This window comes from Erythrobacter sp. SCSIO 43205 (assembly GCF_019904235.1).
In the GTDB taxonomy this organism is placed as follows: Bacteria; Pseudomonadota; Alphaproteobacteria; order Sphingomonadales; family Sphingomonadaceae; genus Erythrobacter.
The window spans coordinates 1,429,856-1,487,526 of sequence record NZ_CP063202.1; the positions used below are offsets into that span (position 1 = coordinate 1,429,856).

42 protein-coding genes and 1 tRNA gene (2 of these 43 running past the window's edge) are annotated in these 57,671 nt (G+C 56.3%); 22 read left to right on the forward strand and 21 right to left on the reverse strand.

Going from position 1 to position 57,671, the window contains the following annotated elements; genetic code table 11:
- The 4 genes from INR77_RS06620 to putP all read left to right on the forward strand — a co-directional run.
- Window positions 1–670, forward strand: the 3' portion of a protein-coding gene (locus INR77_RS06620) for an alpha-ketoacid dehydrogenase subunit beta (protein WP_223073104.1). It extends 341 nt beyond the left edge of the window; 670 of the gene's 1,011 nt are visible here — the last part of the coding sequence; its start codon lies beyond the left edge, outside the window; its stop codon occupies window positions 668–670.
- A 13-nt stretch (window positions 671–683) separates the two neighbouring features.
- Window positions 684–2,111, forward strand: a complete 1,428-nt coding sequence (locus INR77_RS06625) for a 2-oxo acid dehydrogenase subunit E2 (RefSeq protein ID WP_223073105.1) — start codon at window positions 684–686, stop codon at window positions 2,109–2,111.
- 20 nt (window positions 2,112–2,131) lie between these two features.
- Complete coding sequence (locus tag INR77_RS06630; RefSeq protein WP_223073106.1) at window positions 2,132–2,665, forward strand: VOC family protein; 534 nt, start codon at window positions 2,132–2,134, stop codon at window positions 2,663–2,665.
- Window positions 2,666–2,930: 265 nt separating this feature from the next.
- The gene (gene putP, locus INR77_RS06635) at window positions 2,931–4,409 is read left to right on the forward strand and encodes a sodium/proline symporter PutP (protein WP_223073107.1); all 1,479 of its coding nucleotides are present in this window, start codon (window positions 2,931–2,933) and stop codon (window positions 4,407–4,409) included.
- A 73-nt stretch (window positions 4,410–4,482) separates the two neighbouring features.
- On the opposite strand, the gene proB is transcribed toward putP, so the two are convergent.
- Window positions 4,483–5,625 carry a glutamate 5-kinase gene (gene proB / locus INR77_RS06640; RefSeq protein WP_223073108.1) on the reverse strand — a complete coding sequence of 381 codons (1,143 nt, stop codon included), beginning with the start codon at window positions 5,623–5,625 and terminating at the stop codon, window positions 4,483–4,485.
- Between the two features lie 214 nt (window positions 5,626–5,839).
- Between proB and proC the strand changes: the two genes are divergently transcribed.
- Together proC and INR77_RS06650 are read left to right on the forward strand one after the other, a co-directional pair.
- On the forward strand, window positions 5,840–6,604 hold the full coding sequence (gene proC, locus INR77_RS06645) for a pyrroline-5-carboxylate reductase (protein ID WP_223073438.1): 765 nt from the start codon (window positions 5,840–5,842) through the stop codon (window positions 6,602–6,604).
- Between the two features lie 55 nt (window positions 6,605–6,659).
- Window positions 6,660–7,922, forward strand: coding sequence for a glutamate-5-semialdehyde dehydrogenase (locus tag INR77_RS06650; RefSeq protein WP_223073109.1), 1,263 nt, complete (start codon window positions 6,660–6,662; stop codon window positions 7,920–7,922).
- A 28-nt stretch (window positions 7,923–7,950) separates the two neighbouring features.
- On the opposite strand, the gene INR77_RS06655 is transcribed toward INR77_RS06650, so the two are convergent.
- The 7 genes from INR77_RS06655 to INR77_RS06685 all read right to left on the reverse strand — a co-directional run bounded on the left by INR77_RS06655 (window position 7,951) and on the right by INR77_RS06685 (window position 21,577).
- A complete protein-coding gene (locus INR77_RS06655) occupies window positions 7,951–10,542 on the reverse strand; it encodes an EAL domain-containing protein (protein ID WP_223073110.1) in 2,592 nt (863 codons plus the stop codon).
- A 71-nt stretch (window positions 10,543–10,613) separates the two neighbouring features.
- Window positions 10,614–13,739 (reverse strand): S8 family peptidase, encoded by a 3,126-nt coding sequence (locus INR77_RS06660; protein ID WP_223073111.1) that lies wholly within the window; start codon window positions 13,737–13,739, stop codon window positions 10,614–10,616.
- 383 nt (window positions 13,740–14,122) lie between these two features.
- On the reverse strand, window positions 14,123–14,845 hold the full coding sequence (locus tag INR77_RS06665) for a response regulator (protein ID WP_223073112.1): 723 nt from the start codon (window positions 14,843–14,845) through the stop codon (window positions 14,123–14,125).
- A gap of 5 nt (window positions 14,846–14,850) precedes the next feature.
- A complete protein-coding gene (locus INR77_RS06670; protein WP_223073113.1) occupies window positions 14,851–17,103 on the reverse strand; it encodes a response regulator in 2,253 nt (750 codons plus the stop codon).
- Window positions 17,103–17,627 carry a YfiR family protein gene (locus tag INR77_RS06675; protein WP_223073114.1) on the reverse strand — a complete coding sequence of 175 codons (525 nt, stop codon included), beginning with the start codon at window positions 17,625–17,627 and terminating at the stop codon, window positions 17,103–17,105. Before INR77_RS06675 ends, INR77_RS06670 begins: the two co-directional genes overlap by 1 nt.
- Window positions 17,628–17,641: 14 nt before the next feature.
- On the reverse strand, window positions 17,642–19,828 hold the full coding sequence (locus INR77_RS06680; RefSeq protein WP_223073115.1) for a TonB-dependent siderophore receptor: 2,187 nt from the start codon (window positions 19,826–19,828) through the stop codon (window positions 17,642–17,644).
- A 39-nt stretch (window positions 19,829–19,867) separates the two neighbouring features.
- Window positions 19,868–21,577: a bifunctional diguanylate cyclase/phosphodiesterase gene (locus tag INR77_RS06685; RefSeq protein WP_223073116.1), complete on the reverse strand. Its 1,710-nt coding sequence runs from the start codon at window positions 21,575–21,577 to the stop codon at window positions 19,868–19,870.
- A gap of 222 nt (window positions 21,578–21,799) precedes the next feature.
- On the opposite strand from INR77_RS06685, the gene INR77_RS06690 reads away from it, so the two are divergent.
- The gene (locus INR77_RS06690; protein WP_223073117.1) at window positions 21,800–27,373 is read left to right on the forward strand and encodes a calcium-binding protein; all 5,574 of its coding nucleotides are present in this window, start codon (window positions 21,800–21,802) and stop codon (window positions 27,371–27,373) included.
- On the opposite strand, the gene INR77_RS06695 is transcribed toward INR77_RS06690, so the two are convergent.
- Genes INR77_RS06695 through INR77_RS06705 form a run of 3 tightly spaced genes read right to left on the reverse strand, consistent with a single transcriptional unit; the run spans window position 27,370 to window position 31,104 of the window.
- A complete protein-coding gene (locus INR77_RS06695; RefSeq protein WP_223073118.1) occupies window positions 27,370–28,362 on the reverse strand; it encodes a HupE/UreJ family protein in 993 nt (330 codons plus the stop codon). The genes INR77_RS06690 and INR77_RS06695 overlap by 4 nt on opposite strands.
- A 5-nt stretch (window positions 28,363–28,367) precedes the next feature.
- Window positions 28,368–29,168: a peptidyl-prolyl cis-trans isomerase gene (locus INR77_RS06700; protein ID WP_223073119.1), complete on the reverse strand. Its 801-nt coding sequence runs from the start codon at window positions 29,166–29,168 to the stop codon at window positions 28,368–28,370.
- Between the two features lie 10 nt (window positions 29,169–29,178).
- Window positions 29,179–31,104 (reverse strand): DUF3604 domain-containing protein, encoded by a 1,926-nt coding sequence (locus tag INR77_RS06705; protein WP_223073120.1) that lies wholly within the window; start codon window positions 31,102–31,104, stop codon window positions 29,179–29,181.
- A gap of 225 nt (window positions 31,105–31,329) precedes the next feature.
- Here INR77_RS06705 and INR77_RS06710 point away from each other — a divergent pair, with 225 nt between their 5' ends.
- Complete coding sequence (locus INR77_RS06710; protein WP_223073121.1) at window positions 31,330–33,522, forward strand: ATP-binding protein; 2,193 nt, start codon at window positions 31,330–31,332, stop codon at window positions 33,520–33,522.
- 464 nt (window positions 33,523–33,986) lie between these two features.
- On the opposite strand, the gene INR77_RS06715 is transcribed toward INR77_RS06710, so the two are convergent.
- Window positions 33,987–34,631 (reverse strand): response regulator transcription factor, encoded by a 645-nt coding sequence (locus INR77_RS06715; RefSeq protein ID WP_223073122.1) that lies wholly within the window; start codon window positions 34,629–34,631, stop codon window positions 33,987–33,989.
- A 799-nt stretch (window positions 34,632–35,430) separates the two neighbouring features.
- On the opposite strand from INR77_RS06715, the gene INR77_RS06720 reads away from it, so the two are divergent.
- The 7 genes from INR77_RS06720 (at window position 35,431) to INR77_RS06750 (ending at window position 40,714) form a co-directional block, all read left to right on the forward strand.
- The gene (locus tag INR77_RS06720; RefSeq protein ID WP_223073123.1) at window positions 35,431–35,571 is read left to right on the forward strand and encodes a hypothetical protein; all 141 of its coding nucleotides are present in this window, start codon (window positions 35,431–35,433) and stop codon (window positions 35,569–35,571) included.
- Between the two features lie 46 nt (window positions 35,572–35,617).
- On the forward strand, window positions 35,618–36,274 hold the full coding sequence (locus INR77_RS06725; RefSeq protein WP_223073124.1) for a hypothetical protein: 657 nt from the start codon (window positions 35,618–35,620) through the stop codon (window positions 36,272–36,274).
- Between the two features lie 186 nt (window positions 36,275–36,460).
- The gene (locus tag INR77_RS06730; RefSeq protein WP_223073125.1) at window positions 36,461–36,643 is read left to right on the forward strand and encodes a class IIb bacteriocin, lactobin A/cerein 7B family; all 183 of its coding nucleotides are present in this window, start codon (window positions 36,461–36,463) and stop codon (window positions 36,641–36,643) included.
- A gap of 26 nt (window positions 36,644–36,669) precedes the next feature.
- Window positions 36,670–36,825, forward strand: a complete 156-nt coding sequence (locus INR77_RS06735) for a hypothetical protein (protein ID WP_223073126.1) — start codon at window positions 36,670–36,672, stop codon at window positions 36,823–36,825.
- A 57-nt stretch (window positions 36,826–36,882) separates the two neighbouring features.
- Window positions 36,883–37,212 carry a hypothetical protein gene (locus tag INR77_RS06740; protein WP_223073127.1) on the forward strand — a complete coding sequence of 110 codons (330 nt, stop codon included), beginning with the start codon at window positions 36,883–36,885 and terminating at the stop codon, window positions 37,210–37,212.
- A 158-nt stretch (window positions 37,213–37,370) separates the two neighbouring features.
- Window positions 37,371–38,603, forward strand: a complete 1,233-nt coding sequence (locus tag INR77_RS06745; RefSeq protein ID WP_255573972.1) for an HlyD family efflux transporter periplasmic adaptor subunit — start codon at window positions 37,371–37,373, stop codon at window positions 38,601–38,603.
- A gap of 2 nt (window positions 38,604–38,605) precedes the next feature.
- The gene (locus INR77_RS06750; protein ID WP_223073128.1) at window positions 38,606–40,714 is read left to right on the forward strand and encodes a peptidase domain-containing ABC transporter; all 2,109 of its coding nucleotides are present in this window, start codon (window positions 38,606–38,608) and stop codon (window positions 40,712–40,714) included.
- On the opposite strand, the gene INR77_RS06755 is transcribed toward INR77_RS06750, so the two are convergent.
- Together INR77_RS06755 and INR77_RS06760 are read right to left on the reverse strand one after the other, a co-directional pair.
- Window positions 40,693–41,310 carry a molybdenum cofactor guanylyltransferase gene (locus INR77_RS06755; protein WP_223073129.1) on the reverse strand — a complete coding sequence of 206 codons (618 nt, stop codon included), beginning with the start codon at window positions 41,308–41,310 and terminating at the stop codon, window positions 40,693–40,695. The two genes, INR77_RS06750 and INR77_RS06755, sit on opposite strands and share 22 nt — an antisense overlap.
- A gap of 255 nt (window positions 41,311–41,565) precedes the next feature.
- A complete protein-coding gene (locus INR77_RS06760; protein WP_223073130.1) occupies window positions 41,566–42,261 on the reverse strand; it encodes a Crp/Fnr family transcriptional regulator in 696 nt (231 codons plus the stop codon).
- Between the two features lie 107 nt (window positions 42,262–42,368).
- Between INR77_RS06760 and INR77_RS06765 the strand changes: the two genes are divergently transcribed.
- Genes INR77_RS06765 through INR77_RS06775 form a run of 3 tightly spaced genes read left to right on the forward strand, consistent with a single transcriptional unit; the run spans window position 42,369 to window position 45,704 of the window.
- Complete coding sequence (locus tag INR77_RS06765; RefSeq protein ID WP_223073131.1) at window positions 42,369–43,085, forward strand: hypothetical protein; 717 nt, start codon at window positions 42,369–42,371, stop codon at window positions 43,083–43,085.
- Window positions 43,072–44,061 carry a hypothetical protein gene (locus INR77_RS06770; RefSeq protein WP_223073132.1) on the forward strand — a complete coding sequence of 330 codons (990 nt, stop codon included), beginning with the start codon at window positions 43,072–43,074 and terminating at the stop codon, window positions 44,059–44,061. Before INR77_RS06765 ends, INR77_RS06770 begins: the two co-directional genes overlap by 14 nt.
- The gene (locus tag INR77_RS06775) at window positions 44,058–45,704 is read left to right on the forward strand and encodes a hypothetical protein (RefSeq protein ID WP_223073133.1); all 1,647 of its coding nucleotides are present in this window, start codon (window positions 44,058–44,060) and stop codon (window positions 45,702–45,704) included. Before INR77_RS06770 ends, INR77_RS06775 begins: the two co-directional genes overlap by 4 nt.
- A gap of 15 nt (window positions 45,705–45,719) precedes the next feature.
- Here INR77_RS06775 and INR77_RS06780 read toward each other — a convergent pair whose 3' ends face one another.
- The 3 genes from INR77_RS06780 to INR77_RS06790 all read right to left on the reverse strand — a co-directional run bounded on the left by INR77_RS06780 (window position 45,720) and on the right by INR77_RS06790 (window position 50,316).
- A complete protein-coding gene (locus tag INR77_RS06780) occupies window positions 45,720–47,009 on the reverse strand; it encodes a cytochrome P450 (protein WP_223073134.1) in 1,290 nt (429 codons plus the stop codon).
- 40 nt (window positions 47,010–47,049) lie between these two features.
- On the reverse strand, window positions 47,050–50,055 hold the full coding sequence (locus INR77_RS06785) for an AAA family ATPase (RefSeq protein WP_223073135.1): 3,006 nt from the start codon (window positions 50,053–50,055) through the stop codon (window positions 47,050–47,052).
- A 185-nt stretch (window positions 50,056–50,240) separates the two neighbouring features.
- Window positions 50,241–50,316, reverse strand: a tRNA-Thr gene (locus INR77_RS06790).
- 130 nt (window positions 50,317–50,446) lie between these two features.
- Here INR77_RS06790 and INR77_RS06795 point away from each other — a divergent pair.
- Window positions 50,447–50,926: a TM2 domain-containing protein gene (locus INR77_RS06795; RefSeq protein ID WP_255573973.1), complete on the forward strand. Its 480-nt coding sequence runs from the start codon at window positions 50,447–50,449 to the stop codon at window positions 50,924–50,926.
- A 165-nt stretch (window positions 50,927–51,091) separates the two neighbouring features.
- On the opposite strand, the gene INR77_RS06800 is transcribed toward INR77_RS06795, so the two are convergent.
- On the reverse strand, window positions 51,092–51,994 hold the full coding sequence (locus INR77_RS06800) for a hypothetical protein (protein ID WP_223073136.1): 903 nt from the start codon (window positions 51,992–51,994) through the stop codon (window positions 51,092–51,094).
- On the reverse strand, window positions 51,987–53,336 hold the full coding sequence (locus INR77_RS06805; RefSeq protein WP_223073137.1) for a replication-associated recombination protein A: 1,350 nt from the start codon (window positions 53,334–53,336) through the stop codon (window positions 51,987–51,989). The genes INR77_RS06800 and INR77_RS06805 overlap by 8 nt, the downstream gene beginning before the upstream one ends.
- Before the next feature lie 116 nt (window positions 53,337–53,452).
- Between INR77_RS06805 and INR77_RS06810 the strand changes: the two genes are divergently transcribed.
- Window positions 53,453–54,118 (forward strand): PadR family transcriptional regulator, encoded by a 666-nt coding sequence (locus tag INR77_RS06810; RefSeq protein ID WP_255573974.1) that lies wholly within the window; start codon window positions 53,453–53,455, stop codon window positions 54,116–54,118.
- 83 nt (window positions 54,119–54,201) lie between these two features.
- Entirely contained in the window at window positions 54,202–54,636 is a 435-nt protein-coding gene (locus tag INR77_RS06815; protein ID WP_223073138.1) for a hypothetical protein, read from the forward strand.
- Window positions 54,637–54,649: 13 nt separating this feature from the next.
- Here the strand turns inward: INR77_RS06815 and INR77_RS06820 are convergent, their stop codons facing one another.
- Window positions 54,650–55,870, reverse strand: a complete 1,221-nt coding sequence (locus tag INR77_RS06820) for a glycosyltransferase family 1 protein (protein WP_223073442.1) — start codon at window positions 55,868–55,870, stop codon at window positions 54,650–54,652.
- Between the two features lie 72 nt (window positions 55,871–55,942).
- On the reverse strand, window positions 55,943–56,899 hold the full coding sequence (locus INR77_RS06825; RefSeq protein ID WP_223073139.1) for a glutathione S-transferase family protein: 957 nt from the start codon (window positions 56,897–56,899) through the stop codon (window positions 55,943–55,945).
- A 214-nt stretch (window positions 56,900–57,113) separates the two neighbouring features.
- Between INR77_RS06825 and INR77_RS06830 the strand changes: the two genes are divergently transcribed.
- Window positions 57,114–57,671, forward strand: partial view of a phosphoserine transaminase gene (locus tag INR77_RS06830; RefSeq protein ID WP_223073140.1) — the 5' end (the start) only. Its footprint extends 621 nt past the window's final position; the window shows 558 of its 1,179 coding nt (coding positions 1–558); its start codon is at window positions 57,114–57,116; its stop codon lies off the right edge, out of view.

The window sequence follows — 57,671 nt, forward strand, 5'->3', positions numbered from 1 at the left end:
GTTCGGCGGTAAAACGCGCTGCCCTGCTGTGATCCGCATGGCTTATGGCGGCGGTTACAACGCGGCGGCTCAACACAGCCAATGCGCCCACCAGATTTTGACCGGTATGGCGGGCCTCAAGGTCGTCATGCCTTCAACGCCCGAAGATGTTCGCGGATTGCTTCGCACGGCCTTGCGCGGCGATGACCCCGTGATGTTCCTTGAACACAAGGCTCTTTATGCGGTCGAAGGCGAAGTGCCCGACGGCGATTGGACCATTCCGTTCGCCCATGCACGGCAAGTGACATCAGGCGAAGACGTGACTGTGCTCGCAACCGGCTTGATGGTCGGCATTGCCGAGGCTGCTGCTGAAGCGGCTGCGGAAGACGGGATTGGGGTTGACCTTATCGACCTTCGCACGACGAGCCCGCTCGATGAAGAAGCGATCCTAGATTCAGTTGAAGTCACCGGGCGTCTGGTTATCGTGGACGAGGCTCCGCCGCGCTGTAGCCTTGCAACCGATCTCGCCGCTCTCGTCGCGAACAAGGCGTTTTCGAGCCTTAAGGCACCGATTGAAATGGTGACCGCGCCGCACACCCCGGTGCCATTCGCATCGGAACTTGAACAAGCCTATTTGCCATCGCCAGACGATGTCGAAGCGGCGGTTCGCAAGACACTGGCCTATCGTTGAGAGGAGCGCGACAATGACGAAGCTGCGCGCCTTTTGTATGCCCAAATGGGGCATCGAAATGACCGAAGGTACGCTTGCCGAATGGCAGGTAAAAGAAGGGGATAGCTTCTCCAAAGGCGACCTTTTGTGCCTTATTGAAACCGACAAAATTACCAATGAAGTCCAAGCCGAACGCGATGGCGTTCTGGCAAAGATTGTCGTCGAAGCAGGCGGAGAGGCAGAGCAGGTTGGAACGCTTCTGGCCGTGCTTGCCGATGGCGAAGCTGACGCTGGCGAAGTTGATCAGTTCGTGGCCGACTTCAAACCCACGGCCGCTCTGGGCACGGTGCGCAAGAAATCGGGCAAGAAAGAAGGCGGTGCCAAAGAGGCAACTGCTGACGCGCCCAAGCCAGCGCCGACCCTGATCGAAACCAACCGCCCGATCAGCCCCAAGGCGCTTGAACTGGCGAGTGCAGAGGGCGTCGACCTTTCGACAGTCGAAGGTTCGGGCAAGGGTGGCCGGATCACGCTTCAGGATATCGAACAGGCTGTGCGACCTGAGCGTAATTTTACGCCGCGCGGCAGCGTTGATCATCCGGCTGAAGATCTCAAAATCTATGCCTCGCCGCTCGCCCGGCGGATCGCTTCGATGGAAGGCATCGATCTTTCCGGTGTGAAGGGCACGGGGCCACGCGGTCGTATCTGTAAGAAAGATGTGCTGGCGCTGGTCGATGCCTCCAGCGGTGCAGACCGGGGTGCGCCGTTCCGACTGGTTGCGAACAATGCCGATGTGAAACCCTTCGACAAAATACGCAAAGTGGTCGCAAGAAGGCTTACTCAAGCCAAGCAGGAAATCCCGCACTTCTATTTGCGCAGCTCATTCGCCGCAGACGAACTGCTTTCTTTCCGCAAGACCGCCAATCTGGTGCTCGGGCGCAAGGCTTCGGTGAATGATTACATCGTCTTCGCGTGCGGCAAAGCGCTGGCGAAACACCCGGATATTAATGTGCAACTCCATGGCGAGGAACTGCATCACTACCCGCACGCCGACGTGGCCGTTGCGGTTGCGGGGCCAAGCGGTTTGGTCACGCCAATTGTGAGGCAAGCGAACCGTATGCGCATCGACCAGCTGGCCGAGGCGACAAGCGCACTGATTGAAAAAGCGCGCGAAGGGCGGCTGTCGTATGAGGATCTCGACGGTGGCACCTTCACTGTGTCCAACCTCGGAATGTTCGGGATCGAGAATTTCGATGCGATCATCAATCCGCCACAGGCCGCGATCCTTGCGGTCGGAAAAGCGGATCGATGCCCGGTCGAAAAAGCCGATGGCTCTGTTGGTTTTGAAACGCGCATTTCGATGACCCTGTCGGTCGATCACCGCGCCATTGACGGTGCTGCGGGTGCTGCATTTCTGCAAACGCTCAAAGAGCACCTTGAAGCGCCAGAGACTTTGTTCGCCTGATCTGAAGCGGAGTACCCGATATGCCTAAGCCCGGTTCCATCGCAGCGATCGGAGACATTGCCCAACTGGCCTATGTTCCGACCGATTTTGAAGGCACGCTCGAATACTGGACGAAGACAATGGGCGTTGGTCCGTTCTTCATGTTCGAGAACATCGCGCTTGATGAAATGAAATATCGCGGCAAGCCCACCGATGCGCGCTTTACGGTGGCGATTGGATATTGGGGTGATGTGCAGATTGAGCTCGTCAAACCAGAGAATGATGCGCCAGCCCATTATAACGGCGAATACGGCATCAAGGACCGCTTGCATCACGTCCTGATCCTGACCGAAGATTTTGACAGCGCGCAAAAGGCTCTGGATGATGTCGGGGCCGAAACGATTGTCTCTGGGTTATTTGGCGGCTCACGGGTCGTTTATGCTGACCCCGGCGCGGGGGAAGGCGGCTTGGTCGAAGTGCTCGAAGTTAATGAGGACACCAAGGGCTTGTTCGCCATGATGCAAGATGCGGCGAAAAACTGGGACGGCACCGATCCCATCCGCAGCCTTTCGTAACTTTACAACTTTCGCTTGAAGGCGACGCGTTCATTGGCCTGTCACGGCCAAGTTGAACAATTGCGCCATTCCCGATAGAAGCCCCTTTCGCACGGCGGCTCCACTCATAGGTGTGAGCATTGTCCGCCAAATTGGAACGAGGCTGAGGCCCCTTTGTTGATGCAACAAAGATCGCCCCCTCAAAGGCCGCACCTATGATGCAGCGGTCATCGAGAATCTGCCCCGCAAGCCACAATTTCGAAAGGCACAGCGCACCGCTTTTATTATGAACACACTCACACTTGCCACGCTTGCTTTGTACTTCCTCGCCATGATCGGCATCGGGCTTTACGCCTGGCGCAAATCAACGGACACTTCTGAAGGCTATCTGCTTGCAGGGCGCAATCTGCCTCCGTCTGTTGCCGCGCTTTCTGCTGGTGCTTCGGATATGTCGGGATGGCTGCTGCTTGGACTTCCTGGCGCGCTCTACGCTGCTGGCTTGGTGGAGGCGTGGATCGGGATCGGCCTTTTTGTTGGCGCCGTATTCAATTGGGTTATCGTCGCTCCGCGCTTGCGTGAACAGACAGAGCGTTATGGCAATGCGCTAACGATACCGGCATTTCTGGCGAACCGCTTCCCTGACAAAGCGGTTGCCTTGCGCGTCGTATCTGCGCTTGTCGTAGTTGTGTTCTTCACCGTCTACACCGCTGCCGGGCTCGTTGGCGGAGGGAAGCTTTTTGAAACCGCTTTTGCAGATGTGCTCCCCAACATTGGGATGAGCGACTACGCGCTTGGTATCTGGATCACCGCTGGCATCGTCCTTGCCTATACCATGGTTGGCGGGTTTCTTGCCGTGAGCCTCACCGATTTCGTGCAGGGCGTGATTATGATGCTCGCGCTGGTCATCATGCCGCTTGTCGTGATGTTCGGCAGCGGTGGTGATGCGGGCGGATCGCTTGCCGAAGTACCAATCGAAGGATTTTTGAGCCTGACGAACGGTTTGACCTTCATCGGGTTCATCAGCGCGGTAACATGGGGCCTTGGCTACTTTGGTCAACCACACATCATCGTGCGCTTTATGGCCATCGATACGGTCGAGAAAGTGGCTGCCGCCCGCAATATCGGGCTGACATGGATGGGAGTTTCGCTGCTTGGTGCGGTTGGTATGGGGCTCGCTGGTCGAGCTTATGCAGAGCGAAATGGCATTGTCGTCGAAGACCCGGAGACGATCTTCATCGTCTTGTCTGAATTGCTGTTTCACCCTGCAATCACAGGCTTTCTTTTTGCCGCTCTGCTCGCCGCAATCATGAGCACGATTTCCTCGCAATTGCTGGTATCTTCCAGCTCGCTGACGGAGGATTTTTACCGTCTGTTTTTACGCAAAAACGCGAGCGAGCGCGAGGCTGTGAATGTGGGCCGTGTCTGCGTTGCTCTTGTGGCGCTTGCCGCGATTGTTCTTGCGTCGGACCCTAACAGCGAAGTGCTGGGGCTTGTTGCAAACGCGTGGGCAGGCTTTGGCGCGGCGTTCGGCCCGCTTATCCTTCTGGCGCTGACATGGCGCGGCATGACGGGGGCCGGGGCGCTCGCAGGGCTTGTTACCGGTGCGGCTGTGGTGGGCGCATGGATAGCCCTTGGCTGGAACGAGAGTGTCCTTGGCGGTCCGGGCCTTTATGAGATTGTGCCGGGGTTTGTCGCCGCTGGGATCGCCATTGGGGTGGTGAGCAAGCTGACAGCGAGCGACGCGCAGCTTGAACCTGCTGAATAGAAGAAGCCGCTAAACAAAAAGGCCGGCGCATCCTAATGGTTGTGCCGGCCTTTTTGTTGTTGTGATCAGGAGATCAGGCCGCCTGATCCGGCGCATCCCATGTTAAGTGGCGGTCATTGATCACCACCATGTTCTCAGGTCGGATGAATTCCGCGTCTGATTGATAGCCAAGCAGCTGTTTTGCCGGCAGTTCAAGGTTGCGCATCAGAATCCGCGATTCTTCCGAGTTAAAGTCAGAAAGTCCGCGTGCCAGTTCGTTTCCGTCTTGATCGTAAATGTGCAGAACATCCCCGCGAGTGAAGTCTCCTGTCACAGCGGCCACGTCGTTTCGGCTGATCGCTTTTTCGCCATCGAAATTCTTCGCTGCTTCTTCGGTAATGACGATGCTTCCCGCCATTTGCAGGCGATCAGCAAGCCAGGTTTCCCATGGCGATACGGGATCGGGGTTAGGCACACACACGGTGCATTTACGATCCCCGTTCAGGACCGAGGAGAGAGGGTGTTCTACATCGCCATTGGCGATATAGGCGGTGCAGCCAGCGTTCTGAGCCATATTGGCAGCCTGCAATTTGGTGAGCATACCGCCCGATCCAAGCTCGCTAAAACCGCCAGATGCCGCTTCGACGTAGTCGGCAACATTGTGAACCTCTTCGACCAATTGCGCGCCTTCTTCATCGGGGTTGCGATCATAAAGGCCGTCTACTCCGGTCAGAATGATGAGGCTCTCTGCCTCGACCATCTGAGCGATTTTCGCAGCGAGGCGGTCATTGTCACCTACGCGGATTTCTTCGGTCGTGATCGTGTCATTCTCATTTACGATTGGGACAATTCGCGACTCCATCAACCGTGCAACCGTGTTGCGGGTGTTGAGGAAGCGTCGATGGTCTTCGAAGTCATCAAGGACCAGAAGGATTTGAGCGATCTCAAAGCCGAATTCGAGCCCCACTTGTTTATAAGCATTCAGCAGCAAAGGCATACCGCAAGCAGCCGCTGCCTGTTTGTCGCGCAGGCCAGCAGTTTCAGGGGTCATCCCCACGGTTTTCAATCCCAGTGCGACCGCGCCGGAACTGGTCAAGATAACTTCGTAACCCTCATCGCGCAGGCGAGCGACATCGTCGAGCAGACGTTGCAGAAACCCGAAGCGCGGGGTGAGGCGATCGACATTGGCTAAGAGCCCTGATCCGATTTTGACGACGATACGTTTTGATTTTGGCATTAAATTCTCGAATTTTTTAAAAGTTAAATGGAACGATCGTGCGCTGCACTACGTAGGGACTACGCACAAGGCAATGCAAAGTTTCATATTTTTGAAGCAAAGATAAGATACTGAATAAATGAAGTAAAAATATGCCCATAGCGGTCATCACTTCAAATCCGAACATTTTATTTATAGAGAAAAAATGAATACTATTGAAAATGCAAATATAATTATGGTTGGGTGTGGCAAAATGGGTGGCGCTCTTCTTGGCAATTGGGTGAGGTCGGGTGCCAATTTCACTATTGTTGACCCTGCGCTCGAGGTTGAGCCGCCAAGAACAACCCTCGTGCGCGACACTGGCGACCTCGCCTCGCGCAAGTTTGATGTCATTATCATCGGCATCAAGCCGCAGCTGATCGAGAGGGTCATGCCGGCCTATTCCGGTATGCTGAACGACGATGGATATGTTCTGTCCATCGCGGCTGGCTGCTCGATCGCGAAAATCAAATCGCTCACCGAGGACGCACCGGTCGTTCGGGTGATGCCCAACCTGCCCGCAGCTGTGGGGCAGGGGGTAAGCGCGCTTTGCGCCAGTGACGACGCCAAAGACGACCACCTAGCCCATGCTCAAGAGTTGATGGCTCTCACCGGCACCGCGATCACGGTTGATGATGAAGATCAAATTGATCGTTTTACCGGAATCGCGGGCTCAGGCCCTGGATATATCTTCGAATTCGCCCACGCTTTTGTTGAAGCAGCGATGGAGCTTGGTTTCGATGAAGAGGCTGCCCGCTCCATGGTGCTTGGCACGATGGCAGGTGCAATCGAAATGGCGCGCACGTCGGATGAGAGCCTCGAAACCCTGCGCAATTCGGTGACGAGCAAGGGCGGAACGACCGCCGCCGGTCTCGAAGCATTTAATGGCGATGAGACAATCAGTAATCGCCTGAAGAGCACAGTGACAGCCGCCTATGAGCGAGCGCTCGAACTCAAGTGACCCGCGCTCACATTCTCAAACACAAATTTCAAATTCGCAAGAACGGTATCAAACAATGACAGACAACACTCTCGACCCACAAATGCACATCGTTCAACTTGGTGAGCGCGCCAAAGAAGCGGCGCAATCGCTGCGCACCGCCAGCACCGAAGCGAAGAACACAGCGCTTCTCGAAGCGGCCAAAGCCATGCGCGCGGCTACAGCGCGTCTTGCCGAAGCCAACACCAAGGACGTCGACAGCGTTCGCGACACAAAGCCGGACAGCTTCATTGACCGACTAAAACTCGACGAAGATCGCATCGAAGCCATGGCGAGCGCGTTGGAGGAGATCGCCAAGCTGGGCGATCCGGTCGGGCGCAGCCTCGCGACTTTCGATAGGCCCAATGGGCTTAAAATTGAGCGCGTGGCAGTGCCAATCGGCGTTATCGGCATGATCTATGAGGCTCGCCCGAACGTCGGCTCTGACGCGAGTGCATTGTGCCTGAAATCTGGCAACGCCGTCATCTTGCGCGGCGGTTCGGAGAGCCGTCATTCAACCCGTGTGATCGTGGAATGTATGCAAGACGGGCTTGAGGCAGCGGGCCTGCCCCGCAACGCTGTTCAAACGGTTCAGACCACGGCGCGCGAAGCGGTGGCCGAAATGCTTGGTGCGGTCGATCATATTGACCTCGTGATCCCTCGCGGTGGCCGCGGGCTGACCGAACTTGTTCGCGACAATGCAAAGGTGCCAACGCTCCTCCACCTTGATGGCAATTGCCACATCTACATCCATGAAGAGGCGGATTTGGAGAAAGCGGTTGCCGTCGTGCGAAACGCGAAACTGCGGCGCACAGGAATTTGCGGCGCGGCGGAAAGCCTTGTCGTTGATGCGGCGATTGCGGACAAGGCACTTCCTTTGATTGCCGACGCCATGCCTGATTGCGAGCTTCGCGGAGATGCTAGCGCGGTCGCCGTGGATGGGCGTATCAAACCTGCGGATGATGCGGATTTTAGCACCGAGTTCCTCGCCGCGGTTCTTTCCGTGAAAGTCGTGTCAGGCGCTGATGAAGCGATTGCATGGGTCGCCAAGCATAGCTCAGGTCACACAGATGCGATTATGACTGAGAATGGGGAGGTTGCTCGTCAATTCCTCACCCAAATCGACAGCGCGATTGTGATGCACAACGCCTCCACGCAGTTTGCCGATGGCGGCGAATTCGGGATGGGCGCAGAGATCGGCATTGCAACAGGAAAGATGCACGCAAGAGGTCCGGTCGGGCTGGAGCAGCTTACCAGTTTCAAATATCTCGTGCTGGGAGACGGCCAGACGCGGAGCTAGCGCGAGGCTGAATTGCTGGACCACCAGGTCAGGCGGCGATTGCATCCTTGTCGTCGTCTGACGCATTGTGTTTACGCGGCTGCGAGGGCTCTGGGCGACCAAACAGGTAGCCTTGGAAGCTTGAGCAGCCCAAATCGACCATGGCTTTGGCCTGCTGCTCATCTTCGATGCCTTCTGCTGTCACCTCGATGCCAAGCGATTGTGCGAGCGCGACGATAGCGGCGACCACGGCTTGGCTGCGCGGCGATCCGGCTGCTGCGGACTGTACAAACTCGCGATCGATTTTGATCATCGAGAAGTCCATTTTGTCGATGTAATTGAGCGACGAATAACCGCTGCCAAAGTCATCGAGTGCAAAGGTCACGCCGAGCTTTTTGAGGCTCCCAAGCAATTGTTCGATCTGGTCGTCCATCTCAAGAACCAGAGATTCGGTCAGTTCAAGGATCAGCCGGTTGGGTTCCAGCCCGCTGTTCGCGAGTGCCTGAGCAACTGTGTTGAGGAACGTTGCATCGCTCATTTGCAGCGTCGAGATGTTGACGGTCAGTTTGATGTTGTCTGGCCATGTCGTCGCCTCGCGGCAAGCCTCGCGCAGCATCCATGCGCCAAGGCGCTCAATCAGCAAGCCTTCTTCCGCAACAGGAATGAACACGTTGGGCGGGACGATACCGCGTTCCGGGTGTGTCCAGCGCATAAGCGCTTCGTAACAAATGATCGAGCGATCCTCGCCCTTGACGATAGGCTGGTAGCAAACCGACATCTGCCCGTTTTCAAGCGCTGCTTCGAGATCGGATTCAAGGCTGGAGCGGTCTTCGAGTTTTTCCCGCATGGATTGTTCGTAGATGACTGTTTTGCCGCGGCCACTATCCTTGGCAGCATAAAGCGCGAGGTCGGCGTTGGTCATGTGCACACTGGTGCTGGCCGGAGTTTCAATTGGGGCAAGCCCGATTGAGGCACCGATCTGGATTTCAAAACCGTCGATCTGGAATGGCTCGCTCACTGCATTGATAATGCGGTCGGAAAGCTCTTTGGCTTCGTCGATTGGCATCTCGGCAGGGACGATCATTGCAAATTCATCGCCGCCCAGACGGCCGATGATCGCATCCTCTCCAGCAGTTTCGCGGAAACGCTTTGCCACTTGCGCAAGAAGCTGATCGCCTGCGCCATGACCGAACACATCGTTGACCTGCTTGAACCGGTCAAGATCGATCAGCGCCAGCACGCGGGGCTCTGAATAGCTTGTGCGGTTCTCAATCGCCTCTTCGAGCAGAGTGCGGAAATAATCGCGCGAATACAGCTCAGTGAGGCCATCGTGCTGGATCACATGGGTGAGCTTCTCATTCGCTTCCTTGATCCCCTTGCGGCTGCGGTTCACCGTGCGCAGCATCAGCAAGGCAGCGATGAAGCCGAAAATAGCAAGCACCACCAGAGCAGTCAGCAGGATAACCTGATTTTGCGCACTGCTCAGCCGCGCTTCATTGGCGGCTTTTTCCAACGATAGGGTCGAAATCTGAAGCTCGCGATTTGCAGCGTCAAAGCGTGCGGCCAAAAGCGCATTGTTTGCGGTCGAGGACAAATTGCGCGCCTGTCCATCAATCCGATAAAACGCCTCAAGATGCTGGGCTGCAAGTTTGTAGTTTTCTGCCTCGGAATAAACCGCATAGGCAGTCTCGTGAAAATCGCGGAAGAAGGGGGAGGTGGTATTGAGGTCCTCTCCTTCGAAGGTGCGCGCAAGATACATTCTTGCATCGTCCAGTCGCCCACGTTTCACCGCGATTTGCGCCTTTACACCGTAAAGGAACGGGCGCCATTGCGGCGCACTTGAGTTCGCGATGTTCAAGCCGAGGCTGACTGTTCTGTCGGCTGCGTCAAGCTTTCCTGCAAGATATTGGGTTGAGGCGATATTGGTAAGGATGCGCGCTTCGAGAAGCGGGCTATCCATCTGAGATGCAACTTTGAGTGCGGCTCTGAATTCGGCTTCTGCTGCGACAAGCCGGTTTAATTCTTTAAGCGCATTGCCAGTGTTATTGTGCGCGGAAAGGGCAAGCGCCGGGTCTTCGGGATAGGCCTCATGGGCCTGTTTGTAATAGCTCAGAACCCGCTCATAGTCGCGCGCGTCGGAATAAAGTGAGCCGATGTTCTGAAGCACGATTGAGCGGCTGCGATCTTCGCCCAGTGCCTCATACAATTCGTGCGCTTGCAAGAAGCTGTCGAGAGCTTCGCCATACTCGCCCTGGCTTGCCTTAAGACCTGCTTCTGAGCGCAAAAGATCAGCGTGCAATTTTGATCCGGCGAAATTGAGTGTGACCGCTTCAATCGCGCCTTCGATAATACCGGCCGCCTCGTCAGCGCGGTTCAATCGCATCAAAGCTTCGGCCTCAAGCCACTGCGCGGTCAGACGGCCTTTCTGCGCTTCATCGGTGTCACCTGGATAAAGCTGCGCTGCTTTGCGAGCGTGCTTCAGCGCCTCAGCTGAATCCGCCATCATCGTGGCTTTGGCCTGGCTTATCGCGGCATCGAACGTGTCGTGCTCGGGATGCTCGGCTGCGACGGGAACAGCTGCAAAAGCGACAAGAAGAGGCATTGCGGCAAGGCGCACTCTCTTTTGGCTTTGTTTAAGCATTATCTTTCCCCAACCGAGCCACCGTTCATGGCTCCTTTGAAACACGATCGATTGCGGCTGGCTTGCCTGTCTTAGAAGCGCAGGCTGAAGTTTCCTCCAACAACCATGCCAGCTTGATCGACCGAATCCCCGGCACTTACGTAACGACCAAAGACACCAAACTCAGAAGATCCGGTTAATTGCGTTGCATAAATTGCCTCAGTGGTGATCCGGCGTTTCGTGCCAATCCCGAAGGTTTGCGTGACCTTACCGATCTCACCGGTTTCCCGATTGACCACTTGATCGCTGGTGAATTGGAGCTCGCCATCTTCAACCTGAAGCGGTTGGGCGACCGAGATGCGGAGCATATCGCTGCCCGAAAACAGCCCGCGCTTGGTGGCAGAAAACTGACCCGCTGTGGCCCAAACCGTGCCTGCGTTAGTGAACAGCTGGTCTTTGGCCGTGCTGGTGCGAGCACCCGTTGCCGACACATCCACGCTGAAGCCAGCACCAAGCGCAACCGATGCCGAGAGGGTCATGGCTTCGGTTTGCGAGCCGTTCCCGAGGAAAGCCTCTGTGCCGGTCTGCGTGCCAAGAAGGGCGTCATTCTCATCGAGCATGGTGAGCTGCGCGCCAAACGACACCGCATCGCTGACCTTTTGTTCAAGATCGAGCGTCAAGGCGTTGGCGGAACGATCACCCAGAGTGCTGCGCAAGAATTGTGCAACCGTGTCATCTGGTGCAACATCCTCGTTGCCTTCATTGTTTTGCGAATAACCAACGCGAACGGTGGTGTTTTCCGCCAGCTTGTAGCCAGCTTGGGCAAAGGTTTCGCCCGAAGCAAAGCCCAGAACCGGGTTCACGCCGCCGGTGAACGGATCATGGTCGCTCATAATGCCAAAGCGATAGCCAGACAGCGCCATAGAGCCTTGCCCATGGCCGAAAGTGAAAGAGGCCTTGCCCGATGGTTCGGTCAGCGTTGCTGCACCGTGGACCATGCGCAGTTGTCCCTGCTGGTCATAGCGCGGCGCCATTGCGTCATAACGGATCGTCCATTCGCCGTTGATTGCGCCGCCAGATTGGCGAAGCTCGCTGAACCCTGCGCGGCCATTGCCGTTGGCATCCTGACCACCGCTTTGGATCCAGGTTGAGAACCGTTGGCTCACATAGTCCTGCAGACGTTCAAATCCGCGACCAAGGGCATTGGTGCTTTTGCCATAAGCAAAAGCTGACACCGGGATGCTGAAATCGCGATAGGTGTTGCCGATGTTTTCGAACCCGGTGAAGAACGCGTTGTTCGTCTCCCAATGGGCTGGGATACCGGCACCAAGCACATCTGCAGCGCTCAGGTTCCTGCCGTACCAATATTGACCGTTTTGCTCGTAGATTTTGAACGACATAGCGTTGAAGTCGAGCGGCGATTGCGACGCTGCAACATCCAGCAGACCCCAGCCATAGACTTCATCGGGACCAGGCGCGCCAAGGTCGCGTGCCGAACGGAAGATGATCTGAGCGCTTTCATGCGGATTGTTGCGCAGCCATGGCCAGCGGTTGTGCAGCAGTGCGACCGCACCTGACACCAGAGGTGCCGCGAACGAGGTGCCCGATCGACGAACCACGCCGCCTTGTCCGTCCGAAACAAGGATCAACTCACCTGGCGCGACGACGGTGCGCATATAGAGCTTGTTTGCCTCATCACAGCGACCGAACCAGCCAGTCAGGCAGCCGTTGCCCGGACGGTTGGAGAAGGATGAAATTTCGCCCAGAGGATTGACCGAGCCAACAAAAATCAATGCCGTCTTATCAGCATCTTTGAAGTCGATATTCCAGTTTTGCGCGATACCATCGTTACCGGCAGCGAACACAAATACTGTGTCGTCATAGTAGTTATTGACATCCCACCGATCGAGGAAGTCCGCAGTGCCATCGGTAAAGACAGAACCCTTCTCGCCAAGTGAAATGTTCACCACGCTCACTTTGCCGCCGAGCAGTGGCAAATTTCTCTTCATGTGAACAAGGCCGTTGCCGACCCCGTTCCACGAACCTTTGCCCTGCGAGTCAAACGGGTTGTAGGTGGCAAGCTTTGCGTCAGGGGCAATGCCCATCACGCCTTCGCCGTCGTGAGCACCAGCGATAAGGCTGGCAACGCCTGCACCGTGGCCTTTAACGCCCGAAGCGTTGTAGCTTGAACCAGCGGACAAAATGATATTGTTGCCAAGATCAAGGTCGCTGCTGAAATCGCTGTCGATGATGCCGATGACAGTGTCTTTGCCGGCCCCTTGAATCTGGGTGATGGCCGGCGTCCAGTTGACCGCTGCCATCCAGTGGTCAACCGCGTCGATACCGGAGTACTGGTTGAGGCTATCATGCCAGTCGAGATAGAACGCCGCGCGCTGTTGCATCGTCCAACGCTCAATCACGGCCTTGTGGTTCGAGCCGGTTGCACCGTGACGCGCGAACACTTCGCTGACGAGGGTGTCAAAGGACTGCCCTGTCTTGGCAGTGTAGGCCGAACCAAATTGCGCCTCACCCGAAGCGACAAGGTCAGCCACAGCCGACATCATCCGGTCTGGTGAACCATCACGGACGATTTGGCCGTCGATAAACGTGATGGCATTGAAACGCTGCTCTACGAGGCTGATCTGGCCGACGTGCGCGTTCCAGAAATCGCCGAGCTGCTGGAGGTTTTGCGCATCAAAGGCACCAATGTTGCCATAGAATGCATCAATATCGCCCCAGAACGCAGTGATGTCGCCATAAAACGGGCTGATGTTACCCCAGAACGGATTGATATTGCCGTAGAATGGGCTGATGTCGCCGTAGAATGGGCTGATGTGCCCCCAGAAGGCGTCTATATTCCCGTAAAAGGGGCTGATGTCGCCATAAAAGGGGTTGATGTGGCCATAGCGCGGATCGAGAGAGCGGGTGGTAACAACCCCGCTTGAAGCTGGTGCGATTTCGCTGACGGCTTGCGTTGGCGCGGTGGTCGACAATGCCTGAGCTGTGCCCTCAGTGGCATTGAACGCATCAAGCAGAGCCGTCGGCACGTCAACAACATTCGATGCTGCTGGAACACTCATTACATACGCGCTTGACGCAGAATTATCAGCGTCTGTGCTTACGCCCGCGTCAACATCGGCAGTATTCGCATGGGCGGTTCCCATCAGCGATGCTGCAAGTGCGATCCCTGCGGTGCTTCGTGCAAAAAGTGTCTTCATGACTGTTACCTTAGTCTCTCAATCGAGGTCGAAATGGTCCATCTACGAAGCTCTAATTACGGGGAGCAGATGTGCGCCGAGTTCATGCAAATGGTTAAAAATTTAAGAGTTTTGCGGCTCGGTGGCCTGACCTGAAATGCTGCATTTCGGACCGCTTTTGCGAGAATGTGCGAGGTCCACTGGTTAAACCTGAGTAAACGAGCCGCGTGCTCTTGAATTCGCCAATTTGTCGGACTTGAGAAAATTAACAGACCGCCGTCGGAAAGGGCGCGTTTGAAAGGCGGAGGAGGTCAGTGGATGCGAATCGGTCGTTGAGACAACGAAGCGTCATGTCGGACACGCCGGACTTTAGGGCCGGGAATAACCCGTGAGCAATCTGTGTATCAGTTTTGCGCATCAATCGCTTTGCGGATGAGCTTTCGCACTTCCACCATGTCTAGCAGGGCAGGCATTTTGTTCTGAGACACCGAGCTGAAAATTTTCGCATATTTGCTCTCAATTTCACAAAATAACTCATTCAAATAATGAGTATTTTGTCCACCAGACCCGCTGGTTGCATGACCTGATAATATCGCGGCGAGCTTGCTCTCAAGCTCGATGCGCTTTTCGATTTCCAACTTTAAGTCCTGCTCAAGGTCAGCTACCATAAGGCTGCGAATTATGGCTTGTTCATCAAGGGCTTCGTTTTCATTCTTGAGATCAGCTGTGTCACACTTGCGGCTGACGTGAGATTCAATTCTGGCCTTTAGCACTTCGTAATCGATGGGCTTGGTCACAAAGTCATCCGCCCCTGCGCGTAAGGCCTCGACAGTGGCCTCGCTCTCCGCCCGGGCCGTCACCATGATTACCGGCAAGCTCTCGGTTTCAGGATTGGATCTGATGTGGTGGAGCACCTCAATCCCATTCATTTGAGGCATCATGTAATCAAGCAAGATCATGTCAGGCTTGCTATGCGAAAGCCGTTTCAACGCCTCAGCCCCGCTTCCAACTGAGCTCACGCGATAAGCCATCATTTCCAAGCGACGGGTCATGACGGCACGATTGGCGTCGATGTCGTCAACGATCAAAACTTCGATCGAGGGCGCTGATTGCGAGATTTCACTCAAGGCCGTCATGATTGCTCCTCAAACTCCTCGCCTGATTTCTGGGTGCGATACTCTGCGATGCGGTGAGCGAGTTTGCGCGGGCTTAGACCATTTTTGGCGAGGATTTTGGCGACGTTCTGGTCAATTTGGGCTTCTTCTTGTGCGTCCAATGCGCAGCCGGTTACGACAAATGTCACCGGGCGAAGTTCGGGCTCCATTGCTGTGATCGCGTTGATGAGATCAAAGCCGCTTCCCCCGCTCATATTGAGGTCGGTAATTAGAATGTCGTACCGGCTTTCGTGCAGCCGCTTGGTCCCTTGCAAGCCGTTTGCGACAACCTCGACTGTGTATCCCATCTGTTCAAGGCCGCGCCGGTAAAGCTCGGCGGTTGGCTCGTGATCTTCAGCAAGCAGAATACGGCCTGACCGCCTCCCTGAATAGAGCTGCAAAACCTCGCTCACTTGCCCGGGACTTACAGGTTTTGTCAGGTGATCGCTTGCACCGGCTTGCATTGATTTGTTTTCGTCATCGTTGACCGAAATGACGACGACCGGAATATTCTCAATCGCCGGGTCGCATCGCGCTTCTTCGAGTACATCCCAGCCATCCACCTTTGGCATGGCAAGGTCCAGCAGGACGACGCCGGGTTGATTGGCGCGCATGGCGGCAAGGCCTTTTTCACCATCAGGCGCGGTAATGACCCGATAGCCTGCCTGTTCTGCGATTCGTACGATAAGCTGACAAGCGCTGGGTTGATCATCAATCACAAGCGCCAATGGCTTGTCGCTGTTGTCTGGAAGCGCGATAGCTTCAACTGTCTCTTGATTTTGCGCCGTCGCTTTTTGCGCGAGATCATCAAGGATCCGCACCGTAAAGCATGAGCCAACACCCGGCTTTGAATCGAGTGTCACCTTGCCGCCAAGCAAATCAGCAAACAGCGCGGTGATCGCCAAGCCAAGGCCGGTTCCGCCATATTCGCGTGTGGTCGATTGGTCAGCTTGACTAAAGGGTTTGAACAAACGCTCCTGGTCTTTTTCGCTGATGCCAATTCCGGTGTCCGTGACGGTAAACACGAGATGTCTGCCCTCGCGCCGCGCGGCAAGGATGATCTGACCTTGCTCGGTGAATTTGCAGGCGTTTGACCCCAGGTTGAGCAATATCTGGCGCAGCTTGCTGGAGTCGGTGCTCGCTTTTCCAAGATCATCGGCCAGCGACAAGATGATCTCGCTTTGGCTGCGCTGCGCCATGGGAACGAGCATTTTTTCAACATCGCGCACTATGCGGGCCACTTCGAATTCATGAACGTCCACATCCATGCGTCCTGCCTCGATTTTGGATAGATCAAGGATGCCATTGATAAGCTCAAGCAATTGCTGCGCGGAGGTGTGTACCCAGCGAACATCCTCAAGCGAGCGCTTCATTCCTGCAAGAGTGAGTTCGTCGCGCAAGACTTCCGAATAGCCGAGAATGGCATTGAGCGGCGTGCGCAGTTCGTGGCTCATATTGGCGAGGAATTGCGATTTGGCGAGGTTAGCCGATTCAGCCGCATCTCGCGCCTCACGAAGATCGTTGGCTTTGTCGCGCAGCTCGACATTGCCCGCTTCGATTTTGGCCAGCATATCGTTGAAGCTGGTCGAAATCATTGCAAAATCCGGGTCGTGTTCGGTCGGCAGGCGCATGGTATAGTCGCCTGAATTGCGAAGCTCTTGCATCGCTTGAACGAGCCTGTCGATGGGACTGAAGACCATCGCTCTGAGTGATCGGGCGATGATGAGTGAAAGCACCATGCACGCCGAAAACAACAGCACGATCGTGCCAAGTGTCTGCTGCACAATATCGAGAAGCGAGCGGTTGGTGACCACCATTTCAAGCAGTCCGAGCGAGACGCCATCAACAAGAATGCTAACGGCAATAACCTCGCCTTTTGCCGTATCGCTTGGCGCGCGATTACCCGGATTCTTGATGAATTCAGCGTATGTTGCGCCCTCCCGATCAATGACGTGAACGGACTGAATATCCTCAATTTCCCGGACCGACATCAATGTCTCGCGCGTGACTTCGCGATCATCAAAAAGAATTGCGGGGGCAACATTTTCGGCAAGCAGTTTTGCGATCTGGCGATGGCGTTGTTCTGACAGATCCGCTTCTGTGTGGTATTGAATGGCGAACAGACCGAGGCAGGCGAGCAAAAGCGCGAGCGCTGCTGACGAAGTCGTCATGGCTGCAAGCTTGGTGCGGAACCGCATCCGCCCGAAAAAGCCGCTTTCCTTGAAGAGCATTACCGCCGTACCCGCGCGGCAAGGCGGACCAGTCTCGAACTGATGCGCAAGCCATTGTCGCTCGCCTGTCCCAGATTGATCTCGAAGCGGACCTGTCCCCCGGTTTCGACCAGTCCAACCGAGCCGTTTGCATCGATAAAATCGGGACCGTCTCCCATGACAAGACGGCCTTGGTTTTGCGCAGAACGGATTGTGTTGGGATTGCTGCGGGCAAGATAGGCAACCTCACATCCAGAGAATGATCCGTTAGAAATCATTCTCGTGCGGATCGGTCGGTTTCCAACCCGCTGATTAGTGAGCGCGCGCAGTTGAGGTGATGCTTCGACCCCTGATTCTATGCAGAGATCCAGCGTCGATTTCGTATTTCCCGGAAAATCGACGAAGCGCAAAATGTTGAGCACAATTGCCGCTTTGAGTTCGCTGCTGCTGCGTGACTGAGCCTGCGCGGGTGAGGGCAGGGTGCAAATCAACAGCGCCAGCACGGCAGCTAATTGAGGCAAGCGGCGAGAGGTGAGCGAACGCATGACCATTGCCCCCTTCAAAACCGATACCGCAGTTCGGCTGAAACCGAACGAGACACATACGAAGGCAATGTCGGGAGCTGCGAGAGCGGAAACTCGATACGACTGGGTTCAAACAGGCCTTCACCGATTACGGCAAATTCGGCCCCGTTTCCAAGGTCATAGGCAAGGCGAACGTCGCCCGACAAATAAGAACCAGCCGCACCACCCCCGATTTCATCGGTATACCGAAGCTGAGCGGTCAGTTGTAGATCGGATGCAATTTGAACATCGTTCGATAAAGCGGCCTGATGACGCGGTGAATTTTCTGGCGGAAGAACAAGATTGAACGGTGCATTGATCAGCGGGTCTTGCGCCACGTCAAAATTAAAGTGGGAATAGCTCGCCTTAATCGTCCACCACGGAGTAATCTCACCAGTTAGTAGCGCCTCAATCCCCCAAGTCTTGAGCCGGCCACGGGCTTGAATTTGGGTGTCCAACTCCACTGCCAATGGGAAGGGAACCGGTGGCGCAAACAAGAGCTGCGAACCAACTGGCGTAGGCGAAGCCACGCGCCTGTAGCGATTGTAATAACCCGCCAGATCAATATTCCAGTCTTGCGCCACATCAAGCCGAAGCCCTGCCTCGAATGCAGTCACACTCTCGCTTCGAAGGTCGGGATTAGGCGTCAGGACAGGGAATATCGGAAGAGGCGAAGGGTTTTGCGGCGTATTTCCGGGAATGAAAAAGACTTCAAATTGCGCGGTGCGCTCAAACCGCGATGGCGTGCGCGCTGCTCGTGAAACACTCGCCCATGCGGCAAGGTCGCTGCTTGGCCGATAGAAGATCCTCGCGCTTGGCTGAAATTCGGTGCCAGTGAAATTGTTGTGCTCTAACTTGGCCCCTACGCTTAATCGCAGGCGATTAGGTATAAGCGCAATATCATCCTGGATATAGCCGCTTATGATCGTGTCCGCTTTATTGTTCTGACCAAAAATTGCGTTGGCGGTGAAGCTTTCGAAATCGTCCGCCACACGCCGTGCACCTAACCCGATGCTCAGGTCGTGTGTGGAATTGGGCCTCCAATTGATACCCAGATCAATATCGGCGATGGAAGCGGTGTAGTCCGTCAGGCTAAGCTCGCTTCGTTCGAGGTGCGAATAATAGGCCTGCATCCGCCAATCGAGGTCGTCGCTTTGCCGTCTTGTCCAACGGGCAAGTACATTGACCTGGGTAAAATCATCCTCGGTGAGTGATATGTCATAACCGGGCGCAAGCGGGTTTTTGTTAAATAGCGAAATGAGGTTGGCATAGTCTGCATATGCCAGGTCCGCCTGGAGGGTGATCGCGTCTCGTGCACTCGCTTGCCAGTCAATTCGCGTGCCTGCTTCTGCGCTTTTACCCGCATAAGGAGCAAGGTTATTGCCCTGCTCGTCGAGCAGCATCTTATCGCGCCGCAGGGTTCCAAACGCACGCATGGTCAAAGTGTCATCGAGGCGAAATCCGTGCGAGACATTGAATTCCTGGCGCCGGGTGCTTGCTCGCCCGACCACATTGGTTCCAAGGGTGTCAGCTGAGTTGCGCGTGATGATATTGATGACACCATTGACTGCATTTGCCCCCCACAGCGTTGCTCCGGGTCCGCGGACCACCTCAATGCGTTCGATGTCATAAAGCGGGAGGTTGATCTGGTCCCAGAAGACCCCTGAGAGGCCGGAAAAATACACCGAGCGCCCATCAATCATAACCAGCAGCGAGTTGGAGTTCCTGCTGTTGAAACCCCGAATGGAAACCGCGGTCGCGCTGTTGGTGATCTGCCCGACCTCGACACCGGGAACGGTTCGAAGCAAGTCAACGATGGTGCCCGCTGGTGACTTTCTGATTTCCTCCTGGGTAATGACATAGACGGCCGCTGCTGAGTCTTTTACGCTCTGACGCTTTTTGGCGACCGACGTCGTCTCAAGCACAAGCAGATCTTCAAGCGGTGCCGACAAAAGGGCTGGATCAATCGCCTCGGTGTTTTCGGCCTCTTGATCCTTTTCCTGAGCGGGTGAGATCGGCTCTGCCGAAGCCGAAGCCGGAGCGTCGGGCGTTTCCTCGACCACAAGAGAGGGGCCGGCTACTCCACCATCAAACGCAAGGGCACCGCTGTTCACGCCAACAGCCTGCGCCGCGACGATGCTCAGCGCACTGCAGGTTCGCAAAACAGACATTTGACGGGTCATCGGCTTCTCTCGAACGAATTCGGCGGCCGCTGAGGATCATTAGGGAACGGCCACCGGTTGCGTGCGCTGCCCGGATGCTCGCTTGGCGTTCGGGCTCATCAGCGCTTTTGCCTCGATAAGGCCGACGAGTTGCTCGAAGGTGATAGGCTTGCTGAGTAAGAATCCTTGCCCCAGATCCGCTCCCATGGCGCTGACCATTGCCAGTTGCTCATCTGTCTCAACGCCTTCGACAACCGAATGAAATCCAAGGCTGTTGGACAAATTGATGATGCTTTGCATCAACACATAGGCAGAAGGCTTTTTGTCCATCGCAACAAGAAGCGACCGATCAATTTTCAAACGCGACAACGGCAGTTCGGTGAGCCGCGCAAGATTGGAGTAGCCCACACCAAAATCGTCAATTGCCAGAGTGACGCCAATGTCGTGCAGTTTGTTGAGATTTTGCACCGTCAAAGCCGGTTCGCGCATGGCTGCGTCTTCAGTCACTTCGATCTGCAAAAGCTCAGGAGGGCAATTGCTGCGCTGGAGATGGCTTTTGATGAGAGAGATATATTCAAGACTGGCCAATTGTTGCGGGGCAACATTGGCCGCGATCATCAAGGGTAGTCCGCGCCGATGAAGCTCGCTTGCGTAAGCGATGATCTTTGCCAAACCCCATTCATTAAACGAGCCCATCAGATGTGTGCGCTCCAGTACATTGAAGAACTGAGCGGGGCGCAAGACCATTCCGTCCGGATGTTTCCATCGCACCAGCGCTTCGGCAGACACCATTTCCGATGTGCGCAGATCAAAGATGGGCTGAAAGACGAATTCAAGCTGTTCTTGCGTGATTGCGGTATGCAATTCGGTTTCAAGCTTTGCGATTTTCTGCGTCTCAAGATCAAGCTGCTCGTCATAGAAAACGTAGTCGAGCGAGGAACTCTGCTTGGCTGCGTACATGGCGGAATCCGCAGCTTTGATAAGTGCATCAAACGTAGTCCCGTGGTCAGGGGCGCGTGCTATCCCGATGCTCGCAGTGAGTGCGACCAAGCGATTTCCGTGAGTGATGTCCCTTGCAAGGACTTTCAAAAAGCGCCTCACCCCACGCTCGATAAGCGCCTGTTCGATATCAGCGTCGATGAACACCACAAACTCGTCCCCACCAAAGCGTGACAGATAAGCGCTCTGATTGGCCTCGTTGGCAGAACCTTGAGAGATCATATGGGCGGATAGTTGCAGGCGGCGCGCGCAAACCTTCAGCACCTTGTCGCCGCAATCGTGCCCGTTGAGATCGTTGATTTCCTTAAATCCATTAAGGTCAACGAACATGAGCCAGCGCGACGTGCCTTCCGGGCTTGCGAGAAGGCATCGTTCAACCTCCTGGCGAAAAGACGCCCTGTTCAGAAGGCCTGTGAGCGGGTCCCTACAAGCTGATTCCTTAAGGCGAATGATCTCGTCCATCTGTGACTGATCATCAGCCGCGCGGCTTTGTGTGCTCGGCTCATTGGTGGCCTGGGTTGATCTCTCGGTATCGCGCGTTTGTGGGTCAAAGCCGTCCACTGACGGCGTGTTCGCGGCTTTTTCCTCGCGTGAGGCGACAAGATGAAGACACACAGCCCCCATGACAAAACCAAGGCTTGCAAAACCGATTGTCGGATAGCCAAATGCAAAGGCGCAAAGGAGTGCAAGCCCGATACAGGCAATCGTTGCCAACGTACCAAGTCGCAAAGCCTTCGCTTGGCCTTCGGTGTAGCGCATTGGCCCGATCATGCAGACTTATCTGCACGAGGTGTGTAAAAAATCGGGCGGGACGGCGGATCGCAAAACTACGTAGCGACGGGTTAATGTTTTCTCTGGGGTCGTGCGGTGTTTTTCTTGCAAATCAGTTGGCCGGTTGCGGCCAAACTCTTGCCTTTGATACTGTAAACTTTCATATGGCAAATGCATAAGATTCTGCCATTTCGCAGATGTTTAGGGTCACAGGGGTAGAGGGTGCCAAATACTCAAGAACCGCGCTTCACCGCGTCCGTGGTGGGCGCGCAATCCAGAAATACGATTAACGGAACCGATGGCGATGACATCATCACCGGCACCAGCGGGGATGATACGATCAATGGCGGGGACGGTGTCGATGAAATCAACGGCGGCGATGGCAACGATGTCATCAATGGCGGCGCTGATGGGGATTTCCTGTTCGGTGACTTTGGCGACGATCAATTGTTCGGCGATGGCGGCAACGACAGGTTAAGCGGTGGTTTTGGCAATGACGTCCTTGATGGCGGCGATGGCGATGACAGCCTGTTCAGCGACGATGGAAACAATATTTTCCGCGGAGGCGCGGGTAACGACACGATCTCTGACGGCTTTTTTGGCAATGATCAGATATTCGGCGACGACGGAAATGACCGCATCGCGGTGAACGCGGGCGATGACCTTGTCGAAGGCGGTGCTGGCGATGATGAAATCAGGCTGCTCCACGATTTCGATGGCGGCAATGTGGTCGTCAATGCTGGTACTGGTAACGACAGTGTCGAAGTGGCAGGGCAGATCGACGGTTTCTTTGACACGCGCAGCGTCGATATTGACCTTGGTGATGGGGCGGACACGCTCGATATTGCAAATCTTGCCTCAGACGGCTTCGAAGTCACCCTTGGTGCAGGCGCAGACCGGGTGCGCTTCTTTGATTTCAGCGGTTCGCTGGTCAATCGGTTGAGCGCAGGGCCCGTTCGTATTACCGATTTCGAGCTGGGTGATGGCGGCGACTTTCTGCAGATTGCAAACCTGGTAAGCGCGTACAAATCCACCGGCGGCGATACGATTGAATGGGTCGATATTGGCGCTGATATGGCGCTGCGCTTCAGCAATTCATCCTCTGGCGAGAGTTTCGACGTCGTTATTCTTGAGGGGCTTCAGTTCGTTGATTTGCCCGATGTGAACACCGACCTCGGCGGCGCGCAGGAGGCCACCAATTTCATCGGCACCAGAGGCAGTGATGAATTTATCGGCTCTGAATTCAATGACACCTTTACTGATGGCGGCGGTGGTAACGACACCTTTGTCGGCAGAGGCGGTGATGATCAATTCACTATCCAGCGTTTTGCTGGCGGCGATAACAATGTGAGTGTCGATGGTGGAGCGGGTAACGATTCCCTCTTTATCGATGCCAGCGTTGGCGGCTTTTTCACCATCGACATGGGCGAAGGCGATGACTTCATCGGCATTTCGCGCAATCCTACCTTTGCCACCGCGATCACGCTTGGCGCAGGGTCGGACACCATCCGTCAGACAAGCACGGCCACAGCGACTATCCTGGACTTTGAAACAGGCGATGGCGGGGACATCATCGACCTGAATATCACGCAGTCGAGTGTCGACAATAATGGCGATCCGTTTGGCACGGGCGAGTTGGTCCTGTTCCAAGACGGTAATAACGTCGTGTTGCAACGCGTCTCGCAGTTTACAGACGGTACGATCACCACTCTGGCCGTGTTCCAGAACACGCTCGTTGAGAATTTCACCTCGTTCAACTTCGGCGGGATTATCGATCCGGCCGCCGGCGGGCAGGGCGATACGTTTGAAGGGACCGAGAACGCAGACACCTACACCGGGACCGCAGGTGCAGACACCATCAACGGCAACGGCGGCGATGATACGCTTGATGGTGCCGATGGCAATGACACCATTGATGGCGGCGCAGGCAATGATGCGCTGAAGGGTGGATTTGGCGATGACGTTATTCGCGGAGGTGACGGCGATGACGTGATCACCGAGGCGTTTGGCACCAATATGATTTACGGTGATGGCGGCAATGATACCATCAACATAAGCGGTTATTTCGGCAGCTCTTTCTCGCTTGATCCGGACCAGATTTTCGGCGGTGAGGGCAACGATACCGTCAATTTCTTCCGCTCGTCGAGCAATGGGATCGACGTTGATCTTGGTGCTGGCGAGGACCGGATTGTGTTCAACGACCAACCGCTGTTCAACGAGATTACTCTTGGCGCGGGCTCTGATGTGGTCGACATGAACAGCCTTGGCCAAAGCACATACAATCCCACGCGGCCTATCGTTATCACCGATTTTCAGACTGGCGATGGTGGTGATCGTCTGGAATGGGAAAGCTGGATACGGCTCCAAACAGACAACGTTTCCACGCCCGATTTCAATCCGTTTGCAATCTTGGAAACCTCGCTCACGCAAGTGGGCAATGATGTGCATCTCGAATGGTCATTCGACACATTGAATGGCGCATCGTCACTGGTGATTTTCCAGAACACACAAGTGGGCGATTTCAATGTTTTCAACCTCGAATTCGACCCCAATGCTCCCATCGCGCCCGGTGATGATTTTACCGGCACCGAAAATGACGATCTGTTCAATGGGACCAACGTCAATGACACTGCTGCTGGTCTTGGCGGCAGCGATAGGCTGAACGGTCGCGCGGGCGATGACACGCTGGATGGCGGAATTGGTGATGACACCATCAACGGTGATCAAGGCAATGACACGCTGATCGGCGGTGATGGCGACGACACAATCCGCGGCGGCACTGGCGCTGACGATATTTCGGGCGGCGATGGCAATGACTTCATCGATGCAGGACTTGGCGACGGGTCGGCTGACATTATTGATGCCGGCGCGGGCGATGACCAGATCAACTTCTCAGGTTCGAACGATACCTACATTGGCGGCGATGGTATTGATGAGCTTTTCTTCTCCACCTTTAGCGGCGTCTTGAGCGAAGCGATTGATATCGACTTTACCGATTATCTCGCGACTGGCGTTTTCCTGCTGGGCGGGCAAGCGATCAGCGATATCGAGAACATCCTCTACGCTGGCGAAACCAGCGCGTTCGATGACCGGGTGATCTGGGGCGAGGCTTACACCTTTGGTCAGGATATGCGCGCAGGGGCCGGCAATGACCTGTTGAGCGGCACTTCCGGCGACGACACGTTCGACGGTGAAGAGGGGGATGACACGCTCATCGGCCTTGGTGGCAATGACAGCCTTACCGACCTTTCTGGCAACAATCGCCTCGAAGGAGGGCAGGGCAATGACACTCTGACCACAGGGGAGGGCGATGACACGATCCTTGGTGGTGATGGCGATGATGTTATCACACCCGGCGGCGGGATCGACAATGTTGACGCAGGCGCAGGCGATGACCGCGTTTCTGTCATTGGTTTCGAGCTAGGCGAGGTCCTGGATGGCGGCGAGGGCACCGATGTTCTGCAGTTCGGCAGTTTCGACACTGCGCTGAACTTCGTTTTCGAAGACCTGGCAAGCAGCGGCACGACAATCGCCAATTTCGAAGAATTTGATTTCGTTTTCAGCACTCTTGGTGACACGCTCATCCTTGGTGAAACCTTCACAAGCGCGGTCGATGTCGATGCAAGCTCTGGCAACGATGTGGTAACGGGCGGTGCCAGCGATGACACGATTGTCGGCGGCTCTGGCTCTGACATATTGCGCGGCGGTTCGGGTGACGACATTATTCGCGGCGAAAATATCGGCAACGGTACCGAATTTGATCAGCTGTTTGGCGACGCGGGCAACGACCAATTGTTCGGTAACGGCCTGCTAGAGGGCGGCGCTGGCAATGACTTTGTCTCTGGTTCGGGCGAGCTATTTGGCGGCGATGGCAATGACTCCATCGTCAGTTTCGGCATAGGCGACATTATTCGCGGCGGTGCTGGCGACGATGACATTTTCGTGCGGGAAAGCGGTGCGACCATCTATCTCGAAGCGGGCCTCAACCGGGATCGGATCGACGGGTTTTCAGCTGCGCAAGGCGCGATGATTATCGCAACGGCTGCAAACAGCCAGCTGCAATGGACTGCTCTTCGCGTCGGCACCACCGACCAATCCGAACAGATCGTGACTATCGCCGGGACCATCTCTGACGGTGGCTTTGCCGGGTTCGAGATTATCGGCACCGGCCTTGATGATACCATCAACCTGTCCGGCGGCCCTAGCGAACCGGCGGTGACGATCGAAGGGTCCGCGCCTATCTTCGGACTTGGCGGCAATGACGACATCACCGGCTCGCTGTCGGATGACATAATCTTTGGCGGGGCAGGAAATGATATTCTTCGCTCAAGCAGCGGACTTGACCAGCTCCACGGCGGTGTTGGCGATGACCGCTATTTCATCAATCATGCCGGGCAAACTCTGATTGAGAACGCAGGCGAAGGCTTTGAAACTGTCATTGCCAGCGTCGATGTCGAGATCGGCGACAACATTGAACGGCTCGAACTTCAAGGCAACGCCCGCATCGGGATTGGCGGAAACACAGCCAACGAGATTTTCGGCACGAGCGGCAACAATGAGCTTTACGGGCGCGGCGGCAATGACGTGCTGCACGCTGGCTTTGGCGACGATTTGCTTGACGGCGGGGCCGGTGATGACCTGCTGATCGGCCTTGGAGGCAACAATACGCTGCGCGGTGGTGACGGGAACGACGTGCTTCGCGGCAACTCCGGCAATGATGTAATCGATGGCGGCAGCGGCGTTGATACCGTCGATTTCAGCGATGGACCGTTCGGCGTCACAGTCGATCTGAGCATCACCACTGCGCAAAATCTGGGCGGTGCTGGTACAGACACGCTTACAAATATCGAAAACGTCATCGGCACGCTTGCAGACGATACAATCACCGGCTCTGACGGCGCGAACGTGATCTTTGGAAACGGCGGCTTCGATACGATTGACGGTGGCTCCAACGTCGATATCGCAGTCTTTACAGGCACTTTGTCGCAATACACGATTGTTCAGTTTGTCGACCGCACCTTTGGCCTTGAAGGGCCCGGCGGCCTCGCTCAACTCAGCAATATCGAGTTTATTCGGTTCGACGACCAGCTCTTCCGCCTGCGGCCAGGGATTGGTCAAAGCGTCAACTTTAACTCCGCAGACCCTGCCACTTATCAGGACGCGATGAGCGCTATTCGCGACTTTGACGGCAATGCGCTGGGCGGTGATGGCGCGTGGCTGCGCATTGGCGAGGCCGATGTAAACGGTGATGGCGACATCGACCAGATTCTCGTCAATGATGCGATTGGCCGCTTTGCAACCGTAGGCACCGCGCCTGACGGGCTTGTCTATTTCGAAGACTTCTCATGGGCAGGCGAAACCCGCGTTGCGGGCATTTACATCGATCCGCTGGTGCAACTTGGTATCGTTGAGCAAGGCAGTCCCTTTGACAGTCAGCAGCGCTTCCAGAATGATCTTGCGATTGAAAACATCAACCGCGTTTTGGGCGCTGACGATTACGATGGTGACGGTTTGCAGGAGGTGTACTTCGCGCTAACCGATGGCACCGCATACTTGCGCGCCATCATGGAGTTTGACGGCAACATTCGCTACGCCAACTATCAGGACGAGCAAGGGGTGATCGACTACCTCACCGCTAACGGCTTTGGCGAAGAAACCTATGGCACATGGTTCGGCGGCGGCGCGTCTGGTTCGGCTGGCGCGGGTGATGTGGCCGTTGCCAGCGACAGCGTCAGCGTGATGCCGGTGAGCCCGCAGATGTCGTTCGATCCTTTCCAGGCGGAGATGTTCGGCTAACCAATCAGCCGTTCGATCAGCCAGAAGCTGCCTATGGTGCCAATCGCGTAAGTCGCGGTGGTAAGCGCCTGGCGTTGCCCGCGTTCGCTCGCGCGGGTGAGCGCTTTTAATGCGAGGATCGTCAGCGCCACGACGATGAGCTGACCTGCCTCGACACCGATGTTGAAGGCGAAGAGGGCGGCTGCAAGCTGGCTTTGTGGAAGGCCGATGTCCGCCAATGCGCCTGCAAAACCAAAGCCGTGCACCAGCCCGAACGCAAAAGCCACCGCCCACGGATAGCGCCGCGTCAATGTTCTTCGCTCAGGATCACGCAGCGCCGTCATAACCTCAACCGCGAGGAAGACGATTGAAAGCGCTATCAGCGCCTCGACGGGCCGACCGGGGAGCCCTGAATATCCAAGGACCGTCGCGATCAAAGTGATCGAATGTGCGATCGTAAAGGCGGTCGCGGCTTTCACCACGGGCCATGGTCCACGCACTAGAAGTACCAGCGCGATCACGAATAAGAGGTGGTCCCAGCCAAACAGGATGTGCTCAGCGCCGATGACGAAGTAGTCATAGAGCACGCTCAAAGCGGAGGGCTCTGCAAGGATTGTCGCCGTTGGTGCCTCAGCCGTGAGGCGGAAGCTTTGCGTGGGTGCGTCGAGCGGGATGAAGCGCGCAATCGCATCCGACTTGCCCAGAAGTTCGCTAAGGCCAAAGGCACCACCGGCAGGATCGCCCTCGCATTGGAGGGTCGCTCGGCCCATGAGCGCAGCCGACTGGATACGTTGCACTGCTTCGCCCTGCATCGCGCAATTGTCGGGGATGACAGGCTCCAAACGCTCGGTCAGCAATCCTGCGCTGCCGACGGCTAGCGTGACTTTCCAATCAAGGGTGAACTCGCCTGTTTCAACCTCGCGCATCTCCACCACTGACGGGCGCAATTCGTGCGCGGCAAGCGGCACGGCGGCGAGGGCAGCAATGAGGGCAACAAGCCAGCGCAGCACTCGGCTCACCTATCGATGTCGATGCGATAGGCGCTTGCCAAAGTTTCGTAAGCGCGGGCCTTTCGCGCCTCGATCTCGGCGGCTCGCCAATCATTGGCAATGTTCGTGCGAAGCTCCTCAAAATCGGGCTCTGGCACTTCGCGCGCAGTGAGCTTAACAAGGTGCCAACCAAAGCCAGAGCGCAGCGGGCCTTGCCATGTCTCGCCCGGCTCCAATTGAGCCAGCCCGCGCACGAAATCGGCACCAAAGCGAGCCTCCACATCGCGCAGTTTAGTTGATGAAACCCTCCTTGGGAGGGAGGTTCGGTTTCCCGCGAAGGAACCCGCTGAAAGAGCATTTAACGCATTGTTTTCATTATCGAAAAAAGCTTGTTCAAAACTCACCTGAGCGTTTGCAACCGCAGCATCGGCATAAAGCTCTTTATTGGCCTCAAAATACCCGCGCAAAACCTCTTGCGATGGCTCTGTCACCTCTGCTGCCAGACTGGCTGATAAATCCATCTTTGACACAAGCCGGCGGCGCACCACCATATCGCTTTCATCAAAGCCCAGCCGGAGCGCCTCGCGGTACAAAACCTCCTCTCGAACGAAGGCGTCAATTGCGCTGTCCAATTCTGCATCGGTCGGCGCGCGGCCCATCGACAAGGTCCAACTTTCCGCAATCCGTTCCTTTTCCTCAGAGCCGACGGTGATCACGCGGCTCGAAGGGTCAGGCGGATTGCCGCCCCATGTCAGCGCGACATACATAACCGCGCCCAGCACAGTGAAATGAACGAGCGGCTCGCGCGTCCAACCCGGTAGTTTCATGAGCCGCCCCTTAACTCGCGGACTTGAGCCAGATCGGCGAGGTATAGGCACGCTCCTGCGCCACGGCATCGGCCATCGCTTCTTCCGACAACGTCACCCCGAACCGCACCGCATCGTAAAGCGTCCAGCGCGGCGTCGGGATTTCCAGAACTCGCACATAGTAGAACGGACGCTGTCCCACTTGGTAATCGGGATCGGTCCATGTCGTGCGCAATTCAGCCGCGCCAATCGTATTTGTATAGGTCGCAGTTTCGCGGTCCACCGTGTCGCCCACTGGCGCGAGTTTCCCGGCCACTTTGCCACGCTTGTCGGCATCGCTCCACACAACGTCATAGACGCGCTCTTGCATTTCGCCCGATGCGTCGAGCCACCCTTTGATGACCTGTACCCGGTCAAGGTTTGCGCCATCTGGGTCTTTCATCGCACTGATCAGGAAGCTTGGCGCGCGGCCTTCGTCGGTTAGCTCGCCGCCCATGGGCACGCCTTCACTGTACCCCTTGCGCACCCAATCGCCATCCCAATCATCAGCCGTAAAGCCGAAGCCGCCGAAGACGCGCACGCTCATGCGCGGGCCAGTGGTCGCGTAAACTTCGCGCCGGGCAAAGGCGTCGAAGATTTCAGCGCGCGTATTGCCGCGCGCCCAGGCCGCAGCATAGCCCCCCGCGAGATAGTGCCAGCCAAAGCGTCCCTCGCGCGTGCCAAGGTTCTGCGCATCCATTGAGCGCTGGGTATAGGATTGCTCGTTTCCGGTGTGCTTACCCCAGAAATTGTCTTCATCACCCGTGGCAAGCGAAGTGTGGCTATCGGTCGACCCGATCATGCCAAATGCGTATGGGTTAACCCCAAGCTTTTGTTCCAGCGTCAGCCCGCGCAACAAAGCAGAGCGCGCATAAGAACCTGCATACATTGAAGGGTCGGTCATCTGGCTGAGGGAAAGGTTGCCGAAATCCCATCCCTGAACCCCGAACCCTGCCATTTCATCATTGGGAGAGAGGTAAGGATGGGTTTCGCTGTCCCCTTTGATTTGTGTGGCCTCAATCACCGGCTCTGCCCATGCACGCAATGCGGCGTATTCCGCCGTCATGGGGGAGCCATCCTCCATGGTCATTTGGAACATCAAGCCATTGGAAAGGTTGGAGTTGTGCGGGATGGCCAGAACCCGTCCGCCTGTCTCTTTCTCGTAATTCCTCATATACTCCCACAATTGCGGGGCAGTGGTCTGAAGGCCGGGGAAGGGCACGGTCTGGCGCGTCTTTTCAGAGCCGTCGCGAAACATCACCACGCGGTGCAAATTGTTGCCATCGGGCATGGCGGTCCACTCATACCCGGCAAGAGCGGTGAAAACGCCCGGTTCGTTGTAGCGGTCGAGCATGGATAGCTGAGTGTTCCAGATGTCCTTGGTCGCCTCGATCGCTTCATCACCGCCTGCGGCCAAGCCCTCGGGGATGCGGTCTTCTGCGGCCGCTGCGATGAGTTCGCCGATTGCCCTGGTCGATTGCTCGGGGCTTTCGTGCATCATATCGTACCAGCGAAGCACGGTATCATCGCCAATCACCCATTTCACATACCAGCGCGGCGCATCATATAGCCGCCGCGTCGCGCCAAGCGCGTCGGAGTGGTCGGCGATCACAAGAAAGTCGAGCGGGCGGGCTAGCTGTGTTTCTCCCCCGGTCGTGGCTGTAACGGTTTCTCCGCGCGCAAATCTCAACGCTGCCTCAGGCCCCAGACGCGTGCCAAAGCCAAAGGCGTCGACCGAATTGTCGGTATGAAGGTGGGTGTCGCCCCAATATGGGCGGTCGGGAAATTCCGCGAGTTCAATAGTGCCTTCGCCATCGCCGGACGCCTCTGGACTAGCCGCCTCATCATTGCCCGAACAGCCTGCAACGCTGATTGCGAGAATGCTCGCCAGAGCAAAGCCGCTCCATCCCTGCCGCATAGTCTCTCCCCTCCTTTTCCTCTCTCACATTCAAGCATTGCCCTTCTCGCCGATCCCGTCAAGCAAGAGCAAGCGAGGAGGCGCCAGGGGAAGAGCGCACAAGCCGCGTTAGTGCAGGTGAACTATGGACCTATGGTGAACTTTACGCTCTGCCGATCGTCGGCAGACGAGTAGCCAATTCAGGCGTAGGGATTGGCTCATGCAATTTCAGGGGATTAGCGACCTATGAGCAGACTTTGGGATCTCAAACGATATTTCAGGCGACCATCGCGGCGCGAGGGCATTCTGCTTGGCGTGTTGATCGTGTTCATTTCGCTTGCGGTTCCGTTTGAACCCTATGACTGGTTGCAGCGCTCAGTCACGGCACAGCTCAATCTAAAGCCCTATAAGGGTGATGCTGTTATCATTGCCATCGATGCCAAGACAGAGCGAGAGTTGCCTGATCGAGCGTGGTCAAAATCGGACCTTGCTGACCTGCTCACCCGGCTGTCCGAACATGACCCCAAGCAGATTGTTATAGCGCAGCAATATTTTGAGGCGGGTGCTGATGATGACGATCAAAGGCTAATCGATGCGCTGAAACAATTGGATTTCAAACCTAGCTGGCAGGTCGAGATCGCGCCTGAAGAGATCAGGTTTTCGGGTAAAGAGAGCCGAAGCAGCGGCAGATCGGATGAGCCATCGTTTGCGCAGTTGCTTGAGCCGGGCATTGCGGACCTTGTTCAGCCAAACATTGCCGCCTTTCGCAGAACAAACAATTATGCGCCAATCTCCGCTCAATACGTGGTTGAGACGAGCGAGGGTGTTGTGCCGTCGTCTGCCTCTGTTCTGGCGCAAGGTGCTTCACCGCCCTCCCAAAACCTGTTTACGGTCGATCTGAGTTATAACACGCGCACGATTCCGGAATTCAGCGCAATCGACGTTATGCGAGATGATCGGATCGCGGCCAAGCTTTCGGATAAGTCGGTAATCATAGCCTTCACCGATCAGCTTGGTCGAGATACGGTCGTCACTCCCTTTGACCCTTATACAAGCCGGGCAGCCCTATCGGTGGTCGCGGCACAAACGCTGATTGACGGGCCGCCGGTTTCGCTGGGTTGGGGGGCGATGTTCCTCTTGGCGATCATGGTGACAATTCTCTGGATCGCGCTGGTCCGGCCATACGGTCTTTACATTGCGGGCACTGCGCTGGTTCTGATCATTGTCAGCCCCTTCTTTCTTGAGCGGTTACTGATTTTCCAAGAGACATCTCAGGCAATCGTATTGATTGCACTGGTGGGTATTGTACGGGTTTGGCAGCAGGGGCGCGAGGCCATCCATGTCTATCGCAGCGCTGCGGAAACGAAGTCGCAATTCCTCGCGCAAGCAAGCCACGATCTGCGTCAACCTATCCATGCGATTGGTCTATTGGCTGACCGGCTTTCGCAATCAAACCTCACGATTGAACAGCAAGAGATCGTGTCCAAGATTTCGTGGTCAGTCGACAACGCGCGCCGCATGTTTCGCGCGCTTCTTGATATTGCTGCGATTGAAAGCGGGACACTCAAGAAAGACCTGAGCGCGGTTTCGGTCAACGAGCTATTGGCTGAGGTCGACAGCCAAAACGCGCTTGCAGCAGAGCAGGCGGGAGTGGACTTGCGGCTCATCCCGTCTGATCTGGTCGTCAGAACAGATCGCGCTTTGCTAGGGACAATGCTGCAAAACCTCGTCTCAAACTCCATCCGTTATACGTCCGGCGGAAAAATCGTCGTGGGTTGTCGCAGAAAAGAGAACACGCTTTCCTTTTATGTGGCGGACAATGGCCGGGGGATCGCGCCTGATGAGCTCGAAAAGGTGCAAAAAGAGTTTTACCGCTCGGCCACCGGGTCAAGCCTTGGATCTGACAACAAGGGGCTGGGTTTGGCGATTGTGAACCGACTGGCTCGCCTGCTGGATTTGCGCTTCAGGCTTCGATCAGAACTTGGCAAGGGGACGATCGCTTCGATTGAGGGACTGAGGATAATCTCATCAGCCGAAGCGCCTCAAACGAGCGAGAATGAGCGCAAATTGCCGCTTTCAGGTTTGAGGGTCGTGGTTGCCGACGACGAGGAGGACACGCTCCACTCGACTGCCGCTTTGCTGGAGAAGTGGGGGTGCGATGTTACCCCCTTGTCCCGTCCACCAGAAGGGATTGCACCTTGCGATATTGTTTTGAGCGACTTTGACTTCGGCGAAGGCGTAACTCTTGGGGAGCAACCCAATATCGTATCGAACATTGATAAGCTTGGAATCGATATGATCATCATTTCTGGCCACCATCCCGATCAGATCCGCGAAAATCTGCCTGATTTTTCGGGACTGATACTCACAAAGCCTCTGCGCGCTGCTCAGTTGCGTTCTGCGATGATGTCGCTGCGCCGGGTAAAAAAAGCCAACTAGTGCATCAAGACTAGTGTGCCGTTGAGAGGTGTGTGTATCTTGATACTTGTCTCCCCGATAAAGGGCGGGATCGCAAATTGGACTGGAGAAACAAATTGCAAAATCAAGATATTAAAACGCTTCTGGACCCTGAAATTGATGCTGTCACAGGCGGCTTGACCGCACAGGGCCCAACGCCGGCTCCGGCGCCAGAAAGCATTCTTTGCTGGCTGACTGGCATTTGTGCCGATCGCCCCCCGCTGATCACGATCAACCCTGACAAAATCTGAGGGTGACAGTCGGGCGCGATCACGCGCTTCAAGCTGACAAAAACCAAGGGCCGCTTTCCAGCGGCCCTTTTTTGTGTACGGGACATAAATCCGGGCGAACCTGTCACTAGGTGATGATTGGCTCATCACTCTCACCGCGCCAACAAAAAAGGCCGCTCAATCGGCGGCCCTTTCATCGTCTTGTGGTTGCAGGTTCTACACCCCGTATTTGCTCGCCAGCGCCGCCGCAGCCGTGCGGGTTTCCACCTTGAGTTCGCGCAGAAGCGCTGAGACGTGGATGCGCACGGTGAAAGGTGAGATGCCAAGATCAATCGCAATCTGCTTGTTCGAATGCCCTTGAGCAATGCCGCGCAGCACATCCAGCTGGCGCGGGGTAAGGCCGGAGAACTGCGACACAGAGGTCGTGCCTTCAAGCCCTCCTGCCGCACTGACATTCACAAATTCGCCATTCATCACCGCCCTGATTCCATCGCGGATCTGATCCTGGCTCGCAGCCTTGCTGATAAAGCCATCAACCCCTGTCGACATGATGTGGTCAGTCGAGCGCCGGTCATCGGCCATCGAGATAATCACAATCGAGGTGAGCGGATATTTGGTTCGCAGCATCGGCACTGCTTTATCAATATCCATACCTGGAAAGCGAAGGTCGAGCAGGAAAAGCTGCGGATCACCACCAGCGCTCGCGACCTCCAACAACTCTTCAAAGGTGCTGGCGTGCTCCACTTCGATCTCTGGATCGATTTCAGCAAGGATCGAGGCGACGCCTTCGCGAAAGATGGGGTGATCGTCTGCCACCAGCATCCTTGGCTTATTGGTCGCGTTTTGGCGTTGAACTCTCACAGTCAAATACTCCTAGACTGCCCTCATAATGCCTTGTCGAGGGGGGCTCGGCCATAGTCCATACACACTATAGAGAAGGCCTTATCCACCGCCAGTCTCACATTCACGGGCCAGCCGGTTTCTTCTCCATTAAAGCTTCGAAAGCCAGCAAGACCTCTCTTGCCAGCACAGCTTTGCCAGCCAGCACAGGCGCACTAGCGCGGACTATCTAGCTCGCCAATTCTAGGCGGCTCATTCTAGCCCTGCCAACTTAGCCCAGCCACCTTAGCCCAGCTGGTCTAGCACCCAATTGCTAGCCGGGTCAGTCTAGCAAAAAGTGTCTAAAACAAATCACCTAAGGCATTGTAACTATTGATGAAAAAATGGTTTACGGCGATTATCAAATCGTCAGCTAGCGAGGCTGAGCAAAACGAAAAACCCGCATACGACAATGCACATTGAATTGTTCGCATTTGATCAAGCGGAAGACTCTTTTGCCTCCGGTTCGCCAGCCAGGCGTTCGCGTAAAATGGGCTTGTTGGCCAGATCGTTTCACACCCCGCAACGGGTCTAAACATTCGATCTTTCCACTCCAGTCCGGGGCCTGCTGGTCCTTTTGCGTGAGCTCTATGAGGTCGGAAGGAAGCAAATACAGCTCGCGCTTAAGGCGCTTCTTTCCGGCCTCAAGCAAATTCGAAGGGCCACCACAGCCACGAGTGCGGTTGTGACCGGTTCAAGTTCCAGAGCAGCGCCCCCTTGCGTGGTTCTGGGGGCGGGCAAGCTCGTCTTTTTCAAAGCACTCAGACGTTGGAGAAGAGACATGAAAACTTTGAGCAAAAATGAAATCGAGAGTGTTGCTGGCGGCTTTCCCGTGGGCGCTCTGCCACTGGTGGTATTTTTTATCCCACGGCCAACCCCCAAGCCAGCCGATGAGCCCGTAACCGTGGGCATGGCCGACTGACGATAACCGACCATTTCGCCGAGCTGCGACTGGTGCGGCTCGGCGGGTGAGCTTCGATTTGGTTACCCCGCTTCGCCGGGTTCTGGCCGACCACAAAATCAACCGCAGCCCGGTCAGACGTTTGGTCCGTGCTTACACAAGACACCTCCAGGCAGACAATCGCGCTGGAGAAAACAGAAGCTGTGTCCTCGTCCTGTCCGCGCTGCGCAAACCATTGGAGAAGAGCAATGAAAACTTTGAATACACAGGAAATCGATACCGTAAGCGGTGCGTTGAGCATCATGCCAATGCCCTTGCCTTACCCCATTCCCGGCCCGCTGCCTCTGCCGCTGCCGATCCCAATGCCAATCCCGGGGCCAAGCCCGCTGCCATTCCCAATTCCGGGCCCAACCCCTCTGCCGACGCCATATCCAATCCCGCTGCCTTACTAAGGGCAAACGTTCCGGTTCGCGGGTGGTGGTGGCCACCAGGCCAAGTCGCCGCCCGCGATACCAACCTTTTGGTCAAGGAAGGGCAAAAAGCCCCTGAAGCGAGCTTTTCTGAGACAATTTGGAGACGAGAAATGAAGAATCTCAACACGCAAGAAGTCGACGCCGTCAGCGGCGGAATGAATCCCGCGATCCTCGTGGTCGTTGGCCCAATCGGTCCACTGTTGGCTGCAGCTGGAGCAGCCAAAGAGATGGCTGAAACCAGCGAAGACTAATCGCAATGGGTGATGTGCCGGGGCTGAAGCCTCGGCCATCCCAACCAACAAGATCATCGGAATGACCAATCCCAAACGGTGAAGGTTCTTCCGCAGAATTTCCGCAAGCGCCCCCCGCGCTTCGGGAAGCAGGGAAGTTTTACGCCGGTTTCCCCCCTGCGCCGGCAAACACAATGGAGAAGTAGAATGTCAAATATGCAACATGACGCGTTTGCTCAAAACAACATCAAAGAACTCAGCTTCGACGAAGTCGAAGAAGTCAACGGCGGCGGGCTCCCAGTGGCGCTTTTCGTTGTCTTCGTCGCAGCTCCTTTTGTTGCAGGTGTCATTGATGGCGCAGCTGGCAACGAGAACAAGACTGAAGACTAAGATTATTTATACAAAGGAGAAACAAAATGATCCAAGAACTGAAATTTGACGAAATCGAAGCTGTCGATGGTGCAGGCATTGGCGAAGCGATCATCGAAGCTGGCCAGAGCGTCGTAGATGCAGCTTATGATGCAGGTCACAAGTTGGGCTCGGCAGTTCGCAGCCTCTTTACTGACGACTAAACTGCTATTCGAAGGTGCGCCGCACTTTGGTGGCGCACCTTCGACTAAGGATGTATCATGGAAAAGATTGGTTTTTACATTCCCTTTAACAACATCGCACTGATTGTTCTCTTTACTGTTTTCATGAGTGTTGCAAACAGCAAATACGATACCATCGTTGTTGTCGCATTCCTGCTATTTTCGGCGGCAATGCTCATCGCGCCGCGCTCAACAAGCCATTTTATCTATGGGATAGATGTCCATACCGGATGGAAGCAGTTCGCTCTTTATTTCGTTGGAAGTGTCCTGATTTTGCAGCAGAACACATATCAAGTGTTTCATGGTCTTGCTGTGGTTGGATACCGCGCAATCGAGATGCTTGTTGTGTCGATACGCTCGTTGGGATGAGCCGCAATCAGAGTGGCTGCGTTCTCCCTCGTGTCAATGAGCCAGCTAACCCACTTGCACTATTCCGCATTCTCGCCAAACGCGGCTAGGACACTTCCCACACAAGCCCTCCACGCAGCAGGGGCGCGCATTTCAGGGAAGGTGCAAAACAAAAACACATGGCGTCACTATTCCGCACAGAAGTCCTCAATCAGAAGAAGGATCGCCTCTCTGGCGAAGTCTCGATTGCGGTGCCAATGCCGTGGCAGGTCATTGGCTATCTCATTTTCGGCACGATTATCATTGCGCTGATTTTTCTCAGCCTTGCGAGCTATTCGCGCGTGGAGACTGTTACTGGAACCGTCGTGCCGGACCGCGGGGTTGCCTCGATCATTCCCACCCGCGCTGGCACTATCACCGAAGTGATGGTCGATGATGGCGAGCGGGTTGAAGCGGGCACCACGCTGGTTGCCATTCGCGCTGAAGAGGATGCAGCTTCCGGCCTTTCCGCTGCCGCTTTAACCCAGCAAGCCATCGCTCAGCAGGATGCAAGTCTCGCAGCCCAGCTTACCGCCGCACAGCGTTCCGCCGATGCGCAGCGCAGCCAGATCGCAGTGCAGGCCGCCGGGCTTCGCACTGAGATTGAACAATTGCGTTCGCAAATCGCGCTTCAGCAAAATCTCGTGGCTTCCGCTCAACAAAACCTCGATCAGGCGCGCAGCGTGGCAGAGCGCGGGTTTATCAGCCAAGTTGATCTCCAACGACGCGAAGACACGCTTTTCTCGCGTCAGCAACAGCTAGCGCAATTGGAGCAATCGCTCACCTCGCGCAGGGCCACTCTCGCCGAGATTTCAACCACCGCCGCCAACATCGCAGCTCAGGCACAAAGCCAGGCGGCAGGTATCGCGGCAAGCCGCGCGCAGGTGGCGCAGCAGGCGGCGGGCAATGAGGGCGCGCGTTCTTATGCGCTCAGCGCGCCCATCACCGGCAATGTGACCGCGCTCACCATGCGGGCCGGGCAAAGGGTGGGGCCGCAAAGTCAGATCATGGCCATCGTCCCCGAAGGATCGACCTTGCGCGCGGAACTGAGCGTGCCGAGCCAGGCCATCGGCTTTGTCAAAGTGGGTCAGGAAGTGCGGCTTGCGATCGACGCTTTCCCCTATCAGCGCTTTGGCACAGTCACTGGAACGGTGCGAACCGTTGCCTCAAGTGCTCTCACCCAGCAGGCACCCAATGGCGCGGTCGTCTCCGTTTATCCGGTGGTAGTCGAGCTGCAAGACACTGAAATCAGTGCCTTCGGGCGCATGGAGCAACTCGTGCCGGGCATGACACTCACCGCGCGGATCGTCACCGAAAAGCAGTCCTTGATTGAGTGGCTGTTTGAACCCCTCTTTGCTGTGCAGAAGCGATAATTATGGAACTTGATCTTGGATTTCTGACGCGCAGCAAGGTGCGTCTCATTCGCCAGACGGAAGTTGCCGAGTGCGGGCTTGCCAGTCTTACGATGGTGGCCAATTACCACGGCTTTGACGTTGATCTTGGCACCATGCGGCGCAAGTATTCGCCTTCTTTGAGAGGCGCGCCTTTGCGGGCTCTCATCGGGCTGGCGGATCAGATCGGTCTCACCCCGCGCGCGGTTAAATTGCCGCTGGAGGAGCTGCAAAACCTGCATATGCCAGCGGTGCTTCACTGGGACTTGAATCACTATGTCGTGATCGAGGCGGTGAAGGGGGGCAAGGCGCTCATCCATAACCCCGATGGACGTTCAACCTGGATGCCGCTCACTGAGGTGTCGGACCATTTTACCGGCGTTGCCCTTGAACTGCGGCCCAGCAGCGATTTTGACAAGAAGTCCCTTCGTGACCGGCTGAAGCTTTCGCAGCTTTGGCAGTCGATGACGGGATTGAAGCGGGCGCTGGTGCAGATTTTGCTGCTCAGCCTCGTGCTGCAAGCCTTCGTGCTCGCCTCGCCCTATTATATGCAGATCGCGATTGATAATGCGCTGCCTGCACTCGATGGCGATTTGCTAACGGTTTTGGCTATCGGCTTTGGTCTTTTTACGCTTATCAATGTGATCGCGAGCCTTTTGCGCAGTTTTGTGCTGCTCAATGCCGGAACCAGCGTTGGTTATGGCCTTGCCACCAATATCGCGCGGCGCTTGTTCCGCTTGCCGATTGAGTGGTTTGAAAAGCGGCACACGGGTGACATCTTGTCACGCTTTCAATCGGTTGCGCCGATCCAGAACCTGCTCACCCAAGGCGCGGTGGCGGCTCTTGTCGATGGGGTGATGGCAGTCTTCACCCTTGCGGTGATGTTCTTTTACAGCCCGCTTCTGGCGATGATCGCGATTGTCGCATTCCTCCTTTACGGCGCGGCGCGGCTGATCAGCTTCTCGTTCCAGCGCGAGGCCGAAGAAGCGACCATCATCACCGGAGGTAAAGAGCAGACCACCCTGATCGAAAGCCTTCGCGGCATGGTCACATTGCGCCTGTTCGGTCGTGAAACATTGCGCCATGCCTTGTGGCAAACGAAGCTTACAGACTCGGTCAATGCGACCGTGCGCCTGTCGCGTATCGGCATCTGGCAATCCAGCGCCAACCTGCTCATTTTCGGGATCGAAAACATCCTGACGATCTGGCTCGCGGTCGGATTTGTCATCGAAGGCGCAGGGTTCAGCGTCGGCATGGTCTTTGCCTATATCGCCTATAAGAACCAGTTCATTTCAAAGTCGGCCGCTCTGATCGATCAGGCGATCCAGTTCCGTATGCTGGGCCTTCATCTGGAGCGTCTTTCTGACATTGCCTTGTCGGACGAGGACCGCAGTTTTGCTGATGGCCAGGAAACGCACACCGCACTCAAAGGCTCGATCGAGCTTAAGGATATATTCTATCGTTATTCCCCCAGTGACCCGATGGTCTTGCAGGGAGTGAACCTCAAAATCGAGCAGGGCGAACACGTGGCGATCACCGGGCCATCTGGCGGAGGAAAATCGACGCTGCTTAAAATCATGCTGGGCCTGGTTGAGCCCGAAGGCGGCGAAGTGCTGGTCGATGGTATCCCTTTGCCACGCTTCGGCTACAAAAGCTTTCACCGCCAGGTCGCTGCTGTCCTTCAGGAAGACAGCCTTTTTGCAGGCTCGATTGCCGACAATATCGCGCTGTTCGATGACGAGGTTGATATGCAGCGTGTGGTGGGAGCAGCGGCGGCTGCGTCAATCCATGAGGATATTGCTGCCATGCCGATGCAGTATGAAACGCTGATTGGCGACATGGGTTCGACCCTTTCCGGTGGCCAGAAACAGCGGGTGCTGCTGGCCCGCGCGCTCTACCGCCAGCCCAAAATCCTGTTCATGGATGAAGGCACTGCTCACTTGGATAGCAAGCACGAGGCTGCGGTGAACGAGGCGATCAATATGATGGGGATCACGCGCATCATCATCGCGCACCGGCAAGAGACGATTGATGCAGCCGACCGGAAACTGGTGCTCGCAGGCGGTGTGTTTCAGGAGGCTGTTCCGGCCTGATGCCCGCTGAGAATTTCCTCGGCCTTGGCCAAGTCTTCGCGCGTATTGATGTTCCAGAACGGGTCCACGTGTGGGGCTTCGGTGTCGAAGGTTACGAGGGCAGCCTTGCAGCGCTTCGCCCAACTATGAGCCGAGTGCCACCGGCTATCAATCTGGGCGCGAAGTGCCCCGTACTGGTCCACCCTCCAGAGCCCGTTGACCGGGTGCCATCGGTCTTCACTCACCGCAATAGTAGGGGCGCCTTGGGCGTTTAACTTTTCAACGAAATCAAGCGGTACAAAGGGCAGGTCAACGGCAAGCGTTACCACCTGCTCAGCCCCGTTTGCGCTCGCCCATTCCATCGCTGTGAGAATACCCGCGAGAGGACCAATGCTGTCCGACAGCAAGTCGCGGATTATCGGCAAGCCCCAACGCTCAAAACTGCCGGGCGAGGGAGCATTGATGGCAATTGGCCCCGAAGTCTGCCCGCGCACCCGTTCCAGCACGTGCTCAAGCAAAGGCTTCCCGGCGAGCTCAGCCAGCGCCTTGTCCTCGCCAAAGCGGCGCGATTGGCCTCCTGCAAGGATGCAGATGGGGATATGGGGAAGGGGCGCCATGCTAGTTTGAGGCTGTAGAAATGGCGACGGCTTTTGCCAATGGGTTTATCCTTGAAAGGCCCGCATCGGGTTGTGCCCAAACGTTCAAGTGCGATCCATCGGGCTCGATAAAATCTGTATGTATTTTGCCGGGGGTGTTATTTTGCACATCGCTAGGCAAAAGGTTTCGGCATTATTCTGCGCACGGGCCATGAGTTCCTGGCCCTAGCGACCCGAAGCCTAGCTCCCCGTTCACCCGGGGAGCTTTTTTTTGGCTTAAACCTCTTCGACCTGATCCATCAGCCCGTGCAAATTGGTGATCACCAGATTGCGACCCTGCTTTCGCAACAGGCCAAGTGATGTCAGCTCGCTGATCGCGCGGGTGATGGTTTCGCGTTGCCCGCCAACGGTTGCCGCCCATTCGGCATGGGTGGGAGGGTCTTTAAGCACGATTTCACCGTCCCCCCCGCCAAGCGCCATCGCATTGCGGATCAACTCATTGTAAAACCGCATTTTTACAGAGCTGGCAGTGGTCACATAAATCCGGTCGGAAAGCTCACGGATGCGCGCTCCCATATCGCGCAAGAGAGCCTTGCTGATCGAAGGGATAGCGGCCATCAGATCGCTGAAGGCGGGGCCGGAAAGCCGCCCGATAAGAACTTCGGTCATAGCGACAATATTGACCGAGCGCGGCTCACCATCGAACACCGCAAGCTCGCCGAAATAGGAGTTGGGCGGCAACCGGCGATAGCTGATCTCGCGCCCTGCCAAAGAATAGCGATTGGCGAGCACCTGACCATCGAGAAGCAGGTAAACATCGGTGTCGCGCGCCTCGTGGGCAATGATGGTTTCACCGCGCTCGAATCGCACAACAGACACTTTACTCTGAACGCGCCGCAATTCCTCGTCGGTAAGCCCGTCGAAGATGCTAAAGCAGCGCAGTTTTTCTTCCGGGATAGTCTCCAAATTCATAAATCCCGCGCCCCTGTGTTCATTTGGCCGTATTGTGATCTGGTTCACTTGCCAGACGTTTCTAAATATGGATAGTCAAAGCAGGGTGTTAGAAGAGGGGGAAGACGATGTCCAATGTCGCAGGCAAAGCCTATGGGATGACGGTCATCACGCCCCTTGCGCGGCGTCTTGGCTGGGCCAATAAATGGGTGTTTCGCTTTGCCCGCAGTTTTCCAGGCGTACTGGGCGGGCTGATTGGCCTCAAATTCATTCACTTTGCGCGCTGGGTCATCATTCCCAAGGATGCCTGGCCGACACTGGGTGAGGAGCAAGAGCGGCTTGACCGCGATGCGATGCTGTTCATGTCCAATTTCAACGGCACGTGGGACCAGTATATTGATGCCTTTTCCGACGGCATTCCCACCGGGCTTGACCTGTTCTGGTACAAGAACGCGCGTTATCCCGGCTCTGTGCCGATCACGCCGTTCAAGAAGTATATTCGCCTCAATCAGATTTCCTGCGACTTTTATTACAACGCGACACCGGGCGCGGCGTATCGCGATATTATCTCAGCGCTCAGGGTAAGGCGCGCACTGCTGGAGCTGGAGGCGCTTTATAACGAGCCCGGCACCACGCCTGACGCTTTCGCAAAGGCATATCGCGCAAAGCTAAAAGAGATCCAGAACGATCTGACAACACAAGGGTTTTCACCCGTCGCATCGACTGAAACCGATCTGGCCGAAGAGCGCCGCCAACAGTTCAACAATCTGAACGATCAAATGGCAGAGGCGCGCGCCAAGGAGCTCAATTTCAGCGGTGAGGGGATAAATAATGCCAAGTATTGATGGCGGATACTATTTCCTCACCGTCCTAGTGCCGGTGAGAAAAGCATGGCCCGTGGGACCGGATGATGATGGCAAATACCCCAAGGCGCCGATCATCGAATTGCGTGAAAAGCTCGCGCAGATGCCGACCGCGATGCAGACCCCGTTCAGCCACGATTCGGGCGAGATCAGCAATTTTTCAAAGTCCACCCGCACGCATCTTGCTCGCTTCGCGGTGATCGATCGGCTGGGCTACAATGGCTTTCAGGCAGCGGACCCGGTGCTCGATAAGCTGGGCCTTGCAAAGCCGATCAACAACCGCTCCGAATTGTCGCATCCCTATCTCTTGTTCGCCGCAGAGTTTGATGCGCCCAGCGGATCACGCAGTTACGATCTGGCGGTCTATTTGCGCGAACTCTGGGACGTGATGCAGGATGATCTGGTGGATATTTTCTCCAACTGCGTGGCGTTTGAGCCTGATGAAATCACGACCGCAGCCGACTTCATCGCCTATATCAAACAGTGCGAGATCGAGACGACCATGCCGTTCAATTTCTATTGGATGGATATGCCGACGCTTCCCACTTTGACGAAGGGTGGACTGGCGGCCGGATCGCTTATCACAGGCGCGCTCGCCGGTGGGCTTGCGGGATGGGGTGTGACGTCGCTTCTGGAGTGGGTGCTGGGGCCATCTTTCGATCTTCTGCCCATCGTTCTTGGGGTGATCGCAGGGATAATTGCATTCCTGATCGGAGCGATTGGTTTCATTGGCTTTCGATTCAAGCAATATGGCGACAGGCCTTTTCCCTCGCCCCCTGATGCGGACCTTGTCTCGGTCTTGAAGGGGCTGCACCTGCAAACGACATTCGGGCATTTCGTGGTCGATAATCAGGCCAAGGATGCGGACGTTCTGCACAAGGCATTTGGCGTTTACCTCGACGAAAACAAACCGCAAAAATCAACACCGCGCCACCCTGCGGGGAGGGTTTATTCATGAACCGTTTCAACGATAAAGAGCGGATTGCGCTAAGGCTTGCTGATATTCAGGGCAATATCCTCAACGCCTATGGCAAGCAGGGATTTCCCAAAGGGCGCGCAATTTTCCTTCATGTTGAGGATGGCGAAAAGGGGCGCAAATTCCTTGAAACATTCTATGACAAGGTGACAAGCGCGGTTCGCTGGAAGAGCGACAACCCTTACGCGCCAAAGGCAGAAACATCTGCGCCCGAGCGCCCTCCGGTGACGCTCAATTTTGCATTCACCTTTAATGGTCTGGTTGCACTCGGCGTGCCGATCAAGACACTTTCGATGATGCCGCCCGAATTCTTGCAGGGGATGCGGGCAAGGGCGCCGATTTTGGGCGACACCTTGCCAAAGGGTGCGCTTGATGAATGGGACAAGGTGTGGGCGCACGAGGCGGAGGCCGTTGGCAAGAACAATGTCCACATCATGGCGCTGCTCAATTCGCGCATGGACCCGATGACGGGTGAGCCTGTCCCTGAGATGGAAGAGTTCACCGGCGACATCCGCAGCTTTTGCCAGATCGAAGGGGGCATTCGCATCCTCACCGGACACGGCGCTGGCAACGCAGAATATCAGGATATGAGCGCGCGGCTGCACAAGGATGAGGCAACCGGGCAATATAGCGCGCTTCCGATGGAGCATTTCGGCTTCGTCGATGGGATCAGCGACCCTGTCTTCGAAGGACAATTCCGCATCGAGGATGAAGAAATCCGCAAAGTGGGCAATGGCAAGTTTCACGGTGAGTTCAAGGATGCAGAAAGCCTTGCTGACCCTGCCAATTGGGAGCCGCTGGCAACAGGCGAATTCCTGCTGGGCTACCCTGATGAAGCCAAGGAACTGCCGCCTGCCGCTCGCCCGAACCTCTTCAGCACGAACGGCACCTTTATGGCCTATCGCAAGCTTGAAGAGAAGGTGGAGCGCTTCGAGGAATATATCGAGGAAACCGTCCCTGAATTTGCAGCCGTTTACGGCATTGATGACAAGGAAGAAGCGCGCGAGACGCTGCTTGCCAAATTCGCCGGGCGCTGGCGCGATGGAGTGCCTTTGTCGCTTGCCCCGACCTATGCCGAATGGCTCGAATTCAACGAAGAATATCAGGATCAGATCACGCGGCGGCCCAAGCTTTCGCAATTCGTCTATGCCGGTGATGAAGACGGCAGCGCGTGTCCGATGAGTTCTCACATCCGCCGTGTGCACCCGCGCGATATGCTGGGCCCGATTCCGGGAAGCGGAACGACGCTCGTCAATCGCAGACGCATATTGCGGCGCGGTCTTCCCTATGATGATGTGAGCGAGGATGGCACGCGTGAGCGCGGTATCGTCATGCTGATCTGCTGCGCCAGCCTTGAGCGGCAGTTTGAATTCGTTCAGCAGCAGTGGATCAATTATGGCATGGATTCAAACGCTGGTAATGACACCTGCCCGATGCTGGGCAACCGGCCCAGCCGCGATACCAAATTCGTGATACCCAAAGACGCTGAGGCTGACGATGATGGCGCGCCTTACATCTGCACCAAGCTGCCGCAGTTCGTGGAGACGAAGGGCGGGGCGTATTTCTTCGTGCCGAGCATGACGAGCCTTCGCATGATCGCAATCGGGGTGATTGACCCGACCTGAACTTGCCCGCTGGGCCTAGTCGTATTCGACCCACAGGCTTTCAGGGAAGGGCCCAAAGGTGGTGAGCTTGCCATCTATTCCCGGCGCACGGCGGACATTGTCGCGTTCCAGCAAGGCTTTGAAAGTCTGTGTGATCTGCGCATAGGCGAGCGGCGCACCGATGCACCAGTGCAGGCCAAATCCCATCAGCATATAATCGGTCTGCTTGCGGCTCGGATCAAATTTGGAAGGATTCTCCACCCGGCGCGGATCATGCATCGCGGATTGGGTGGAGACGAGAATCTTGGTGCCTTTCTTGATGAGTTTTTGCCGCTTTGTTCCCTTGGCAATCACCACGTCTTCGGCTGCCACACGGAATGGTCCTGGATTGAGCGGCCAGAAACGCATCGCCTCGAACAGGCAGCGCTTCAAAAGGTCATCGTCTCCATTTCGAGCAGCTTCGCGCGCCTGCCGCATCCAATCGGGCTTTTCCAAGAGAAGATCGAGCATATGGCCCGATGCCATCGTGTTTGTGGGCACAAAGCCCGTCACCATCCCGATCAGGATTGCGCGGATAATATTGTCAGGCATGGCCTCAGGATTTTGGCGTTGGCGCTCGACCAGCCGCGCAACGATTGTGTCACCGCCCGGATTTGCCTGTGCCCGGTCAATCGCCTCATCCACAATCGGGCGCACGAATTCAGCCGCTCCGAAAGCGGCCTCTTCAAGGTTGGGATCGTCGGTCGGATTGCCAAACATATATGTGCTCATCGCAATGGTCCAACGCCCGAAGTTGGCCTTATCTGCGATGCGAAGTCCGTAATATTCTTCGCAAATTCGCGTCGGCACCAGCGTCAGAAGGCCGCGCACACCGTCAATCCTGCCATCACCCTCATCAAGCAAGCGCTTGGCCTCTTTATAAGCGAGCGGGGCTACGATTTCTTCATTGTCGGTGAGCTTGAAGGCGCTCATCGTTTCTTTCTTAAGCCCTTGGTAGGCGGGGCCATCGGCCATGCCGAGAACGAAATTCGGCCCGCCGTTCAGCGCCTCGATCTTGGGGCCGAAGGGCACCGCGATCTGCTTGTCATTCTGGAGCGCTTCAGCGACATCATCATAGCGCGTGATGAAGGCCCAATTGCCTATCGTGGGGATCGGCCAATAGCGCCGCAAAAAGGACATATAGGGGTAAGGGTAGCGAACAATACGCTCAATCACGCGCGAGAGAAAACCGTCTGATTGTAAAAGCGTAGGGTCAAATCGTTCATCGCCCGATGAGGCCTTGTCTTGGCTTTTCTTCACCCGGCCAAATGCTGCGACATTACCCATTTCGTATCCCCCATGTTGCTTGCCAGGCAAGAATACACGACTAGGCGGGCAACAGACTATAAAAACCGAATTTTTCCCAAATTTTCTTGTTCAGATCTTCGCAGAGCCTTGCCTCTTGGTCCGTGGCCCAATTGCGGGCCATGGTAGCGGCTGCGAGCGCTTCGTCTGGCTTTTGGTCAAGGTGGTCCAGCACGGCTTTCAATCCATAATATTCGGCCAGCATATGGGTCATGCCATATTGGGTCGTCGTCTCGATCGCCCAGTCATTGGCCTCGCGCGCTTTGCCAAGCTCACCTTGGCCAAGCCATGCCAACCCCTCCCAATGGCGATAGGTTGGCTGGTACAATATGCTGCCCGTCTGGCGATATTCTTCGATAGCCTGCGCTATTTGCTGCGCGCCATCGGATGCGCCGTTCAGCGCCCGATAGTGGGCCAGATGAACGCGCTCGGTGAAGAGGAAATAGTGGATTTCATTCTGAGCGCAAAGCGCGATGCAATCTTCCAAATCCTGCTCAAGTCCGTGAAAATCACCCAGCATGAGGCGGCAATAATTGCGTCCGACGCCTGCAAAAGCGCGGGTGTAGGGTTGAGAGATTTCCTCTGCGCGAGCGCAAGCAGCAGTGTAAAGGTCTTCGCCGCGCGCAGTCTCGCCCATGTAAACAAGGGCCCAGGAGGCATAGATTTGCATGGCGGCGAGAAGATCGTCGGCCACCACATCCTGCGCGGCGCTGTCGCCGATCTGGTCGAGCATGGCGATCCCGGCCAGAAGATCGCTTGCGCATTGTTTGTAGTCGCCCAAGGGAAAGCTTGCGATGCCACGGCTGCGGTATCCGATGAGGCGCCAGGCATCATCATCGAATGTTTCCCCCATCGACAGCATTTCTGCGCCGCGATCCTGTGTTTCCTGAATACGGCTCAGTTGCAGGTCATAGGATTGCTGGCCATGCATCGAGGCGAGCAGTCTTGCCCGGTCGCCGCGCTCTTCGGCAAGTTCCCTTGCCCGTGCATAGACCTTGCCCGTTTCAGGGTTCGCATGGCCCACTTGCGCGAGCAAAACCTTGCCAAGCGTGAGCAGAATATCAAGCTCCAGCCTTGCTCGCTCGCTTGGGTCGCCCACCTGTCCGATCAACTCATGACCGCGCCGCAGCCGCGCTTCGGCCTCCTTCATCGCAAAGACACGCAAAGCGTCCTGACCTGCCAAAAGCCAATAATGCACCGCGCGCGCAGGCAGCCCTGCTTCAAGTGCATAATGCGCCCAGCGTTCAGGATCGATCGGATTGTCTTTGCCGTCGTTTTGCTCAAGCGCCTCGAGAAGGCAGGCGTTGTATTCGCGCCTCTCTCCGCGAACGAGGGTCGAATAGGCGATCTCCTGAATCAGGACGTGGCGGAACTGAAACTCTTCAGCTTTGCCAGGCATGGCAACCGTCAGACCCGCCTCAAGCAGCTTCTTGCACCCGCGTTCGATTAGCGGGGTTAGATCAGGGGCAACCCTAGCCAGATCCGCTATCGTGAACTCGCGCCCCACGACAGATGCGATTTGCGCAATCCGTTTTGCCTCTCCCAGTTGATCGAGCCGCGCCAGCAGCGAATCCTGCAAGGTTTCTGGCAAAGTGAAACTGGACTGCACACCGAGCCCTTCCGCAGCACTGCCCGGCACATGGGCCTCTGAATCGAGAATCGCCTTAGTCAATTCCTCGATGAACAAGGCAATCCCGCTTGCCCTTTCGGTGATGGCTTCCACCATTGAGGGAGAGGCCTTTGCACCCAGAACCTGATTGATCAGCGCGCCAGCCTCTTCATCGGTAAGAGGGGGCAGTTCAATGCGTGCGATGCTCTTGCTGACTTGCCAGATGTCATGGATGTCCGGGCGGGCCGTCATAATCACCATGATCCGCCCCGCATCGCCTTGTGAAAGGAACCCTTCGAGCAATTCGAAGGTGGTGGGATCGGCCCAGTGCATATCTTCCATCAGGACCACGACTGGCGCTTGCTGTGCGAGCAGGTCGATCTGATTGAGAATGGCGCTAATGGTGGAACGGCGCAATTGGCCTGCGTTCATCGCTGCGACCTCTTGCGGAGCGGGTGTATCAAGCCCGATCAAGGCGCCAAGCATATGCCGGTCAAGCTCGCTTGTGCCCGGTGCAAGGCGATTGTCGAAGGTTTCAAGCGATGGCTGCGATTGGTGGTCGCTTGCCCCGGCCATATTTCTCAGGCGGGTGATGAAAGGGCGCAGCGCGGCCTGGCGCGAGTGAGGCGCACAAAAGCACGGGATAAAGGTCGCGTTAGTATGGTCGAGGGAATGGATGAAATCGGCGACAAAGCGCGATTTGCCAACCCCGGCCTCGCCTTCGACCATACAGACTTGAAGGGTGCCATCCTGCGCTTTGGCCCATTTATCGTGGAGTTCGTGTGTCTGGCTCTTACGCCCGATCAGCGGTATATTGCCGCCGCGCAGCGCTCTGAAGCGGTCCTGCTGGCTGCGCGCGATCACGCCAAAAGCGCGCACGTTTTCGGCAAACCCCTTGGCATCGATGATCCCTAAGTCCTCAAGCTGGAACAGGCCGCCGACAAGCCGCCTCGTCCTTTCGGCGATGACGCATTGATTGGCCTTCGCATAGCTTTGCAAACGCGCAGCGAGGCTGGTGACCTGTCCGACGGCGCTGTTGCCAGTGTCGCCTTCTTCGATACGGCCAACAATGCTGGTGCCAGTTGCGATACCCACGCGCGCTTTCGCCTTCTCTCCATTGGGAAGGGTGATCTTGGATACTGCATCAATCAAGGCGAGCCCTGAGAGAACGGCACATTCTGCCGCATCTTCTGAGGCGACCGGATAACCAAAGTAGATTATGCCGCCATCGCCCACATGAGCGCCGACATACGCATCGAAAGGCTGCACTGCGGCGGAGGCGACATTGTGAAAGTTCGAGATCGCCTCGCGGAAATCTTCCGGTTCGACGCTGGTTGAAAGCTTGGTTGAGCCTACGAGATCGTAAAACAGAACCGTGATCTGACGGCGCTCCGTCTTGGGCTTCGCGCTGTCACCCAAGGCGTTTGCGGACGACGTGTGCGCGTGTGTAGCAGATGCGAGTTTTTCCCCGCAATTGCTGCAGAATTTGTGGCCTTTTGCCTGTTCGTTTTGGCACTCCCCGCACGCCATGCGCGCTTCCTACAGCGCAATGGCCCTTGGAAAAAGCAGTTTTTGCGGGAAAACCGACGGTTTGGAAGGGAAAATGGTGCCGGCTGCAGGAGTCGAACCCGCGGCCTGATGATTACAAATCAACTGCTCTACCAACTGAGCTAAGCCGGCCCATTTTGTCTTCGCGACTGACGTATCAAACGCGAGAAGCGCCCGCTAGCCGCAAAGGGGGGCACCTGTCCAGACCCCTTTTGCGCAAATTCGCCGAACGCAGTCGTCCATTCATCGAAGAAGGCACCTATTGCGGTTTTTACAGCTTGCCATGCACGGCTCCAAGATACATCTTAGCGACAGTATCGGGACGGTGGAAATGAATACGCTTGAGCAGAAAGAACAGGTCTTTGAGGCCCATGAAAAGTCCAAGGGGGTGGCGTACCTCCTGTGGTTTTTCTTTGGGTGGCTCGGTGTGCATCGCTTTTATGCGGGCAAGACGGGTTCGGGCCTTGGTCAGCTGCTCTTGTCACTTAGCGTCGTTGGATTAGTGGTGACGATAATCTGGTGGTTGATCGATGCGTTCTTGATTCCCGATATGATCAATCAGCACAATCTGGGTGTGATCGACATGATCTACGGTCCAGAACAAGGTCCGCCAGTGGAAGACGAAGCGCCGCAAGCGCTCGCCAGCGGGATTGACGAACGCCGTCAGGCGATGCTCGATGACCTGCGCCAAACAGGCTACCGCAAAGAGCGCCCCGATCCGGTTTCACGGCTTTACCGCTAGACCTCAAAAGTAGAAATGGCACCGCACGTGCTGCAAGGGCGACGGTCCTCAAGTAGCGAAGCGATAGGACAATCAAAGACTCGCGCCCGGAGCGGGTCCGCACCCCGGACTTGATCCGGGGAAGGACGTCTAGCGAGGACGACGCTGCGGATGCAGCTTCGCAAATCAGAACGCCCCGAACGTCCAGCCTTCAGTCCATGCAATCTCAGCCGTGAGCGCGCGCGGTTCCCAGCGTTCGGGCTCCTTGGATGCCTTGCGCAACCATGCCGCCGTCAGCAATGCGTCGGACGAATGATCGTCGATCTCCCCCACTTGATCGACCGCAGGAGAGCCCAAAGCCTCAAGCGCTGCATTCAAATCAGCGTAGGTTAAAAGCTTGGTGCGCGACCCGCTTTGCGCCGCCGCCTCGCGCGAGGCGAGCCCGGTATAGACTTCGCACAGCATTGAACCGCCTTTTTTGACACGGCGCTCGGGTATTTTGTCCATGGGCCACACGGGCAAATGTCCGCGAAGCTGGTGGAGCATTCGCATCCCCGTAAGCGAGCTTTTGCCCACTTGGGCTGCACCCACGAGGTTGAAGTTGCTCACAGGACGGCAGTTCTGGCGCCACTGCGCGATTTCGGCCTCGCGGAAACGGCCTTGCCTGCTGATGGCTTGAGGAAGGTGGAAGCGGTCGCCCTCATCCTCTTTGCCGTGGCGAAAATATCGCCGCGCATCGGGATGGGTGACAAAGGCGTTTGCGCCAAGGTGTGGCTCACCAGCGCAAATAGCGTCGATCAGAGCCCAGAGCTTTTTGGCATGGGAGGGGCTCCGGTCCCAGCCGGGGAAGAATGCGCCGCAATCGTTGAAGGGAAGCGAGATGCCAAGATCGATCCCGACGAGCGTATTCACTGGCAAATCATCGCGCAGGATTTCGAGCACATCGGTCCGCGAGAAACCACCTTTCGGGGGCTCGACCAGCACTGGCGCTTCGCCCGCCTTGGTGGCTAGAGCGAGGGCGATCCCCTTGTGGCGTTCACCCTTCGCGCCTGACCAGTCGATAGCGAGAAAATGGTCCCACTCACGCATTCTTGTGTCCTACCGCTTCGCTGCTTGAGGACTTGCGCCCCTCACGAAGACGGTTCCAATAGTCGATGCGCTCTTTCACCTTGCGCTCAAAGCCGCGCTCGACTGGTTCGTAGAACGTCTGTGGCGGCAGATCGTCGGGCCAGTAATTGTCTCCTGAAAAGCCGTCTTCTGCCTCGTGGTCGTAGGAATACCCCTTTCCATATCCAATATCCTTCATCAGCGCGGTTGGTGCGTTGAGGATATTGGCGGGCGGCATCAGGCTGCCCGTTTCGCGCGCGGATTTGAACGCAGCCTTTTGCGCGGCATAGGCGGCATTCGATTTGGGCGCGGTGGCGCAGTATAGGCAGGCTTGCACGATGGCGAGCTCGCCCTCTGGACTGCCGAGGAACTGGTAAGCGTCCTTGGCGGCAAGGCATTGGGTAAGGGCTTGCGGGTCGGCAAGGCCAATGTCCTCGCTGGCAAAACGCACAAGGCGTCGCAGCACGTAGAGCGGCTCTTCCCCCGCGGTCAGCATCCGTGCAAGGTAATAGAGCGCGGCTTGTGGGTCGGACCCGCGCAAGGACTTATGCAGCGCGCTGATAAGATTGTAATGCCCGTCGCGGTCCTTGTCGTAGACGGCAACCCGGCGTTGCAGGAATGCGCTCAATCCTTGAGGGTCGAGCGGCTCGGGCAGCTTCGCATTGTAGAGCGTTTCGGCCTGCCCCAAAAGGAACCGGCCATCACCATCCGCGCTCGCAATCAGGGCAGCGCGCGCTTCATCTGTGAGAGGGAGGGGGCCTTCGAGGCCCTCCGCTCGCTCAAGCAGAGCGCCCAAAGCTTCGTGTCCCAATCGTTCAAGGATCAGCACTTGCGCGCGGCTCAAAAGCGCCGCGTTAAGGGCAAAGCTTGGGTTCTCGGTCGTCGCCCCAACCAGCGTCACTGTGCCACGCTCGACAAAGGGCAAAAAGCCATCCTGCTGCGCGCGGTTGAAGCGGTGGATTTCGTCAACAAACAACAGCGTCTTTTGTCCCGCGCCCGCCATCTTGTCGGCTTCGGCGAAGGCTTTTTTGAGGTCGGCGACCCCTGAAAATACCGCGCTGATCGATTGAAAGCGCATCCCCACGCTTGCCGCGAGGAGCCGCGCGATGCTGGTCTTGCCTGTGCCAGGCGGGCCCCAAAGGATCATGCTCGCCAGTTTGCCCGCCGCTACCATGCGCCCAATAGCGCCTTCCGGACCGGTCAGATGCTCTTGCCCAATGACCTCTGACAAAGCGCGCGGACGCAGGCGATCGGCTAGCGGCGCATCGTCGCGCGGGGCCTCAACAGGTGCTTTTTGCGCCTCAGTTTCGAACAGATCAGCCATTGGCAGACCGAGATAAGCCGTTCGTCGGGAAATGCCACATTCTTGAAGGGTCGCACTTGAAGAGATGCATCAAAGATATATCTTATGCAATGTAAGTAGTATCAGGAGTTTTGTTAATGACATGGAACGGGAGAAACGGCGGCTGGGAAAAACTTGGCCCCATGATCGCCATGATGGCTGCCTCGGCGGCCTCTGACTGGGACAGCAGCGAACGCCGTGCGCGTCGCCGGTCAAGAGGTGCGGATGATTGGCACGATGGTCCCGCGCGAAGAGGTGCAGGCCGCAAACGCCGTGGCCGGATGTTTGGAACGGGCGAGCTGCGACTGGCTCTCCTTGCGCTCATCGCGCGCGAACCGCGCCATGGATATGAGCTAATCCGCGCCATCGAAGACATGACCGGCGGCAGCTATGCGCCGTCTCCCGGCGCGGTTTATCCGACGCTGCAAATGCTTGAGGAAGAGGGCATGATTAAGCCCGCCAAGGGCAAGGCCAGCGAAGAAGACGGCGAAGGCAGCAGCAAGAAGCCTTTCAAGGCGACCAAATCGGGCAAAGCCGAACTTGAAGAGCGCTCCGATGAGGTGGCCGAATTAATGGAGCGGCTCGGTGAACATGGCGAGCGCACAGAGCGCATCCGAGAAAAGTCGCCTGACCTCTTCCGCGCGATGGGGAACCTTGGCACCGTCCTTAAAAACCGTGCGCGCGCAGGGAAGCTTGATCAGGCGGCGATGAATGAAATCGTCGATATCATTGACGAAGTCGCCAAGCGCATCGAGCGGATGTAACCACCGCGAAAATTTGCGCCCGTCTTACCGGCGTTCTATCCCCTTCCTTTTGGACCACTGGTTCGCAAGGGAGGGGATTGATTATGGGCACATCATTTGGACGTGAAACCAAGACGCCATGGCACCTTTGGGTGGTGGGGGTATTGACCCTTTTGTGGAACGCGGTGGGCGGTTTTAGCTACACCATGACGCGGCTTGGAATGTTGGAGCGGCTGGGCATGGGCGAGGAAGAAATCGCTTATTTCGCCTCTGCGCCTGTGTGGTCGAATTTCTTTTGGGCTTTGGGTGTTTGGGGCGCGATCCTAGGCTCGATCCTGCTTCTTTTGCGTTCGCGTTTCGCAGTCTATTCGATCCTTGCTGCCATCGTTGGCCTTCTCGGTTCGAACATCTGGCAATATGGGATGAGCGATATTCCCGAAAGTCTAGCGAACCCGCCGCTTACTATTATTATCTGGATCACCACGCTCTTCATGCTCTTCTATGCCACGCGCATGGCGAAGAAGGGGGTACTTCGTTGAAGCAGTCGTCAATCTAGACGGTGGTTCCGGCGGCCGCTTGATCTTCTGCGGCTTGCAGCGCGCGGCGATCTTCAATCAGGCGGATATAGGTTTCGGCGACGACCATGTTGATCGCTTCCCAACTATATTCGAGGCTGCGCGCTTCGCCTGCTGCCCCATGCGTGCGGCGCAATTCGGCGTCGGTGCAATAGGGCGCAAGCGCTTCGGCAAGACCGGCAGCATCGGGCTTTTCCTGACCCCTTTTGCCGACCAGCGGCACCAGCCGTCCGGTCTCGCCATCGGTCACAAGGCTTGATGCCCCCGTTGCGCCAGCGGCCACTACGGGAAGCCCTGAGGCCATGGCTTCCAGTGTCACATTGCCGAATGTTTCGGTGACGCTGGGGTTAAAGAAAATATCGCCGCTTGCCAGCGCTTGCCCCAGATCAGCGCCCGTTTTGAACCCTGCAAAAATCCCGCCGGGAAGGGCGTTTTCAAACCATTCGCGGGCAGGGCCATCGCCAATGACCAGAACCTTGTGCGGTACTTGTCGTTTGCGCAGTTCAATGATGGTGTCGGCAAAAACGTCGAGCCCTTTTTCCATCACCAACCTGCCGAGGAAAACGATAGCGACATCGTCATCATCAAGCCCGATTGAGCGGCGCCACTCCAAATCGCGTTTCTCGGAAGAAAAAATCGAGCGATCCACCCCTCGCGACCACAGCGTGATGTCATCGTGCATTTTCATCGCGAGAAGTTCATCGATCATGCTTTGCGACGGCGCGACCAGAGCATCGCAGCGGTTATAAAACCGCCGCAGCATCTTGATTATAAAAGGCTCCAAGAACGCCATGTTGTAATAGCGCGGATATGTCTCAAACCGCGTGTGCACGGAAGATAGCACCGGAATGTCGTATTCCTGAGCCCAACGTAACGCTGCGTGTCCCATTGGATCGGGTGAGGCGATATGCACGATATTGGGTTCGAACTTCACAAGGTCACGCTTAGCCGCGCGCCCGAGCCGCAATGGCAACCGATACTCCCCGCGCCCTTTCACTGGCATCCGCACATTGGGCACACCAATAAGATCGCCCGTTGGTTCAAAATCAGGTTCAGCAACGGTTGGCGCGTAGACGCGCACCTTCGCACCCTTGTCCAGAAGCGTGCCAACCAGACGGTTCAACGCCTGATTCGCTCCATCGCGGGTGTAGTTATAGTTGCCACTGAACAGGGCAATTCGAAGATCGGAAGGCTGCATCACGCGGCGCTGTTTAAGACATTGGGGCCGCGCTGACTACACCTTGCATTGATACAGTTTTCATGAGGCCAATCAGCCAAATTGCAAATCCGGTCCCACAGGTACAATCTGGGTCGGATTGATGCTCTTGTGGCTTTGATAATAGTGATGCTTGGCATGGTGCATATTGATCGTGCCCGCAATCTCTTCGCGTCCTGCAAGAGCGAGTGTGTAGCGGTGCAGATTGGGCAAGTCCGCGATGCGTTTGCGATTGCATTTGAAATGGCTGTAATAAACCGCATCAAAGCGCAAAAGCGTTGTAAGCAGGCGAATATCCGCCTCGGTCAGTTGTCCGCCGACGAGGTAATCCTGCCCTTCCAAACGCCCCTCCAGCCAGTGAAGGGTGTCAAACAGGGGCTCGACCGCCTCTTCATACGCTTCCTGCGTGGTGGCAAAGCCGCTTTTGTAAACGCCGTTATTCACGTCCTCGTATACGCGCTCATTCACCGCGTTGATCTCTTCGCGGTGAGGGGCAGGGTAAAGATCGATGTCGTTCGCGCCAAGCTCTGAAAAGCCATCGTTAAAGATGCGGATAATCTCGGAGCTTTCATTGTTGATGATGCGGCGTTCTTTCTTGTCCCAAAGGACCGGGACGGTCGCCTTACCCGTGACGTCATCGCGCGCGATCTGATAAAGCTCGTGGATAGTGCCAGCACCTTCGTTGGGATCGGGAACAACGCCGGGGCCATCATCAAAGGTCCAGCCACGTTCGCGCATCAACCAGTGCGTGACCGAAATCGGGATGATATCCTCAATCTCTTTGAGTGCCCGCGTGATAAGGGTGCGATGCGCCCATGGACAGGCGTAGGAAACGTAGAGGTGAAATCGCCCTGCCTCGGCTTTCACTGCGTTCTGGCCATCGGGTCCGGGGGAGCCATCGGGTGTAATCCAGTCGCGAAAATCGGTTTCCCACCGCTGAAAAGTGCCGTCGTCCTCTGCGTAACCGTCTGATCCTTCGTGCCATTCTCCATCTTTGAGATAGCCGCTCATGCTTTTGTCCTTTCAAAATATCCTGCGTGCTCTTTGATAGGGTTAGCCATTGAGCGGCGGCTCGGTTCCCAAATCGCCTGAGCGCCAAGCCGATTGCGCCATTACCAACCGGAAACTTCGCCAAGAGCGATTGACTCGCCAACGGATGTGTTTACACGCGGCTCCGGGCCACGCGGTCCCAACGCCGCGCGAGCTCTCTGTAAGGAGAGAATACATGACTGAATACACACGTGGGCTCCAACACGAGCCTTCGCTCAAACCTGAGCGTCCCCAATTTTCTTCCGGTCCTACGGTAAAATTCCCGGGCTGGTCCCTCGACAAGCTGAAAACAGAATCGCTCGGTCGTTCGCACCGTTCAGCGCTTGGCAAAAGCCGCCTGAAATATGCGATTGATCTGACACGCGAATTGCTCGGCGTGCCGGATGATTATCTTGTCGGCATCATGCCAGCTTCCGACACCGGCGCTCTTGAGGCGGCGATGTGGACCATGCTTGACCCTGCGCGCCCGGCGACGGTGGCTGCGTGGGAAAGCTTTGGCAATGTGTGGATTCAGGATGCAGTGAAGCAGCTTAAACTGCCTAACCTGCAAACTATGACCGCCGATTATGGCGAAATCCCCGACCTCACCACCATTCCTCAGCGCAACGATGTTGTGTTCACATGGAACGGTACGACATCAGGTGCGATGATCCCCAACACAGACTGGCTCGAAGAGGGCCGCGAAGGGATCACGATCAACGATGCAACCTCTGCTGTCTTCGCGATGGAAATG

Bases quoted from the DNA above. Each gene is read 5' to 3' on its own strand.
- INR77_RS06660 (WP_223073111.1), bottom strand. From the start codon at position 13,739: ATGAAGACACTTTTTGCACGAAGCACCGCAGGGATCGCACTTGCAGCA.
- INR77_RS06730 (WP_223073125.1), top strand. From the start codon at position 36,461: ATGTCAAATATGCAACATGACGCGTTTGCTCAAAACAACATCAAAGAA.
- INR77_RS06675 (WP_223073114.1), bottom strand. From the start codon at position 17,627: ATGCGTTCGCTCACCTCTCGCCGCTTGCCTCAATTAGCTGCCGTGCTG.
- INR77_RS06680 (WP_223073115.1), bottom strand. From the start codon at position 19,828: ATGACCCGTCAAATGTCTGTTTTGCGAACCTGCAGTGCGCTGAGCATC.
- INR77_RS06740 (WP_223073127.1), top strand. From the start codon at position 36,883: ATGGAAAAGATTGGTTTTTACATTCCCTTTAACAACATCGCACTGATT.
- INR77_RS06775 (WP_223073133.1), top strand. From the start codon at position 44,058: ATGAACCGTTTCAACGATAAAGAGCGGATTGCGCTAAGGCTTGCTGAT.
- proB (WP_223073108.1), bottom strand. From the start codon at position 5,625: ATGCCAAAATCAAAACGTATCGTCGTCAAAATCGGATCAGGGCTCTTA.
- INR77_RS06625 (WP_223073105.1), top strand. From the start codon at position 684: ATGACGAAGCTGCGCGCCTTTTGTATGCCCAAATGGGGCATCGAAATG.
- INR77_RS06700 (WP_223073119.1), bottom strand. From the start codon at position 29,168: ATGAAACTACCGGGTTGGACGCGCGAGCCGCTCGTTCATTTCACTGTG.
- INR77_RS06780 (WP_223073134.1), bottom strand. From the start codon at position 47,009: ATGGGTAATGTCGCAGCATTTGGCCGGGTGAAGAAAAGCCAAGACAAG.
- putP (WP_223073107.1), top strand. From the start codon at position 2,931: ATGAACACACTCACACTTGCCACGCTTGCTTTGTACTTCCTCGCCATG.
- proC (WP_223073438.1), top strand. From the start codon at position 5,840: ATGGTTGGGTGTGGCAAAATGGGTGGCGCTCTTCTTGGCAATTGGGTG.
- INR77_RS06720 (WP_223073123.1), top strand. From the start codon at position 35,431: ATGAAAACTTTGAGCAAAAATGAAATCGAGAGTGTTGCTGGCGGCTTT.
- INR77_RS06650 (WP_223073109.1), top strand. From the start codon at position 6,660: ATGACAGACAACACTCTCGACCCACAAATGCACATCGTTCAACTTGGT.
- INR77_RS06655 (WP_223073110.1), bottom strand. From the start codon at position 10,542: ATGCTTAAACAAAGCCAAAAGAGAGTGCGCCTTGCCGCAATGCCTCTT.
- INR77_RS06750 (WP_223073128.1), top strand. From the start codon at position 38,606: ATGGAACTTGATCTTGGATTTCTGACGCGCAGCAAGGTGCGTCTCATT.
- INR77_RS06825 (WP_223073139.1), bottom strand. From the start codon at position 56,899: ATGAGCGGCTATCTCAAAGATGGAGAATGGCACGAAGGATCAGACGGT.
- INR77_RS06755 (WP_223073129.1), bottom strand. From the start codon at position 41,310: ATGGCGCCCCTTCCCCATATCCCCATCTGCATCCTTGCAGGAGGCCAA.
- INR77_RS06800 (WP_223073136.1), bottom strand. From the start codon at position 51,994: ATGCGTGAGTGGGACCATTTTCTCGCTATCGACTGGTCAGGCGCGAAG.
- INR77_RS06805 (WP_223073137.1), bottom strand. From the start codon at position 53,336: ATGGCTGATCTGTTCGAAACTGAGGCGCAAAAAGCACCTGTTGAGGCC.
- INR77_RS06630 (WP_223073106.1), top strand. From the start codon at position 2,132: ATGCCTAAGCCCGGTTCCATCGCAGCGATCGGAGACATTGCCCAACTG.
- INR77_RS06760 (WP_223073130.1), bottom strand. From the start codon at position 42,261: ATGAATTTGGAGACTATCCCGGAAGAAAAACTGCGCTGCTTTAGCATC.
- INR77_RS06735 (WP_223073126.1), top strand. From the start codon at position 36,670: ATGATCCAAGAACTGAAATTTGACGAAATCGAAGCTGTCGATGGTGCA.
- INR77_RS06815 (WP_223073138.1), top strand. From the start codon at position 54,202: ATGGGCACATCATTTGGACGTGAAACCAAGACGCCATGGCACCTTTGG.
- INR77_RS06820 (WP_223073442.1), bottom strand. From the start codon at position 55,870: ATGCAGCCTTCCGATCTTCGAATTGCCCTGTTCAGTGGCAACTATAAC.
- INR77_RS06670 (WP_223073113.1), bottom strand. From the start codon at position 17,103: ATGCTCTTCAAGGAAAGCGGCTTTTTCGGGCGGATGCGGTTCCGCACC.
- INR77_RS06710 (WP_223073121.1), top strand. From the start codon at position 31,330: ATGAGCAGACTTTGGGATCTCAAACGATATTTCAGGCGACCATCGCGG.
- INR77_RS06765 (WP_223073131.1), top strand. From the start codon at position 42,369: ATGTCCAATGTCGCAGGCAAAGCCTATGGGATGACGGTCATCACGCCC.
- INR77_RS06705 (WP_223073120.1), bottom strand. From the start codon at position 31,104: ATGCGGCAGGGATGGAGCGGCTTTGCTCTGGCGAGCATTCTCGCAATC.
- INR77_RS06745 (WP_255573972.1), top strand. From the start codon at position 37,371: ATGGCGTCACTATTCCGCACAGAAGTCCTCAATCAGAAGAAGGATCGC.
- INR77_RS06770 (WP_223073132.1), top strand. From the start codon at position 43,072: ATGCCAAGTATTGATGGCGGATACTATTTCCTCACCGTCCTAGTGCCG.
- INR77_RS06810 (WP_255573974.1), top strand. From the start codon at position 53,453: ATGACATGGAACGGGAGAAACGGCGGCTGGGAAAAACTTGGCCCCATG.
- INR77_RS06685 (WP_223073116.1), bottom strand. From the start codon at position 21,577: ATGATCGGGCCAATGCGCTACACCGAAGGCCAAGCGAAGGCTTTGCGA.